Origin of the sequence: Actinoplanes sp. NPDC049599, assembly GCF_044465625.1 — a bacterium.
Lineage (GTDB): Bacteria > Actinomycetota > Actinomycetes > Mycobacteriales > Micromonosporaceae > Actinoplanes.
In genome coordinates this window covers 118519-176189 of record NZ_JBITLX010000015.1, presented here as the reverse complement: position 1 = coordinate 176189, position 57671 = coordinate 118519, and the positions used below count along the sequence as shown (strand labels likewise).

General features: G+C 72.9%; 45 protein-coding genes and 2 pseudogenes (1 of these 47 running past the window's edge). 37 read left to right on the top strand and 10 right to left on the bottom strand.

Translation table 11 applies throughout. The features are described 5' to 3' along the window. From ACIBQZ_RS25470 to dapB, 6 genes are all read left to right on the top strand, one after another. Nucleotides 1–806, top strand: partial view of a bifunctional riboflavin kinase/FAD synthetase gene (locus ACIBQZ_RS25470; protein ID WP_396091266.1) — the 3' portion only. 139 nt of this gene lie to the left of the window's left edge; only the last 806 of its 945 coding nucleotides appear in the window; its start codon lies beyond the left edge, outside the window; it ends in the stop codon at nt 804–806. Between the two features lie 135 nt (nt 807–941). After that, nucleotides 942–1211: a 30S ribosomal protein S15 gene (rpsO, locus tag ACIBQZ_RS25465; protein ID WP_023561775.1), complete on the top strand. Its 270-nt coding sequence runs from the start codon at nt 942–944 to the stop codon at nt 1209–1211. Nucleotides 1212–1405: 194 nt separating this feature from the next. Then, a complete protein-coding gene (locus tag ACIBQZ_RS25460) occupies nt 1406–3727 on the top strand; it encodes a polyribonucleotide nucleotidyltransferase (protein WP_396091265.1) in 2322 nt (773 codons plus the stop codon). Between the two features lie 7 nt (nt 3728–3734). Beyond that, a complete protein-coding gene (locus ACIBQZ_RS25455) occupies nt 3735–5114 on the top strand; it encodes a M16 family metallopeptidase (RefSeq protein WP_396091264.1) in 1380 nt (459 codons plus the stop codon). Nucleotides 5115–5197: 83 nt separating this feature from the next. After that, entirely contained in the window at nt 5198–6085 is an 888-nt protein-coding gene (locus ACIBQZ_RS25450; protein WP_396091313.1) for a phosphatase PAP2 family protein, read from the top strand. Next, nucleotides 6073–6840, top strand: coding sequence for a 4-hydroxy-tetrahydrodipicolinate reductase (gene dapB / locus ACIBQZ_RS25445; protein ID WP_396091312.1), 768 nt, complete (start codon nt 6073–6075; stop codon nt 6838–6840). Before ACIBQZ_RS25450 ends, dapB begins: the two co-directional genes overlap by 13 nt. 886 nt (nt 6841–7726) lie before the next feature. Here the strand turns inward: dapB and ACIBQZ_RS25440 are convergent. Continuing rightward, nucleotides 7727–9697 carry a glycogen debranching N-terminal domain-containing protein gene (locus ACIBQZ_RS25440; protein WP_396091263.1) on the bottom strand — a complete coding sequence of 657 codons (1971 nt, stop codon included), beginning with the start codon at nt 9695–9697 and terminating at the stop codon, nt 7727–7729. A gap of 10 nt (nt 9698–9707) precedes the next feature. Then, the gene (locus ACIBQZ_RS25435) at nt 9708–10286 is read right to left on the bottom strand and encodes a GNAT family N-acetyltransferase (protein ID WP_396091262.1); all 579 of its coding nucleotides are present in this window, start codon (nt 10284–10286) and stop codon (nt 9708–9710) included. 52 nt (nt 10287–10338) lie between these two features. On the opposite strand from ACIBQZ_RS25435, the gene ACIBQZ_RS25430 reads away from it, so the two are divergent. The 6 genes from ACIBQZ_RS25430 (at nt 10339) to ACIBQZ_RS25405 (ending at nt 16652) form a co-directional block, all read left to right on the top strand. Continuing rightward, nucleotides 10339–11571 carry a winged helix-turn-helix domain-containing protein gene (locus tag ACIBQZ_RS25430; RefSeq protein WP_396091261.1) on the top strand — a complete coding sequence of 411 codons (1233 nt, stop codon included), beginning with the start codon at nt 10339–10341 and terminating at the stop codon, nt 11569–11571. A gap of 5 nt (nt 11572–11576) precedes the next feature. Next, nucleotides 11577–12107, top strand: coding sequence for a DUF2752 domain-containing protein (locus ACIBQZ_RS25425; RefSeq protein WP_396091260.1), 531 nt, complete (start codon nt 11577–11579; stop codon nt 12105–12107). 62 nt (nt 12108–12169) lie between these two features. Beyond that, nucleotides 12170–13075, top strand: a complete 906-nt coding sequence (dapA, locus tag ACIBQZ_RS25420) for a 4-hydroxy-tetrahydrodipicolinate synthase (RefSeq protein WP_396091259.1) — start codon at nt 12170–12172, stop codon at nt 13073–13075. A gap of 13 nt (nt 13076–13088) precedes the next feature. Then, nucleotides 13089–14777, top strand: a complete 1689-nt coding sequence (locus tag ACIBQZ_RS25415) for a ribonuclease J (RefSeq protein ID WP_396091258.1) — start codon at nt 13089–13091, stop codon at nt 14775–14777. A gap of 113 nt (nt 14778–14890) precedes the next feature. Beyond that, nucleotides 14891–16192 (top strand): S1 family peptidase, encoded by a 1302-nt coding sequence (locus tag ACIBQZ_RS25410; RefSeq protein WP_396091257.1) that lies wholly within the window; start codon nt 14891–14893, stop codon nt 16190–16192. A gap of 82 nt (nt 16193–16274) precedes the next feature. Next, nucleotides 16275–16652, top strand: a complete 378-nt coding sequence (locus ACIBQZ_RS25405; RefSeq protein ID WP_396091256.1) for a DUF2784 domain-containing protein — start codon at nt 16275–16277, stop codon at nt 16650–16652. Here the strand turns inward: ACIBQZ_RS25405 and ACIBQZ_RS25400 are convergent. Next, a complete protein-coding gene (locus tag ACIBQZ_RS25400; RefSeq protein WP_396091255.1) occupies nt 16626–17039 on the bottom strand; it encodes a YbjN domain-containing protein in 414 nt (137 codons plus the stop codon). The genes ACIBQZ_RS25405 and ACIBQZ_RS25400 overlap by 27 nt on opposite strands. 87 nt (nt 17040–17126) lie before the next feature. On the opposite strand from ACIBQZ_RS25400, the gene ACIBQZ_RS25395 reads away from it, so the two are divergent. Further along, nucleotides 17127–19682 carry a DNA translocase FtsK 4TM domain-containing protein gene (locus tag ACIBQZ_RS25395; protein WP_396091254.1) on the top strand — a complete coding sequence of 852 codons (2556 nt, stop codon included), beginning with the start codon at nt 17127–17129 and terminating at the stop codon, nt 19680–19682. A 246-nt stretch (nt 19683–19928) separates the two neighbouring features. Here the strand turns inward: ACIBQZ_RS25395 and ACIBQZ_RS25390 are convergent. Next, nucleotides 19929–20693 (bottom strand): annotated as a pseudogene (locus ACIBQZ_RS25390) (glycosyltransferase 87 family protein); the annotation flags it as partial. 227 nt (nt 20694–20920) lie between these two features. On the opposite strand from ACIBQZ_RS25390, the gene rimO reads away from it, so the two are divergent. The 6 genes from rimO to ACIBQZ_RS25360 all read left to right on the top strand — a co-directional run bounded on the left by rimO (nt 20921) and on the right by ACIBQZ_RS25360 (nt 25989). After that, on the top strand, nt 20921–22384 hold the full coding sequence (gene rimO / locus ACIBQZ_RS25385; protein WP_396091253.1) for a 30S ribosomal protein S12 methylthiotransferase RimO: 1464 nt from the start codon (nt 20921–20923) through the stop codon (nt 22382–22384). Continuing rightward, nucleotides 22381–22974, top strand: coding sequence for a CDP-diacylglycerol--glycerol-3-phosphate 3-phosphatidyltransferase (gene pgsA / locus ACIBQZ_RS25380; RefSeq protein ID WP_396091252.1), 594 nt, complete (start codon nt 22381–22383; stop codon nt 22972–22974). Before rimO ends, pgsA begins: the two co-directional genes overlap by 4 nt. An 11-nt stretch (nt 22975–22985) precedes the next feature. Further along, a complete protein-coding gene (locus tag ACIBQZ_RS25375) occupies nt 22986–23465 on the top strand; it encodes a CinA family protein (RefSeq protein ID WP_396091251.1) in 480 nt (159 codons plus the stop codon). Nucleotides 23466–23656: 191 nt separating this feature from the next. Continuing rightward, nucleotides 23657–24109: a helix-turn-helix domain-containing protein gene (locus tag ACIBQZ_RS25370; protein ID WP_396091250.1), complete on the top strand. Its 453-nt coding sequence runs from the start codon at nt 23657–23659 to the stop codon at nt 24107–24109. A gap of 220 nt (nt 24110–24329) precedes the next feature. Beyond that, nucleotides 24330–25199 (top strand): PspA/IM30 family protein, encoded by an 870-nt coding sequence (locus tag ACIBQZ_RS25365; RefSeq protein WP_396091249.1) that lies wholly within the window; start codon nt 24330–24332, stop codon nt 25197–25199. 28 nt (nt 25200–25227) lie between these two features. Continuing rightward, a complete protein-coding gene (locus ACIBQZ_RS25360) occupies nt 25228–25989 on the top strand; it encodes a hypothetical protein (RefSeq protein ID WP_396091248.1) in 762 nt (253 codons plus the stop codon). On the opposite strand, the gene ACIBQZ_RS25355 is transcribed toward ACIBQZ_RS25360, so the two are convergent. Together ACIBQZ_RS25355 and ACIBQZ_RS25350 are read right to left on the bottom strand one after the other, a co-directional pair. Further along, nucleotides 25986–26786, bottom strand: a complete 801-nt coding sequence (locus ACIBQZ_RS25355) for a DNA-formamidopyrimidine glycosylase family protein (protein ID WP_396091247.1) — start codon at nt 26784–26786, stop codon at nt 25986–25988. The two genes, ACIBQZ_RS25360 and ACIBQZ_RS25355, sit on opposite strands and share 4 nt — an antisense overlap. Continuing rightward, nucleotides 26773–28215 (bottom strand): hypothetical protein, encoded by a 1443-nt coding sequence (locus ACIBQZ_RS25350; RefSeq protein ID WP_396091318.1) that lies wholly within the window; start codon nt 28213–28215, stop codon nt 26773–26775. The genes ACIBQZ_RS25355 and ACIBQZ_RS25350 overlap by 14 nt, the downstream gene beginning before the upstream one ends. Here ACIBQZ_RS25350 and ACIBQZ_RS25345 point away from each other — a divergent pair. Next, complete coding sequence (locus tag ACIBQZ_RS25345) at nt 28124–28762, top strand: hemerythrin domain-containing protein (RefSeq protein WP_396091246.1); 639 nt, start codon at nt 28124–28126, stop codon at nt 28760–28762. The two genes, ACIBQZ_RS25350 and ACIBQZ_RS25345, sit on opposite strands and share 92 nt — an antisense overlap. Before the next feature lie 123 nt (nt 28763–28885). Here ACIBQZ_RS25345 and ACIBQZ_RS25340 read toward each other — a convergent pair whose 3' ends face one another. Then, the gene (locus tag ACIBQZ_RS25340; protein ID WP_396091245.1) at nt 28886–29671 is read right to left on the bottom strand and encodes an S-adenosyl-l-methionine hydroxide adenosyltransferase family protein; all 786 of its coding nucleotides are present in this window, start codon (nt 29669–29671) and stop codon (nt 28886–28888) included. A gap of 81 nt (nt 29672–29752) precedes the next feature. On the opposite strand from ACIBQZ_RS25340, the pseudogene ACIBQZ_RS25335 reads away from it, so the two are divergent. Together ACIBQZ_RS25335 and ACIBQZ_RS25330 are read left to right on the top strand one after the other, a co-directional pair. Next, nucleotides 29753–30681, top strand: a pseudogene (locus tag ACIBQZ_RS25335) (LLM class F420-dependent oxidoreductase). 98 nt (nt 30682–30779) lie between these two features. Next, the gene (locus tag ACIBQZ_RS25330) at nt 30780–31313 is read left to right on the top strand and encodes a GNAT family N-acetyltransferase (protein WP_396091244.1); all 534 of its coding nucleotides are present in this window, start codon (nt 30780–30782) and stop codon (nt 31311–31313) included. Between the two features lie 10 nt (nt 31314–31323). Here the strand turns inward: ACIBQZ_RS25330 and ACIBQZ_RS25325 are convergent, their stop codons facing one another. Beyond that, the gene (locus tag ACIBQZ_RS25325) at nt 31324–35847 is read right to left on the bottom strand and encodes an ATP-dependent helicase (RefSeq protein ID WP_396091311.1); all 4524 of its coding nucleotides are present in this window, start codon (nt 35845–35847) and stop codon (nt 31324–31326) included. Between the two features lie 281 nt (nt 35848–36128). Here ACIBQZ_RS25325 and ACIBQZ_RS25320 point away from each other — a divergent pair, with 281 nt between their 5' ends. From ACIBQZ_RS25320 to ACIBQZ_RS25290, 7 genes are all read left to right on the top strand, one after another. Then, the gene (locus tag ACIBQZ_RS25320) at nt 36129–36965 is read left to right on the top strand and encodes a DUF4397 domain-containing protein (RefSeq protein ID WP_396091243.1); all 837 of its coding nucleotides are present in this window, start codon (nt 36129–36131) and stop codon (nt 36963–36965) included. Nucleotides 36966–36969: 4 nt separating this feature from the next. After that, the gene (locus ACIBQZ_RS25315; RefSeq protein WP_396091242.1) at nt 36970–37638 is read left to right on the top strand and encodes a class F sortase; all 669 of its coding nucleotides are present in this window, start codon (nt 36970–36972) and stop codon (nt 37636–37638) included. Nucleotides 37639–37716: 78 nt separating this feature from the next. Beyond that, entirely contained in the window at nt 37717–39486 is a 1770-nt protein-coding gene (locus tag ACIBQZ_RS25310) for a protein kinase (protein WP_396091241.1), read from the top strand. 128 nt (nt 39487–39614) lie between these two features. Then, on the top strand, nt 39615–41123 hold the full coding sequence (locus ACIBQZ_RS25305; protein WP_396091310.1) for a M28 family peptidase: 1509 nt from the start codon (nt 39615–39617) through the stop codon (nt 41121–41123). A 147-nt stretch (nt 41124–41270) separates the two neighbouring features. Then, on the top strand, nt 41271–42620 hold the full coding sequence (locus ACIBQZ_RS25300; protein WP_396091240.1) for a hemolysin family protein: 1350 nt from the start codon (nt 41271–41273) through the stop codon (nt 42618–42620). Continuing rightward, nucleotides 42617–43672, top strand: a complete 1056-nt coding sequence (locus ACIBQZ_RS25295) for a hemolysin family protein (protein WP_396091239.1) — start codon at nt 42617–42619, stop codon at nt 43670–43672. The genes ACIBQZ_RS25300 and ACIBQZ_RS25295 overlap by 4 nt, the downstream gene beginning before the upstream one ends. Before the next feature lie 12 nt (nt 43673–43684). Beyond that, the gene (locus ACIBQZ_RS25290; protein ID WP_396091238.1) at nt 43685–44449 is read left to right on the top strand and encodes a sporulation protein; all 765 of its coding nucleotides are present in this window, start codon (nt 43685–43687) and stop codon (nt 44447–44449) included. Between the two features lie 16 nt (nt 44450–44465). Here the strand turns inward: ACIBQZ_RS25290 and leuE are convergent, their stop codons facing one another. Then, on the bottom strand, nt 44466–45122 hold the full coding sequence (leuE, locus tag ACIBQZ_RS25285; protein ID WP_396091237.1) for a leucine efflux protein LeuE: 657 nt from the start codon (nt 45120–45122) through the stop codon (nt 44466–44468). 10 nt (nt 45123–45132) lie between these two features. Next, nucleotides 45133–46449: a bifunctional pyridoxamine 5'-phosphate oxidase family protein/GNAT family N-acetyltransferase gene (locus ACIBQZ_RS25280; protein ID WP_396091236.1), complete on the bottom strand. Its 1317-nt coding sequence runs from the start codon at nt 46447–46449 to the stop codon at nt 45133–45135. Between the two features lie 29 nt (nt 46450–46478). Here ACIBQZ_RS25280 and ACIBQZ_RS25275 point away from each other — a divergent pair, with 29 nt between their 5' ends. The 8 genes from ACIBQZ_RS25275 (at nt 46479) to rny (ending at nt 56876) form a co-directional block, all read left to right on the top strand. After that, entirely contained in the window at nt 46479–47825 is a 1347-nt protein-coding gene (locus tag ACIBQZ_RS25275; protein WP_396091235.1) for an aminotransferase class I/II-fold pyridoxal phosphate-dependent enzyme, read from the top strand. A 56-nt stretch (nt 47826–47881) separates the two neighbouring features. Beyond that, nucleotides 47882–48544: a UdgX family uracil-DNA binding protein gene (locus ACIBQZ_RS25270; RefSeq protein ID WP_396091234.1), complete on the top strand. Its 663-nt coding sequence runs from the start codon at nt 47882–47884 to the stop codon at nt 48542–48544. Between the two features lie 78 nt (nt 48545–48622). Then, nucleotides 48623–48823, top strand: coding sequence for a DUF3046 domain-containing protein (locus ACIBQZ_RS25265; protein ID WP_396091233.1), 201 nt, complete (start codon nt 48623–48625; stop codon nt 48821–48823). A 201-nt stretch (nt 48824–49024) separates the two neighbouring features. Continuing rightward, complete coding sequence (gene recA / locus ACIBQZ_RS25260; RefSeq protein ID WP_396091309.1) at nt 49025–50071, top strand: recombinase RecA; 1047 nt, start codon at nt 49025–49027, stop codon at nt 50069–50071. A gap of 496 nt (nt 50072–50567) precedes the next feature. Continuing rightward, nucleotides 50568–51401: a regulatory protein RecX gene (locus tag ACIBQZ_RS25255; protein WP_396091232.1), complete on the top strand. Its 834-nt coding sequence runs from the start codon at nt 50568–50570 to the stop codon at nt 51399–51401. 717 nt (nt 51402–52118) lie between these two features. After that, complete coding sequence (locus ACIBQZ_RS25250; protein WP_396091231.1) at nt 52119–52745, top strand: LPXTG cell wall anchor domain-containing protein; 627 nt, start codon at nt 52119–52121, stop codon at nt 52743–52745. A 1447-nt stretch (nt 52746–54192) separates the two neighbouring features. Next, nucleotides 54193–54780 (top strand): hypothetical protein, encoded by a 588-nt coding sequence (locus tag ACIBQZ_RS25245; RefSeq protein WP_396091230.1) that lies wholly within the window; start codon nt 54193–54195, stop codon nt 54778–54780. 374 nt (nt 54781–55154) lie between these two features. Further along, nucleotides 55155–56876: a ribonuclease Y gene (gene rny / locus ACIBQZ_RS25240; RefSeq protein ID WP_396091229.1), complete on the top strand. Its 1722-nt coding sequence runs from the start codon at nt 55155–55157 to the stop codon at nt 56874–56876. Nucleotides 56877–57671: the final 795 nt, after the last annotated feature.

Here is a 57671-nt window from a genome sequence, read left to right as displayed (position 1 = left end):
TGCAGTCGGTGGTGGTGACCTTCGACCCGCACCCCGCCGAGGTGGTCCGGCCCGGCTCGCACCCGGCCGTGCTCACCGAGCCGGTGCGCAAGGCCGAGCTGCTCGAGCAGCTCGGCGTCGACGCGCTCTGCGTGGTGCCGTTCACCCCGGCGTTCTCCCAGCTCAGTGCCGAGGCGTTCGTGCACGACGTGCTGGTCGACGCGCTGCATGCCGCGGTTGTGGTGGAGGGGGACAACTTCCGCTTCGGCCACCGGGCGGCCGGCGACCTGGCCATGCTGACCCGGCTCGGGCGCACGTTCGGCTTCACGGTCGAGGAGGCGCCGCTGGTGGCCGAGGACGAGCTGGTCTTCTCGTCCACGTACATCCGCAGTTGTGTCGATGCCGGGGACGTCGCGGCCGCGGCGGCCGCGCTCGGCCGGCCGCACCGCCTGGCCGGCGTGGTGGTCCGCGGTGACCAGCGCGGCCGGGAGATCGGGTTCCCGACCGCCAACCTGATGTGCCACCGTTACGCGGCCATCCCGGCCGACGGCGTCTACGCGGCCTGGCTGGTCCGCGGCGGCAAGCACGGCGGCCCGCAGCCCGCCTCGGTGTCGATCGGCACCAACCCGACCTTCTCCGGCCGGGAGCGCCGGGTCGAGGCCTACGTCCTCGACTTCGCCGGCGACCTGTACGGCGAGCGCGTCAGCCTCGACTTCGTCGCCCACCTGCGCGAACAGCGGGTGTACACCGGCATCGAGCCGCTGGTGGCGCAGATCCGCGAGGACGTCGAGCAGACCCGCACCGTGCTCGCCCGGCCCTCGATCTAAGCTGCTGATAAGCTTGCCGTGACGTCGGCTATTCCGACGACCGGACTCGCCTGCCTGCCCGACGCCGCGGGCCGCGAGCCCGCCCCCAGCGGGGCGGGACACCGTCTGAATCGGCAACACAGAATCACGGAGAACATGGCGCTCGACCAAGAGACCAAGACCAAGATCATGACCGAGTACGCGACCCTCGAAGGCGACACCGGTTCGCCCGAGGTGCAGGTCGCGATGCTCACCAAGCGGATCGCCGACCTGACCGAGCACCTCAAGGTGCACAAGCACGACCACCACAGCCGTCGTGGTCTGCTGCTGCTGGTCGGCCGTCGCCGCCGCCTGCTCAACTACGTCCAGAAGAAGGACATCGCGCGCTACCGGACGCTGATCGAGCGTCTCGGCCTGCGCCGCTGATTTGAGGGGGGAGCGGCCGACCGGCTGCTCCCCTCAGCTCTACCCACGGACCCGCGCGGCCCCAGGCCACCGGCCCCGGTCCTCGGTAGTGGTTCCCGAGCCAGACACCTCTCGGGTACTTCGATCGAAGACCGGCCAGCCTCTTCCGCGCTGTGTGAACCCGCCGGGTCCTCGACGAAGGAGTACCGCACTACATGTCTGAGCAAAAGGCTCTCGGCACCGAATCCCGCACCGCGATCATCGACAACGGCTCCTTCGGGACCCGCGAGATCACCTTCTCCACCGGCAAGCTGGCCCGCCAGGCCGCCGGCTCGGTCATCGTCCAGCTGGGCGAGACCACCGTGCTCTCCGCGACCACCGCGGGAAAGACGCCGAAGGACCACTTCGACTTCTTCCCGCTGACGGTCGACGTCGAGGAGCGCATGTACGCCGTGGGCCGCATCCCCGGCTCGTTCTTCCGCCGCGAGGGCCGGCCCAGCGAGGACGCCATCCTCACCTGCCGGCTGATCGACCGGCCGCTGCGCCCGTCGTTCACCAAGGGCCTGCGCAACGAGGTCCAGGTCGTCGAGACCGTCCTCGCGCTCGACCCGCAGCACCCGTACGACGTCGTCGCCATGAACGGCGCCTCGATGTCGACCAAGCTCTCCGGCCTGCCGTTCAGCGGCCCGGTCGGCTCGACGCGCGTCGCGCACGTCGAGGGCCAGTGGGTCAACTTCCCCACGCTGGAGGAGCTGGCCCGCGCCACCTTCGACATGATCGTCGCCGGTCGCACGCTGGCCGACGGTGAGGTCGCGATCATGATGGTCGAGGCCGAGGCCACCCCGCACGCGCTGACCCTGATCGCGTCCGGTGCCCCGAAGCCGACCGAGGAGGTCGTCGCCAGCGGCATCGAGGCCGCCAAGTCGGCCATCCGCGAGCTGTGCCGCGCGCAGAGCGAGCTGGCCGAGGTCGCCGCGAAGCCGGTGCAGGAGTTCCCGGTCTTCCTGGACTACCAGGACGACGTCTACTCCGCCGTCGCCGAGGCCGCCAAGGGCGAGCTCGGCGAGGCGCTGAAGATCGTCCAGAAGGCCGACCGCGAGGAGGCCCTGGACCGGGTCAAGGCCAAGGTCGTCGAGGCCGTGGCCCCGCAGTTCGAGGGTCGCGAGAAGGAGATCAGCGCCGCGTTCCGCTCGGTCACCAAGACCGAGGTGCGCAACCGCGTGCTCCGCGACCAGGTCCGGATGGACGGCCGCGGCCCGCGTGACATCCGGCCCCTGTCGGCCGAGGTCGGCATCCTGCCCCGGGTGCACGGCTCGGCGCTGTTCGAGCGCGGCGAGACCCAGATCCTGGGCGTCACCACGCTGAACATGCTGCGGCTGGAGCAGTCGCTGGACACCCTGTCGCCGGACAAGTCCAAGCGCTACATGCACAACTACAACTTCCCGCCGTACTCGACCGGTGAGACCGGCCGGGTGGGTTCGCCCAAGCGCCGCGAGATCGGTCACGGCGCGCTGGCCGAGCGGGCCCTGGTGCCGGTGCTGCCGACGCGCGAGGAGTTCCCGTACGCGATCCGCCAGGTCTCCGAGGCCCTGAGCTCCAACGGCTCGACCTCGATGGGCTCGGTCTGCGCCTCGACGCTGGCCCTGCTCAGCGCCGGTGTGCCGCTGAAGGCGCACGTCGCCGGCATCGCCATGGGCCTGATCTCCGACGAGGTCGACGGCAAGACCCAGTACGTGACGCTGACCGACATCCTGGGCGCCGAGGACGCGTTCGGCGACATGGACTTCAAGGTCGCCGGCACCCCGGAGTTCGTCACCGCGCTGCAGCTCGACACCAAGCTCGACGGCATCCCGTCGGACGTGCTGGCCGCCGCCCTGCAGCAGGCGCACGACGCCCGGGCGACGATCCTCGCGGTCATGGACGAGGCCATCAACAGCCCGGCCGAGATGAGCGAGTACGCCCCGCGCGTCACCAGCGTCAAGATCCCGGTTGACAAGATCGGCATGGTCATCGGCCCGAAGGGCCAGACGATCAACGCGATCCAGGACGAGACCGGCGCCGACATCTCGATCGAGGACGACGGCACGATCTACGTCGGCGCGACCAACGGCCCGGCCGCCGAGGCCGCGGTCGAGCGGATCAACGCCATCGCCAACCCGACGATGCCGAAGGCCGGCGACAAGTTCCTCGGCACCGTGGTGAAGACGGCCGCGTTCGGCGCGTTCATCTCACTGCTGCCGGGCCGCGACGGCCTGCTGCACATCTCCAAGGTGGGCGACGGCAAGCGGGTCGACCGCGTCGAGGACTTCCTCAACGTGGGCGACAAGGTCGAGGTCTCGATCGCCGACATCGACAACCGCGGCAAGATCTACCTGGACAAGGTCCGCCCCGAGGGTGCCGAGGCTCCCGCCGCCGAGGCGCCCGCCGCCGCCGGCGAAGAGGGTGGCCGCCCGCCGCGCGAGGACCGTGGCCCCCGTGGCGAGGGTGGTGGCGAGCCCCGTCGCCGTCGTCAGCGTCCCAGCGGCGACCGCAACTGATCCACGCATGACAGACAGTTCGCGCGGGCCGGCCGAGAGGCCGGCCCGCGTTACTACCCCGTCCGACCACCCCGCCGCCGCCCTTAAAAGGATGAAAACCCATACCTTGCAGGACGGCGTGAAACGCACCGTCCTGCCCAGTGGCCTGCGCATCCTCACCGAGGCGATCCCCACCACCCGCAGCGCCGCCCTGGGCGTCTGGGTGGGTGTCGGCTCCCGTGACGAGACCCCGGCGATGTCGGGCGCCTCGCACTTCCTCGAGCACCTGCTCTTCAAGGGCACCGAGAAGCGCACCGCGCTGGACATCTCCGCGGCGATCGAGGCGGTCGGCGGCGAGACCAACGCCTTCACCACGAAGGAGTACACCTGCTACTACGCGCGGGTGCTGGACGCCGATCTGCCGCTGGCCGTCGACGTGCTCTGTGACGCGGTCGCCGGATCGATCCTGGCCCCGGCCGACGTCGAGACCGAGCGTGGCGTGATCCTCGAGGAGATCGCCATGCACGACGACGAGCCCGGCGACGAGGTGCACGACGTCTTCACCGAGGCGATCTTCGGTGCCGGCACGCCGCTGGGCCGGCTGATCTCGGGCACCGAGGAGACCATCTCCCCGATGACCCGGACCCAGATCAACCGCTTCTACCGCGCCCGGTACAAGGCTCCGCAGATCGTGGTCACCGCGGCCGGCAACCTCGAGCACGCCAAGGTCGTCAGGCTGGTCCGGGCCGCGCTGGCCGGCAGCCCGCTGGACGCCGAGCCGGGCGTGCCCGCCGGCAAGCGCGGGTCCACCGGCGGGAGCCGGCCGCGCAAGCCGGTCACGCTGATCCGGCACCGCGACACCGAGCAGGCGCACATCGTGCTCGGCTGCGCCGGCATCAGCCGGGCCGACGACCGCCGGTTCGCGCTCGGAGTGCTCAACAACGTGCTCGGCGGCGGCATGTCCAGCCGGCTGTTCCAGGAGATCCGGGAGAAGCGCGGGCTGGCCTACTCGGTCTACTCCTACGGCAGCCAGTACGCGGACGCCGGCCTCTTCGCGGTCTACGCCGGCTGCGCGCCGGGCAAGGCCGAGGAGGTGCTGGCGCTGATCCGCGCGGAGCTCGCCGTGGTCGCCGCGGAGGGCATCACCGTCGAGGAGCTGGCCCGCGGCAAGGGCATGGTCAAGGGCTCGTACGTGCTCGGCCTGGAGGACACCGGCTCGCGGATGAGCCGGCTGGCCAAGTCGGAGCTGCTGCACGGCGACCTGATGGCCGTCGACGAGCTGCTGGCCCAGGTCGACGCGGTCACCCTCGACGAGGTGAACGCGCTGGCCGCCGAGCTGCTGGCCAAGCCGATGTCACTCGCGGTCGTCGGGCCCTTCGACGACGACGCGTTTTCCGCCCCCCGCTAACCTGGGACGCCGTGACCATCCTCAGCCCTCCGCCCGTACAAGAAGAAGCGCAGCCGGACCGGCGCAGGCGCCGGATCGTCGGCATGCTGATCTGGGCGGTGCTGTTCGCGGTCGGCACGTACTTCATCGGCGTGCCGACCAGCGACCCGCTCATCGCGTTCGGCTGGCTGTGGCTGGCCACCATCGCCTGGCGCAGCGACCTGCCCTGGCGCGAGCACCTGCGGTTCCTGCGCGACTGGCTGCCGATCGCGCTGCTGCTGGTGGTCTACAACATCTCCCGCGCGTGGGCCGACGACCTGTTCCAGCCGCACGTCACCGAGCTGATCCACGCCGACGAGGCGATGTTCGGCCGGCTCACCGGCGGCCAGGTCCCGACCACCTGGCTGCAGCAGCACCTCTACCAGCCGGGCGTCGTGCAGTGGTGGGAGGTCGTGGTCACGCTGGTCTACGTCTCGCACTTCCTGACCGTGCCGACGGTCGCGGTGGTCCTCTGGGTGCGCTCCCGGGCGCAGTGGGCCCGGTTCGTCCGGCGCTGGTTCACGCTGTGCGTGTTCGGCCTGGTCACCTACTTCCTCTACCCGGCCGCCCCGCCGTGGTGGGCGTACAAGTACGGCTACCTGCCCGAGCACGTGGAACGCATCTCCACGAACGGGTGGGACGCGATCGGCCTGCACGGCGCCGGCAACACCCTGAACGCCCTGCAGGTGGACGCGTCCAACCCGGTCGCCGCGATGCCGTCGCTGCACACCGCCTGGGCCATGATGGCCGTCGCGTTCTTCCTGCCGGTGGTCCGCCGCCGCTGGTGGCCGCTGCTGCTGGCCTATCCGCTGGCGATGACCTTCACGCTGGTCTACACCGGCGAGCACTACGTCGTCGACGTGCTGGTCGGCTGGGCCTACGTGGCGGCGGTGTTCCTGGTGGTGGGGCTGGGCGAACGCCGGTGGGCCAACCGCAGTAAATTGTCCCCGTGACGAACGAGCAGGAACCGATCCGCGTCGGCGTTCTCGGCGCCCGCGGCCGCATGGGCCTCGAGGTGTGCAAGGCGGTCGACGCCGCCGACGACCTCGAGCTGGTGGCGATGATCGACCAGGGCGACTGGTTGTTCAACGCCTCGGACGCCGGCGCCCAGGTGCTCGTCGACTTCACCGCCCCGGACGTCGTCATGGACAACCTGCACTGGGCCGTGGACCAGGGCATCAGCATGGTGGTCGGCACGAGCGGCTTCACCGAGCAGCGCCTCGACCGGGTGCGCGGCTGGCTGGCCCACAAGCCCGAGGTCGGCGTGCTGATCGCCCCCAACTTCGGCATCGGCGCGGTGCTGATGATGCAGTTCGCGGCGAAGGCGGCCCGCTACTTCGAGTCCGTCGAGATCATCGAGCAGCACCACCCGCGCAAGCTGGACGCCCCGAGCGGCACGGCCATGCACACCGCGAAGCTGATCGCCGCGGCCCGGGCCGAGGCCGGCCGCGGCCCGATGCCGGACGCGACCAAGGAAGAGCTGCCCGGCGCCCGCGGCGCGGACGTCGACGGGGTGCGGGTGCACGCGGTGCGGGCGGCCGGTCTGGTCGCCCACCAGGAGGTCCTCTTCGGCACGCACGGCGAGACGCTGACGATCCGGCACGACAGCCTGGACCGGGCATCGTTCATGCCGGGCGTGCTGCTGGGGGTCCGCTCGATCGTGACCCGGCCGGGCCTGACCATCGGCCTCGACTCGCTGCTCGACTGACCGGCTGAGCCGGCCGCGGATCCGCAGCCGGCCGCCGGGGGAGTTGGACCGTGAGCCCGGCGGGCAGGCCGGTGATCGTCATCGCCCCGGCCACGTCGCCCCGGCGAGCGCGCGGGCGATCTCCAGTGGTCAGCTCGATCGGGCGGGCTGTCGGCGGGTGCGTCGGCGATCTCCAGCTCGGTCGCCTCGATCGCGCTCGCTCCGATCCGCACCGATCCGCACCGATCCGGTCGATCGGGGGTGCGCGGCATGATCGTGGTCAGCTCTGGTCACTCGACTTACGCTATTTGCCGGAGCCTTGTTTGCGCGCACCCGCTTTCGGTGGTCGCCCAGGTCGGGGCGGGAGCTCTCGTCGAGATTGTGGTGCTTCGCATCGACCAGGCGCGATGCAAGATTCACTTCGAGTGTCGGTCGGCTGGCCCAGCGACACTTGAGTGTCGACCGAGCACCGCGGGCGGGAGCGACGGCCGCGCTTGACGACATCGTGGTGGCGGCCCACAACCGGCTCGCGGGCACCCATGCCGGCGTGCGATTCCGCCCGAGTCTCGGCAAAGCGTCCTTTATCGCCCCCTCGCGAAGTGCTCTCGTCGCCAACGTCGCGGTCTTGGAAAGCACGGGTGCGGCCGACTTTCGCCATTCATCGCCGTCGCAGCCTCAGCGGCACCCTTCCCGCAGATCTTGATGAGCTAAAACGTTCTAGCCACACCACACCGCTACAAGGTCCACCACTCACGCCCCTTTCCTCCTGAGATAACCCCCTCACCCTCCACTACCGCCACACACCCTAAAAGGGCCAATCCCGCATACCGGACGAACCCGGCAACGGGCTGGATCACCTCGGGGGGTCAGACGTCGACACCATCCAGCCGTGTCCCATGTCGAGGGGTCAATGGAGCCGGAGCCCGGCGGCCAGGCCGTTGATCGTCGCCGCGCCGGCCGCGTCGACCCGGACGTCGACGGGCTCGCCGGCGATTTCCAGCCCGCGCGCCTCAACCGGGCCGAACGGCGCCCCCGCCAGCGGTCGCAGCCGCACCCGGCCGCCCGGCACATCCGCCTCCAGGCCGATCACGGCCTGGGCCAGCAGCACCGCCGCGGCCGCCGACCACGCCTGCGGCCGGCACGCCGCCGGGTACGGCATCGGCCGGCTCAGCGCCGACCGGGCGTCCCCGGCGTGCAGCTCGGGCAGCCGGTAGCCGAACGCCTCGGCGGCGGTCAGCAGCCCGTCGATCAGCGTGGTCGCCTCGGCGGTGAAGCCGGCTCGGGCCAGCCCGGTCGCGACGATCGCGGTGTCGTGCGTCCAGACCGAACCACAGTGGTACGACAGCGGCGCATACCCGCGGTCGAGGGCGGACATCGTGCGCAGCCCGTACGCGCCGGACATCGGCTCGCCGGACAGGGCCGTCGCCACCGCCCGTTCCTCGGCCGCGGTGAGCAGGCCGGTGCCGAGCAGGTGGCCGATGTTGCTGGTCAGCGCGTCGACCGGGCGCCCGTCCCGGTCCAGCGCCAGCGCCGGGTAGCCGCCGTCCACCCAGAACGCCGCCCGGAACCGCTCGGCCAGCGCGGCCGCATACTCCCGCCACCGGTCGCCGCCGGGCCGCCCGAACGCGTCCAGCAGCGCCGCGCCGTCCAGGGCCGCCCGGTGCGCGTAACCCTGCGCCTCGACCAGGGCGATCGGCGGCTCGGCGCCGCGCAGCGCGGCCGCGGAGTCCTTCCAGCCCTGGTTGGCCAGCCCGTGCCCGGTGGTGTCGTGATAGGTCAGGAAGCCGCCGGCCCAGCCGTCCAGCCAGCCGAGCGCGGCCGACAGGTGCGGCAGCAGGTCGGCGACCTCGGTGGCGGGCATTCCCCAGCGCCAGGCGTCGTGCAGCAGGCTGATCCACAGCGGCGTGGCATCCACGCTCCCGTAGTAGGCCGCGGGCAGCCGCAGGCCGCCCGCCAGCACGAACGCCTGCCGGCGCAGCTCGTGCAGGATCTTGCCGGGCGCCTCGCCGGAGGTCGGATCGGTGCGGGTGCCCTGCCGGCGGGCGAGCACCCGCAGCGTGCCGGCGGCGGGACCGGTGCCCAGCGGCAGCAGCATCCGGGCCGCCCAGATGCTGTCGCGGCCGAACAACGTCAGATACCACGGCACGCCCGCGCCGAGGTAGACGTCGTCGCCGTCGGCCAGCCGCAACGCGTGCAGGTCGTCGAGCGAGCGGGCGACCAGCCGGCCCAGGCGCCGGTCGCCCGAGGTGACTTCGGCGGGGCGCCAGTCGCGGGCCCGGGTGGGTGCGTGCACCACGGCGGCCGGGTCGTGCACCCGTACCGTGAAGGTCAGGGTCGTGGCCGCGCCCGGCGCGAGCGTGACCGCCCAGCGCAACCGCCCGCGGCCGTCGGTCTCCGCCCCGGCGGCGGTGGCCGTGACGGTGATGCCGTCCCGCGACCAGGTCAGCGGACCGTCCGCGGGCAGCGGCGGGCCCGCGCCGCCGGACTTGACCACGTCGATCGGGGCCAGGTCGACCGCCAGGTCCACGGTGACCGTGGTGCGGACCGTGGCCGCGGCGGCCGAGCCGAGCCGGATCGCCTCGTCGACCTGCCCGGGGGTGACCGTGCGGGTGCGCTCGATCCGGACGGCCGGGTCCGGGGCCGGGCCGCCGAGCCACCGGGCCAGCGAGTCGAAGCGGGTGGTGCCGGCCCCGGCGGCGGCGTGGCCGAGCGGCTCGGCTTCCCGGTCGTCGAGGCGCAGCAGGGCCGCGGAGAGCACCCGGCGGTCCGCGTGGAACACGCCCTGCACACCCTCGGCGCGGATCTGCCCGTCGGGGCCGGCCAGCGCGGTGGTCGGCGCCGCGACGGTCGCCACCAGCTCGTGCAGCAGCGGTTGCACGGCGACCCGGCTAACCCGCGGCGGGCGCTTGCGGGTCGATCGCCACGTGCAGGCGCAGCTGGGGGACCAGCATGTCGTCGACGTCCAGGGCGCGGCCGGCGCCGTCGGGCTCCCAGCCGGTCGAGACCAGGAACTTCCTCATCGCCTCGTCGGCGTCGTAGGCCCAGGCCACGGCGGCCTTGAAGGAGTCCTCGCGCCACAGGTCGACGGTGGCCGCGAGCAGCCGGCTGCCGTGCCCGCGCCGGCCCCAGCGCGGCTCGACCAGCAGGTCGGTGACCGCCGCCACGTCGTCGGGCAGCGGCGGCTCCTCGGGCGCCAGCGCCTGTTCGTCGGCCGGCCCGGCCGCGGCGAAGCCGACCACGTGCGACTCGGCCTCGCCCTGCTCGACCGCGATCAGCACCCGGTGCCGGGCCGAGGGCGGCGACTCGATGGCCTCGGCCCAGCCCCGGGCCAGGTAGGCCTCGTCGAGGTTGGCCAGCACGTGCGCCGGGAACAGCCGCCGGTACGCGGTCCGCCAGGTGGTGAGCTGGATGCGGGCGATCTCGCCGGCGTCGGTGGGGCGGGCGGGACGCACGAAGCCGAGAGCCATGCCCGGCAGCCTACAGACGCGTTGTCGTACCCCTCCGCTAGCGTGCGGAGCCGTGGCCGTACCCGAATCTCTCTCCGTCGCCCAGGCCCGGCGCATCACGCTGGCCGCGCAGGGTTTCACCGACCCGCGCCCCGGCGGCGCCACCGACCTGCGGCACCTGCGCCGCGTGCTGCGCCGCCTGCACCTGATCCAGATGGACTCGGTCAACGTGCTCCAGCGCGCCCACTACATGCCGCTCTACAGCCGGCTCGGGCCCTATCCGGCCGGCCTGCTGGAGCGGGCTGCCTACCGGGCGCCCCGGCTGCTGTTCGAGTTCTGGGGGCACGAGGCGTCGCTGATCAACGTCGAGCTCCAGCCGCTGTTCCGCTGGCGGATGGCCCGCGCCCAGGACTACGCCTGGGGCAACATGCGGCGGATCGTGGCCGAGCAGCCCGACCTGGTCGCCTGGGTGCTCGACGAGGTCCGCGACCGCGGCCCGCTCACGGTCGCCGAGATCGAGCACGACGCCCCGCGCACCAAGGACCACTGGGGCTGGAACTGGTCGGTGGTCAAGCAGGCCCTGGAGTGGCTGTTCTACAGCGGCCAGGTCACCGCCGCCGAGCGCACGACCTCCTTCGCCCGGCGCTACGACCTGCCCGAGCGGGTCCTGCCCCGGCAGGTGCTGGAGGCGCCCACGCCCGCGCCGCAGGATTCCTTCCGGGCGCTGGTCGAGCTCTCCGCCCGCACGCTGGGCGTGGCCGCCGAGCCGGAGCTGCGCGACTACTTCCGGCTGCCGGTCGCCGGCTTCAAGCAGGCCGTCGCCGAGCTGATCGAGGACAGGGTGCTGCTCCCGGTCACCGTGGCCGGCTGGAAGGGGCCGACCTACCTGCACCACCAGGCCCGGCTGCCGCGCCGGGTGCAGGCGGCCACGCTGGTCAGCCCGTTCGACCCGCTGATCTGGGAACGGGGCCGCACCGAGCGGCTCTTCGACCTCAACTACCGGATCGAGATCTACGTGCCGGCCGCCCAGCGGCTCTACGGCTACTACGTGCTGCCGTTCCTGCTCGGCGAGAGGTTCGCCGCCCGGCTCGACCTCAAGGCCGACCGCAAGGCCGGCGTGCTCCAGGTGCCGGCCGCCTGGCTCGAGCCCACCGCCGACCAGGAGGAGACCGCCGCCGCCCTGGTGCCGGAGCTGCACCGGCTGGCCGGCTGGCTGGGGTTGCACACCGTCGCGGCCCCGCAGCGCGGTGACCTGGCGGGCCCGCTCACGGCCGCGCTGAAGCTTGCCTCCGCGGGTGTACCGTGACGGCCATGAGCAGCACGACCGACTCCGTCGCGGTCCACCCGCAGCCGGAGGGGCCGGTCTACGGCCCGCCGTATTACGAGCCGCCGCAGCAGGACCGGGTCACCCGGTTCATCCAGCGCAGGTGGCGCGAGTCGCCGATCTGGGTGGCCCCCGCCGCGATGCTGGTCTGCATGGCCGGCGCGGTCGGCTACACGTTCGTCACCAGCCCCACCGAGGCGAACGCGGGCGCGTCCCCGACCTGCCTGCTCAAGTACACGACCGGCTTCATCTGCCCGGGCTGCGGCGGCACCCGCGCGGCCTGGTATCTGCTGCACGGCGACATCCCGGCGGCGGCCCGGCACCACGCGCTGTTCGTCTTCGCCGTCCCGTTCCTGCTCTATATGTACGCGGCCTGGGCCGGCCGCCGGCTGTTCGGCTGGCAGCTGCCGCAGTTCAATCCGAGCCCCGGGGTGATCGGTGGCTTCATCGCCGCCTGGGGTGTCTTCAGCCTGCTGCGCAACCTGCCGTGGGCGCCGTTCACCGCCTTCTACGTCTGAGCCGGAGGCCCGGGCCCACCGGCGACGAGGAATCCTCTCCGGCCGTCCGATAAGTTGTCGGTATGACGCACGACCTCCCGCGGCCCTTCGGCCGGCTCGTCTCGGCCATGGCGACCCCGTTCCTGGCGGACGGCTCGCTCGATGTCGCGGGCGCGGCCACGCTGGCCGGCTGGCTGGTGGACGAGCAGGGCCACGACGCCCTGGTGATCAGCGGCACCGGCGGCGAGTCGCCGACCACCACCGACGCGGAGAAGGAGACCCTGCTCCGCGCCGTCATCGAGGCGGTGGGCGACCGGGCCCGGATCGTCGCCGGCGTCGGCACCAACAACACCGCCCACACGGTCGAGCTGGCCCGCACGGCGGAGAAGGTCGGCGCGCACGGCCTGCTGGTCGTCACGCCGTATTACAACAAGCCCCCGCAGAGCGGCCTGATCAGGCACTTCACCGCGGTCGCCGACAGCGTCGGACTGCCGATGATGCTCTACGACATCCCGCACCGGGCCGGTGTGCCGATCGCCACCGAGACGCTGGTGCGGCTCGCCGAGCACCCCAACATCGTCGCCGTCAAGGACGCCAAGGGCGACCTCGCCGGCAGCGCCGACGTGCTGCGCCGCACCGACCTCGCCTACTACTCGGGCGAGGACGCCGCCATCCTCCCGCTGCTGTCGATCGGCGCGGTCGGCGTGGTCGGCACCTCCACCCACTTCATCGGCCCACCGACCAAGGCCATGATCGAGGCGTACGAGCGCGGCGACGTCGCCGGGGCGCTCGCCCTGCACCAGCGGCTGCTGCCGCTGTTCACCGGCATCTTCCGGACCCAGGGCACCATCCTCGTGAAGGCCGGCCTGCGCGCCCTCGGGCTGCCCGCCGGGCCCGTGCGCTCGCCGCTGGTCGACGCCACCGAGGCCGAAACGAACCAACTGCTAGAGGACGCCGCCGCGGCGGGACTGCACCTCGGCACCAATTAGAGAGGCCTCGCATTTGAGCCAGGCACACGTCGATCTGGAACCACCACCCCCGCTGCCGGAGGGCGCCCTGCGCGTCATCCCGCTCGGCGGTCTCGGTGCCATCGGCCGCAACATGACTGTCTACGAGTTCGACGGCAAGATCCTCGTCGTCGACTGCGGCGTCCTCTTCCCGGACGTCGAGCAACCCGGCGTCGACCTGATCCTGCCCGACTTCGACCCGATCCGGGACCGGCTGGAGGACGTCCAGGCGATCGTGCTGACCCACGGGCACGAGGACCACATCGGCGCGGTGCCGTACCTGCTCGCGCTCAAGCCCGACATCCCGCTGGTCGGCTCCGAGTTCACCCTGGCGCTGGTCGAGGCGAAGCTGGCCGAGCGCCGGCTGGACCCGTACACGCTGACCGTCAAGGAGGGGCAGACCGAGCGGCTGGGGCCGTTCGAGTGCGAGTTCTTCGCGGTCAACCACTCGATCCCGGACGCGCTGGCGGTGGCCGTGCGGACCCCCGCCGGCCTGGTGCTGCACACCGGCGACTTCAAGATGGACCAGGTGCCGCTGGACGGGCGGATCACCGACCTGGCCGGCTTCGCCCGGCTCGGCGCCGAGGGCGTCGATCTGCTGCTCTCGGACTCCACCAACGCGGAGGTGCCCGGCTTCGTCACCCCGGAACGCGACATCGGCCCGGTGCTCGGCGCGCTCTTCGGCAAGGCCCGCGGCCGGATCATCGTGGCCAGCTTCGCCTCCCACGTGCACCGGGTCCAGCAGGTGATGGACGCCGCGTACGAGTACGACCGCAAGGTCGCCCTGATCGGCCGGTCGATGGTCCGCAACATGGGCATCGCCCGCGACCTGGGCCTGCTGCGCATCCCGGACGGGCTGCTGGTCAGCCTGGACGAGGCCGCGCAGATGCCGCACGACGAGATCGTCTTCATGTCCACCGGTTCCCAGGGCGAGCCGATGAGCGCGCTGGGCCGGATGTCCACCGGCGACCACCGGCACATCACCATCAAGGCCGGCGACACCGTGGTGCTGGCCAGCTCGCTGGTGCCCGGCAACGAGACCTCGGTGTACCGGGTGATCAACCAGCTGGCCCGGGCCGGCGCCACGGTGGTGCACAAGGACACCGCCAAGGTGCACGTCTCCGGGCACGCCCCGGCCGGCGAGCTGCTCTTCCTGCTCAACGTCGTGCGTCCGAGCAACCTGATGCCGGTGCACGGCGAGTGGCGGCACCTGCGCGCGCACGCCCAGCTCGGCATCGAGTCCGGGGTGGCGCCGGACCGGGTGGTGCTCTGCGAGGACGGTGACGTCGTCGACCTGGTGGAGGGGCACGCCCGGCACGTGGGCCGGGTCAAGAACCGCTACGTGTACGTCGACGGCCTGGCCGTGGGCGACGTCAGCGAGTCGCTGCTGACCGAGCGGCGGATCCTCGGCGACGGCGGCTTCATCTCGGCCACCGTGGTGATCGACTCGGTGACCGGCAAGGTGGTCGGCGAGCCCAGCATCTCGGCGAAGGGCTTCTCCGAGGACCCGCAGGCGTTCAACCCGGTCATCCCGCTGCTGACCGCCGCCCTGCACCGCTCGGCGGAGGACGGCATCACCGACACCCACCAGCTCCAGCAGGTGGTCCGGCGCACCGTCGGACGCTGGGTGAACGACGCCTACCGCCGCCGGCCGATGATCGTGCCCACCGTGGTGGAGGTGTGATCCACAGGTATTAGTTTCCGTGAATACCGGATTTTTTGATCCGGTCGCGACCCCCTTGCGTATCTGAGGGCACGGTGCCGCCCCCACGGCACTCGATGCGAGGGGAGTTACGGATGCAGCGGAGAACGGTCGTCGCGCTTGCGGCGACGGTGACGGCAGCGGGAGCGGCGGTGGCGTTCACGCTGCCGTCCATGGCGGGCACGAACGCCGCCCGCGGCCCTGCGTCGCAGTCGACCGGCGGAGTGGCCCCTCAGCTGCTCGCCGCGATGCAACGGGACCTCGGCGTCAGCGCCGACCAGGCCGCGGCCCGGGTCAAGCGGGCCGCGTGGGCCAGCGGGGTGGCGGCGCAGCTGCGCAGCGCCTCGGGTGACGCGTACGCGGGCTCCTGGCTCGGCAAGGACGGCACGACGCTGAACATCGCGATCACCGACGCCGGCCTGGCCGACCGGGTGCGCGCGGCCGGCGCCACCCCGAAGCTGGTCGAGCGCAGCGTGGCCGAGCTGGACAGCGCGAAGCGGGCGCTGGACGCCGAGGCCACCCGGGCCGACCGGGACCTGCCCGGCTGGTACGTCGACGTCGCGGCCAACCAGGTCGTGGTGCAGGCCCTGCCCGGTGACACCGAGCACGCCGCGGAGCTCGCCGAGGACGCGGGCATCCCCGACGAGGCGGTCCGGGTGGTGGTCACCAAGTCCGCGCCGAAGCCGCTGGCGGATGTCATCGGCGCCGAGCCGTACTTCGTCAACATCGGCGGCGGCCAGGCCCGTTGCTCGATCGGCTTCGCGGTCGAGGGCGGGTTCGTCACCGCCGGGCACTGCGGCACGGTCGGCACCCCGACCACCGACCGGGAGAACCTGGACCAGGGTGAGGTCGTGGCGTCGGTCTTCCCCGGCACCGCCGACATGGGCGTGGTGCAGACCAACGCCGACGTGACGCTGCAGCCGTTCGTCAACGACTTCGACGGCAACGCGCTGCCGGTCGGCGGCAGCACGGAGGCGCCGGTCGGTGCCGCGGTCTGCCGCTCCGGGTCCACCACCGGGACCTTCTGCGGCACCATCCTGGCGAAGAACCAGACGGTCAACTACCCGGAGGGCGCGGTCACCGGCCTGACCCGGACGGACGTCTGCGCCGAGGGCGGTGACTCCGGCGGCCCGTGGCTCTCCGGTGACCAGGCCCAGGGCGTCACCTCCGGCGGTTCCGGCGACTGCACCGTGGGCGGCGAGACGTTCTTCCAGCCGATCACCGAGATCCTCGAGGTCAACAACCTCACCCTGCTGACCACCGGCGGTGCCGGCGGCGGGGCGGACGCGGGCACCCCGCCGGCCGAGGCGACCACCGCGCCGCCGGCCGAGGCGACCGAGGCGCCGGAGCAGAACCGGCAGGGCGGCGGTCACCACCGCCGCGGTCACCGCAACTGACGGTCCGCCCGTAGAGACGTGCTGCCCGCACAGGTCATCCTCCGTCCTGTGCGGGCAGCGCTGCGTCGCCTACCGTGAGCCCGTGGGCTACCGCATCCTGATCGCCGCCGCCGTCGGCGCGCACTTCGCGTTCCTGGCCTTCGGCATCTTCGGCGGCTTCCTGGCCTGGCGCTGGCCCCGGCTGATCCTGCTGCAGGTCGTCGCCGCCGGCTGGCTGCTGGTGATCGTCGTCGCCAAGCTGTACTGCCCGCTGACCTGGCTGGAGGACCGCGGCCGGGAGGGACTCGGACTGCCCCCGCTGCCTGGCGGCTTCCTCGACAACCACGTCGCGGGTGTCTTCTACCCGTACGGCTACGAGTGGGCGGCCCAGCTCACCGTCGCCGGCATCGTCCTCAGCTCGTGGATCGGCCTCGCGGTCCGCGCCAACCGCCGCTCACAGCTCCGCGACCGCGTCGGCTAGCTCGCAGCCGGTCGCGATGCCGCAGATCATCACCTGGTCGAGCTGCCGCGGCGTGACGCCCTGCTCCCAGTCGCCGGAGACCTCGCCGACCACCCGCACCACGCCGTCGTCGGCGGTGTGCACGTACGCCTTGGGCCAGAGCCGGTCGTGGTTCCAGGCGTTGCAGAAGGCGTACAGGCGGGGCACGTCGTCGGTGCTGAAGACCGTCCGGGTGAGCGTGCGGACCTGCAGCACCTCTTCCTCCTTGCCGAGCCGGAAGAAGTAGATCAGGCAACCCTGCCAGTTACCGCCGATGTCGCCGTCGTCGTCGACGAAGTACGCGAACTCGCGGGCCTTGAGCGCCTCGATGACCATGTCGTGGCTGAGCGGTTGCGGCAGATCGGACATGGACTTGATCCTAAACGGGGAAAAAGCGAAACCTGGTCACGGTGCGGCGCGCGAGCCGGGTGGGGTGATCGGCGATACGGTGGGGACATGGCGGGCCGTCCTCCTCCGGCGAGCCGGGGCCGCGCCGCGTCCAGCACGCGCGGCGCCGCGACGACGCGTGCCCGGCAACCGGCCGCCCGGCAACCGGGGCGCAAGCCCGCCGCCAGGAAGGCCACCCGTCCGGCCGCCCGCACCCGGGCCAGGAGCGCCTCCCGCGCCCGGCCCAGCGTCGGCTCGGCGCTCGCCACCGGGATCGGCCGCGGCGTCAGCGCCCTCTGGATGGGCCTCGCGCACAGCGTCGGCTGGGCCGCCCGCGGCGTCGGCCGGCAGGCGGCGACCGCCAAGGAGATCGATCCCGAGCACCGCCGCGACGGCGCCGGGCTGCTCATGCTGGGCCTGGCCATCCTGGTCGGGGTGGCGGTGTGGGCCGGTTCCGCCGGCCCGGTCGGCGCCTGGGTCGCCGACGCCGTCCGGCTCTTCTTCGGCGGGCTGGCCGTGCTGCTGCCCCTGCTGCTGCTCTTCGGCGCCGTCCGCTTCATGCGCAAGCCCGCCGACCCGGAGCACCGCGGCCGGTCGGTGGTCGGCTGGGGCGCGCTGATCGTCGCCACGGCGAGCCTGCTGCACGTGTCCCAGCGCCCGGCCGACGACGTCGAGATGACCGGTTCCGGCGGGCTCCTCGGCTACGGAGTGGGCGCGCTGCTGGAGAACGCGGTGACGGCCTGGGTGGCCGTACCGTTGCTGGTGTTGTTGTTGATCTTCGGTCTGCTGGTCATCACCGCGACGCCGATCAACAAGATCCCTGAGCGGCTGATGCTGCTCGCCGACGTGCTGCTCGGCCGCTCGTCCGCGCGGGCGCCGCTGCCCGACGCCGCCCTGCCCGAGCTGGACGAGCCCGCCGGCGCCGAGCCGAAGCGGCGCTCGCCGGCCCGCCGCCGGCAGGGTTCGCTGGCCGACATCGGCCTGGCCCCGGACCCCGACGACGACCCGATCCTCATCGTCGACGACGACCCGATCGTGCACGACACGGTGCTGGTGCCCCGGGGCAAGAAGGTGCCCGGCAGCCGCAAGCCGCCGGAGCCGCCGGAGCACTCGCCGCTGCCCACCCGGGCCGAGCAGCTCGACATCTCCGCGGTCGAGGGCGACTACCGGCTGCCGCCGCCGAACCTGCTCGGCAAGGGCGCGGTGCCCAAGTCGCGGAGCAAGGCCAACGACGAGATCATGACGGCCCTCACCGGCGTCTTCGACCAGTTCAACCTGGACGCCCAGGTCACCGGCTTCACCCGGGGCCCGACGGTGACCCGCTACGAGGTCGAGGTCGGCCCGGGCGTCAAGGTCGAGCGGATCACCCAGCTGTCCCGCAACATCGCGTACGCGGTCAAGTCGCCGGACGTGCGCATCCTGAGCCCGATCCCGGGCAAGAGCGCGGTCGGCGTGGAGATCCCGAACACCGACCCGGAGAACGTGTCGCTGGGTGACGTGCTGCGCTCGCACGCGGCCACCGCCGACCATCACCCGATGCTGGTGGGCCTGGGCAAGGACATCGAGGGCCGCTTCGTCGTCGCCAACCTCGCGAAGATGCCGCACATTTTGGTGGCGGGGGCCACCGGCGCCGGCAAGAGCTCCTGCCTGAATACGCTGCTGGTGTCGATCCTGACCCGGGCCACCCCGGACGAGGTGCGGCTGCTGCTGGTCGACCCGAAGCGGGTCGAGATGACCGCGTACGAGGGCATCCCGCACCTGGTCACGCCGATCGTCACGAACGCCAAGAAGGCCGCCGACGCGCTCGAGTGGGTCGTCCGCGAGATGGACATGCGGTACGACGACCTGGCCGCCAACGGGGTACGCCACATCGACGACTTCAACCGCAAGGTGCGCAGCGGCGAGATCACCGCGCCGCCCGGGGTGGACCGGGTGATGAAGCCGTACCCGTACCTGCTGGTGATCGTCGACGAGCTGGCCGATCTGATGATGGTCGCCCCGCGCGACGTCGAGGACTCGGTCGTGCGGATCACCCAGCTGGCCCGCGCCGCCGGCATCCACCTGGTGCTGGCGACCCAGCGGCCGAGCGTCGACGTGGTCACCGGCCTGATCAAGGCCAACGTCCCGTCCCGGCTGGCCTTCGCCACCAGCTCGCTGGCCGACTCGCGGGTCATCCTGGACCAGCCCGGCGCGGAGAAGCTGCTGGGCCGCGGCGACGGGCTGTTCCTGCCGATGGGCGCCAGCAAGCCGGCCCGGTTCCAGGGCGCCTGGGTGGACGAGTCGGAGATCGCCGCCGTCGTCAAGTTCTGCAAGGACCAGCGCGAGCCGGAGTTCCGGCAGGACCTGACGACCCCGCCGGAGAACAAGAAGAAGCAGATCGACGAGGAGGTCGGCGACGACCTCGAGGTGCTGATCCAGGCGATCGAGCTGGTGGTCACCTCGCAGTTCGGCTCGACCTCGATGCTGCAGCGCAAGCTACGGGTGGGGTTCGCCAAGGCCGGCCGGCTGATGGACCTGATGGAGACCCGGGGCATCGTCGGGCCGTCGGAGGGTTCCAAGGCCCGTGAGGTGCTGATCAAGCCGGACGAGCTCGAGGAGACCCTGGCGACGCTCCGGGTGGACTGAGGTGACCAGCACGTAGGTGCAGATCACCAGCGCCGCCAGCATCAGCGTGGCCAGCAGCGGCAGATTCTCCTTGCCCCGGCCGAACAGGAACGGCTGGTACGCCAGGAACGACGCCGCCTGCACCAGCAGCGGCACGGGCCACAGCCGTGGCCGGTAGAACGCCAGCACCAGGGACATGACGTCGGCCAGGTAGAAGTACCGCTCGTGCATCCCCGGCAGGAAGTACGGCGTGAGGATCACGAACACCGTTGCCGCCGTGACGAGCTGATCCCGCTCCAGCCGGGCGCGGCGGGCCACCAGCACGTAGCAGATGCCCAGGATCAGGGCGGCGGTCAGGACGTACCCGATGCTCCGCAGGGTCTCGATCCGGGTGGACACCGGCAGGAGGGCGAAGACCGACGGCGCGTTGGAGGTCAGCCCCGGGGCGTGCACCGCCTGGCGCCCGGGGTCGTAGAGGGTGAGCAGCTCGATCGGGTCCCGGCCGAGCAGGATGGCCGGCAGGTCCAGCGCGAGGTAGCCGGCCGGGACGGCCAGCAGCGACTTCCAGGGCAGCCGGCCCAGCAGCACGAGCAGCCCCAGCAGCGGGAAGATGAAGATGCCCTGCGGCTTGACCGCGAGCGCGACTGTGCACATCAACACGGCCCACCACGGCTTGTCCCGCAGCAGGTAGTAGACCCCGCCCAGGGCGAAGGCCGCCCACATGGCGTCGTTCTGGCCGTAGAACGAGGCGTTGATCGCCACGGTCGGCAGGAAAACCATGATCAGCGCGGCGATGGCGGGAATCCGCCAACCCGGGCGGCGCAACTGCACGATCCGGTACGTGAAGTACGCCAGCACCACGTCGAACCCGACGAAGACCAGCTTGATCTTGATCAGGGTGGCGCCGGGCAGGTACAGCGTGAGCGCCAGCAGGTAGAGGAACGGCGCGTTGTAGTTGCCGATCTCCTGGTCGAGCCCGCGCCAGCCGCCCGCCGCGCGCAGCTGATCCGACCACGCGTAGAAGATCCGCATGTCCTCCGTCACCTCGTGCCGGCCGGCGAACCGGACCAGCACGGCGAGCAGGGCCAGCGCCGCGAGGAGCAGGATCTCTTTCGCGTGCGCCCGGAGTGCGGGAAGGGTCGCCATGAGGACGGGACCGTAGCGATCCGAACGGGCGGGAGCGTGAACGTGACCCGTCCGCCGGGTTACCGACCGTGCGGGCGAGGGCAGCACCGCGTGCGCCCGGTAACCTTTGCGGAGTGTCGGTAACCCCTGCCCCCCGCCGTGTAGCCCTGCTCACCCTGGGCTGTGCCCGTAACGAGGTCGACTCCGAGGAGCTCGCCGCCCGTCTCGACGCCGGTGGCTGGCAGGTCAGCACGGACGCCGAGGGTGCCGACGTGGTCCTCGTCAACACCTGTGGCTTCGTCGAGAAGGCCAAGCAGGACTCCATCGAGACCCTGCTGGCCGCGGCGGACACCGGCGCGAAGGTGGTGGCGGCCGGCTGCATGGCCGAGCGGTACGGCAAGGAGCTCGCCCAGAGCCTGCCCGAGGCGCAGGCCGTGCTCGGCTTCGACGACTACACCGACATCTCCGCCCGGCTCGACGGCGTGCTCGCCGGCGAGCGGTTCGACGCGCACACCCCACGCGACCGCCGCGAGCTGCTGCCGCTGACCCCGGTCGCCCGGCAGGCCGCCAAGGTGGTCGTCCCCGGGCACGCCACCGTCGACGAGCACACCCCCGCGCACCTGCGGCAGGTGCTGCGCCGCCGCCTCGACAACGGCCCGGTGGCGAGCCTCAAGCTGGCCAGCGGCTGCGACCGGCGCTGCACTTTCTGCGCGATCCCCACCTTCCGGGGCGCGTTCGTCTCCCGTGACCCGCAGGAGCTGCTGGCCGAGGCCGAGTGGCTGGCCGGCACCGGCGTCCGCGAGCTGGTCCTGGTCAGCGAGAACAGCACCTCCTACGGCAAGGACCTGGGCGACCCCCGGGCGCTGGAGAAGCTGCTGCCGCAGCTCGCCGCGGTCGCCGGCATCGTCCGGGTCCGGGCCAGCTACCTGCAGCCCGCGGAGACCCGGCCGGGCCTGGTCGAGACCATCGCCACCACGCCCGGCGTCGCGGCCTACTACGACCTGTCGTTCCAGCACTCCAGCGAGCCGGTGCTGCGCCGGATGCGCCGGTTCGGCTCCACCGACCGCTTCCTGGACCTGCTGGCCTCGGCCCGCGCGCTGGCCCCCGAGGCGGGCGCGCGCAGCAACTTCATCGTCGGCTTCCCCGGCGAGACCAAGCAGGACGTCGACGAGCTGGTCCGGTTCCTGACCGAGGCCCGGCTCGACGCCATCGGCGTCTTCGACTACAGCGACGAGGACGGCACCGAGGCGGCCGAGCTGCCCGGCAAGATCCGCGAGGACACCATCAAGCGCCGGTACGGCCGGATCAGCGCCCTCGCCGACGAGCTGTGCGCCCAGCGCGCCGAGGACCGGCTGGGCTCGATCGTCGAGGTGCTGGTCGACACCGTCGCCGACGGCGAGATCGAGGGCCGCGCGGCGCACCAGGCGCCCGAGGTGGACGGCTCGACCATGCTGGTCGCCGGCGCCGAGGGCGCCGACGTGGCCGCGCTGCGCCCCGGCGACTTCGTCCGGGCCCGGGTCACCGGCACCGAGGGCGTCGACCTGGTCGCCGTGCCGATCGCCATGATCTCCGCGGCAGCGGTCGCGGCAGCGTCGTGACCGACGAGCGGGTGCCGGTGGCCGCGACGCGGCCGGTTTCGCTGTACAACCCGGCCAACCTGCTGACGGCCGCCCGCATCGTGCTCGTCCCCGTGTTCGTGGCCTTCGTGGTCGTCTCCGACATGGCCGACTCCGGCTGGCGGATCCTGGCCTGCCTGACCTTCATCGTGGCGTCCGCCACCGACTTCGCGGACGGCTGGATCGCCCGCCGCTACCAGCTGGTGACCTCGTTCGGCAAGGTCGCCGACCCGATCGCGGACAAGGCGCTGACCGGCAGCGCGCTGGTGCTGCTGTCGGCGTACGACCGGCTGTCGTGGTGGGTGACCGGGCTGATCCTGCTCCGGGAGTGGGGCGTGACGGCGCTGCGGTTCTGGGTGATCCGGTACGGCGTCATCCCGGCCAGCCGCGGCGGCAAGCTCAAGACGGCCCTGCAGATCGCCGCGATCGCCTTCTTCCTGTGGCCGGTCCCGGAGCCGTTCGACCTGGTCGGCACGTCCCTGATGGTGGCGGCCCTGATCGTGACCGTGGTGACCGGCGTCGACTACGTGTTCCAGGCGCTGCGGTTGCGCCGGCGCGCGCAGCAGGCCTGACCGTGCCGGCCGTGGCCGCGGTGGTGCGCGCGCTGGTCGAGCGGCACCAGACCCTGGCGGTCGCGGAGTCGCTGACCGGGGGACTGCTGGCCGCCACCCTCGTGGAGATCCCCGGGGTCAGCGCGGTGTTCCGGGGCGGCCTGGTGGTCTACGCCACCGACCTCAAGCACACCCTGGCCGGCGTGCCCCGGCAGCTGCTGGACGAGCGCGGGCCGGTCGATCCGGAGGTCGCGCTGGCGCTGGCCGCCGGCGTGCGGGAGCGCTGCGGCAGCGACTGGGGACTGGCCACCACCGGCGTCGCCGGCCCGGATCCGCAGGACGGCAAGCCGGTCGGCACGGTCTTCGTCGCGGTCGCCGGGCCGGGCGGGTCGGCCGTCCGCGAGCTCAGCCTGGCCGGCTCCCGGGCCGAGATCCGCTCGGCGAGTGTGATGTCCGCCCTGTCGCTGCTCGCCGCCCAGCTGCCCGGGCCGCCGCCGGGAATCGCGGGCTGACCAGCTGCGTTGCCCCGTACGGGTGAGTGGCCGGCGGGTGCCCGGCGCCCGTATCGGCAGCCCCGCGGGCAGCCGAGCGTTCCCGCCCGTCCCGCATTTCGGCGGGGCGGGATGTCGGTCCAGCCCGCAGCGGGTACGGTTGCGGGAAGCCTCCGGCGGTTGCCGGCGGCCCCGCCGCAGGAGGAGGTGCCATGGTCCTGCTACGCCGGGTTATCGGTGACGCACTTCGGGCGCGCCGGCAGGGTCAGCATCGCACGCTGCGTGAGGTGTCGACCGCCGCCAACGTCAGCCTGGGGTATCTCTCCGAGATCGAACGTGGCCAGAAGGAAGCGTCCAGCGAGCTGCTCTCCGCGATCTGCGAGGCACTGGGCGCGCGCTTGTCCGAGGTCCTGGGTGAGGTCAGCGGCACGCTTGCGCTCGCCGAGGGGATGGACGTGCTCGCTCCGCTCGAACCCCCGATCAAGGCTCCCCCGCTCAAGACCAGCCCGATCAAGTCCGCTCCGGGCAAGGCCGGCGAGGCTCCGGCCGTGCGCCAGGTGACCTCCGACGGGACGGTCTCCGTCTCCGTCCGGCAGGATTCGCCGCTCAAGGCGACCCTGCACGCGACCCGCAAGCGCGGCCGCGACATCGTCTACGCTGCCTGATTCTTCGCACCGCCCACTACGCGTTCCGGCGTCGCCGGAACGCGTATCGGCGCGTAGCCTCGATGTCGGGGGAACCCTCGCTAGACCCTGAGATCCCCCCGAGGTCACGTGACGCCGGTGGCGTGGGGCTGACACGATGGACTCCGCGCCATCGTGAAGACCCCTCGGTCCCGCGTCGGTGGCGCGTCCGACTGAGCGACATTGAGGGGATACCGCGGATATGGCGAACCCGTTCGTCAAGGGCTGGCGTTACATGATGGCGCTCTTCGGCGCGAAGATCGACGAGTACGCCGACCCCAAGGTGCAGATCCAGCAGGCCATCGAGGATGCCCAGCGTCAGCATCAGGCGCTCGTGCAACAGGCGGCGGCGGTGATCGGCAACCAGCGGCAGCTCGAGATGAAGCTGTCCCGGCAGATGTCCGAGGTCGAGAAGCTGCAGGGCATGGCACGCCAGGCCCTGGTGCTGGCCGACCGGGCCCGGGCCGGCGGTGACGAGTCCGAGGCGCAGAAGTACGAGTCGACCGCGCAGACCCTCGCCACCCAGCTGGTCTCCGGCGAGCAGTCGATGGAAGACCTCAAGACGCTGCACGACCAGGCGCTGTCGGCGGCCGGGCAGGCCCGCAAGGCGGTGGAGAACAACGCGATGGTGCTCCAGCAGCGCATCGCCGAGCGCTCCCGCCTGCTGAGCCAGCTCGAGCAGGCCAAGATGCAGGAGACGGTCGCCAAGTCGCTGGAGTCGATGTCGTCGCTCTCCGCGCCCGGCAACACCCCGTCCCTGGACGAGGTCCGCGACAAGATCGAGCAGCGGTACGCGAACGCGATGGGCCGCGCCGAGCTGGCGTCGAACTCCGTCGAGGGCCGGATGCTCGAGGTGCAGAAGTCGAGCCTCGACATGGCCGGCACGTCCCGGCTGGAGCAGATCCGGGCCAGCATGGCCGGCGAGCAGCTCGGTGGCGCCGCGGCCAAGCCGGCCGTGGAGGCGGGCAGCACCGCCGCCGCCCCGGCGACCGACCCGGCCAGTGTGGCGCGGCTCGACGAGATCAGGGCCAGCATGAACGCCAAGCGCGGGGACACCTCGGCCGCGGGCTGAGCACCCCGCTCCCGGGGAGGAGTGAACGGTGGACGAGCGGACCAGGTACTTCCGGCGGCTCAGGAAGCTGCGCGGCTCGGCGCGGCGCTGGAGCGTCGTCGGTGGTGGGCTGACCGCGGCCGCCGCCGTGCTCACCCCGTACGCGGGCATCGGACTCGCCGACGCGGCCTGGGCCGCGTCGGCGGGCGCCTCGGCGGCCCTGGCCTGGTGGCGCTGGAGCGACCACCGGGCGCTGGCCGCGATCCCGGCCCCGCCCGCCCCGCCGCCGGCCGTCCCCGGCCAGCGGCTGGTGGCCGCGGTCGAGCGGTTCCCGGCGGGCCGCCAGGTCCTCCAGGAGGTGCGCCGGCAGAAGGACCGCTACGCGCTGCGGGGCTCCGCCGTCGCCCAGGCCTGGGACAGGCTGGACCGGGCCGCCAGCACCCTCACCGGGCTGGCCGGCCGGCTCACCGGTCCCGGCGAGGCCGCGATGCTGGAGGCCGCGGTGGCCGAGCAGTGGCTGCGTGACCTCGGGCAGCGGGTGGCGAGCGTCGAGCGGGCCATCCCGCTCAGCCCGCCCGACCAGCGCCCCGGGATCGAGCACGCGCACGACAGCCTGGCGAAGCAGTTCACCGAGGGCGTGACGGCGTACGAGCGGCTGGTCGCGGCCGCGGCGAGTTACGTCGCCGAGGAGGGCCAACCGGCCTCGCCCCAGCACCCGGCGCTCGGCGGCCTGGTCGAGGCGACCGACCGCCTGCGCGGCATCGCCGAGGGCCTCTCCGAGCTGCGCCGCCCCGCGACCCCTGCTGCCTAGGACGGTGTGTCCGCGGGCCTGGGCTGGCAGCGCGGGCACCAGTAGGTGATCCGCTCCTCCCGGTCCTCCTTCTGGATGGCCGAGCCGCAGCGCCGGCACGGCTGGGCCCGCCGCCCGTAGACGTAGCTGGTCTGCCCCCGGCGCAGCGAGCCGGTGGTGGTCTGGGTCCAGCGACCCCGGTTCGACGCCACCAGCTTCTGCGCCAGGATCACCGTGCCCGCCAGGTCCGCCACCGCGGCCACCGGCGTCCACGGCCACAGCCCCCGCAGGAACAGCGTCTCCGCCTTGTAGAGGTTGCCCACCCCGGCCAGGTTGCGCTGGTCCAGCAGCGCCTCGCCGATCGGCACCTCCGGCCGGGCCGCGATCCGGCGGACCGCCTCCCGCGGGTCCCAGTCGGCGCCGAGCAGGTCCGGGCCCAGGTGGTCGAGGAGCTGGCCCTCCTCCGCGGTGGGCAGCAGCGCCACCTCGTGCAGGTGGTAGCCGACCGCCACCGACCGCTTGGTGCGCAGCACCACCCGGATCAGGTGGGCCGGCCGCCCGGCCCAGCGTTCACCCGGCGCGTACGCCCGCCAGGCGCCGTCCATCCGCAGGTGCGAGTGCAGGGTCATGGCCCGGTCGTCGTGGGTCAGGCGGAGCAGCAGGTGCTTGCCACGGCTCGCCGACTCAGCCACCGCCCAGCCGGTCAGGTCCGTCGTCGCCAGCTGCGGCACCCGGAAGTCCGAGCCGGTGAGCACGTCGCCCTGCAGTGCGCGTTCCAGGACGCGGGCGGTGTTCCAGACGGTGTCACCTTCGGGCATGCTGCTGATCCTGCCCCGCGGGGAGCAAGGCAACCATCGCCGGCTCGTCGAGCGTGGCGCCGTCGGCCTCCGCGGCGGCCCGGGTCACCGGATCGAGGGCCGCCGCCAGCGCTTGGTCCAGGGCTGCGGTGGTGACCGGGTCGGTGGCATCGGGCCGCAGACCACGGCGGGCACCGTGCCGGCGTACCGCGGCCAGCAGCGCCGCACCCCGCACCGGATCACCGGCGAGCGTGACCGCGTACGCGCCGGTGTGCAGGCAGGACAGCACGTTGCCGACGTCGTCCTCCTCGCGGAACCGGGTCAGCGCGGCGCTGACCGCTCGCAGCGCCGCGGCCGGATCGGAGTCGACCGGCGCCAGCCAGGCCCGGGCCAGCAGCAGCTCACTCATCGCGGCGATCCAGTTCTGGCCCAGGTCACCGGCGTGCGCGGTGGCGGTCCGGAGCACCCGGCGGCCCTCCTGGAGGTCACCGAGCCCGGTGAGCGCCGCGCCCAGTGCCATCTCGCCGGCCGGGGCGGCCCACCGCTCGCCGATCCGCAGGCTCACCGCGATGGACTCCCGGGCCAGCACCGCTGCGGCGGCGTGGTCGCCGCGCATCGTCCGGAGCAGGGCCTCGTAGTAGAGGATCTGGCTGAGCAGCCGCCGGCCGTCCTGGCTCTCCGGCTCGGTGAGCAGGGCTTTCGCCTGCCGGAGACACTCGGCGGCGCCGTGCACGTCCCCGGCGATGAACCGCAGGGTGCCGCAGGTGGCCAGCGCGAGCGCCCGGTCGGTCGCGGGTGCGCCGGGGGCCGCGGCCAGGGCGGCGGTCAGCAGTCGCAGCCCCTCGTCGACGTACCCGCCGCGATACCAGAACCATTCCAGCAGGCCCGCGGTGCGCAGCGCGGCAACCGGGTCTGCGGCCAGGTCGTGGGCGAGGGCGGCGCGCAGGTTCGGCACCTCCCGGTTGAGCACCCGGATGGCGTGCGCGGACCGTTCCCCGCGCAGCTCGGGCGCCGTCCGCTCGACCAGCGCACGGACCCAGGCGGCATGCCCGGCCCGGCTCTCGCCCGGCTCGGGATCGTGCTCCCGGCAGTACGCCCGGATGATCCCCAGCAGCCGGTAGCGGGTCGGCACGACGGTGGTGTCGGCGGCCACCACCGACCGGGTGACCAGCGACGACAACGCCTCCAGGCCGGAGCCGACCGCGGCCGCGGCCGCCATGGTGAACCCACCCTCGAACGGCCACAGCCGCAGCAGCAGCGCCCGGTCGCCGGCCGGCAACAGGTCGACACTCCACGCCACGGCCGCCTCCAGCGTGGCGTGCGGGGCCAGCGCCCCGCGCGGCACCCGGCCCAGCGCGGTGACCAGCCGGCGCGGCAGCGGGCCGCCCAGATCGACCCGCCCGCGGCCGGTGGCCACCTCGGTCGGTCCGAGAACCCGGCAGGTCAGCACGGGTGGATTTTACAAACGCAGGCCGGTTGCAGGCAGTCTGCAAGCCGACCCGGGCACCCTCGGGACTCGGCCCGAGGACGAGCTGCTCTGGCCGCTGCTGCTCGACCGGGTCGGGCTCCGCGCCGACCTGGTGCACCGGATGGAGGCCCAGCACGAGCGGCTGGCCGGCCTGCTCACCCGGATCGACGACCTGACCGCCCGCTGGCGGGCCCGGGCCGCCGCCGACGTCCGCGACGACCTGGCCGACGTGCTGGCCACGGCCTCGGGGGCGCTCGACGAACACCTCGCCGACGAGGAACGCGAGCTGCTCCCGCTGGTCTCCGAGTTCATCACCCCGGCCGAATGGAACGCGCTCAACGCCCGGGGCCGCGAGGCGATCCCGAAGAACAAGCTCGCCCTGGTCTTCGTCGGCGCGATCCTGGAGGAGGCGAGCCCCCGCGAGACGACGATGTTCCTGGCCCAGCTGCCGGCCCCGGCCCGGCTGCTGTGGCGGATGCTCGGCCCGCGCACGTACGCAAGATCACGGGACAGCATCCGCCGCGGATGACATCGAGCATGGTGATGGTGGGCACCCTGCCGGAGTGGCCACAGTGGACAGGACTGCCGTTCGACAGGTCGGCGGCGGTGGTGGTGCCGCAGGCGTTTCCGCAGCGGCCGGGGTCGCCGCGGGTCAGCGTTCGGCGACGCGGACGACGTCGCCGGTGCGGACCGAGAGCAGGACCACCGCGCGGCCGCCGTTCACCGCGATGGCCACCCGGCCCGCCGAGTCCTCGAAGACGATCATTTCGCCCTGGCCGGCTTCCGCGAACGTCTGGGCGCGCCGGGCCTTGACCCCGCCGACCACCAGTTCCGGGCTCAGCCCCGAGAGCGTGCTGCCCTCGGCGGCGAGCTGCACGTTGCCGAACCGGTCCACCGTGAGGACCTCGGCCTCCAGCCAGCCGTCGCCGACCGCGACGATCGGGTCGGGCAGCCTGACCAGGGTGTCCGGCGCGACCGCCGGCCCGGCCTCGCTCAGCGGCGCCCCGAGCGCGAGGTGTGCCGCGGCCGGCGAGAAGACGTCCCGGCCGTGGAAGGTGTGGGAGACGTCGCCGAGCAGCCAGTCCTTGTTGGTGATCTCGGCCACTTCGGTGATGCCGCCGAGCGCCTCGGCGCCCCAGATCAGCAGGCCGTTGTCCGGGCCGACCAGGATGCCGCCCGGAGTGCCGATCGCGACGCCGCGGCGCTCCGTGCCGACGCCCGGGTCCACCACCGCGACGTGCACGGACGGCGGCAGGTGCGGTGCGGTCTGTGCCAGCACCGCGGCGCCGCGCGGCACGTCAGCGGGCGGCACGTGGTGGGTGATGTCGTTGACGCGCACATCGGGAGCGATGCGCGCGATCACCCCGCGGCACGCGGCGGCGAAACCGTCGAAGGTGCCGTAGTCGGTGGTGAGGCTGATCCATGCATAGCCGCCCATGGTGGTCCAGGTTACTGCCCCGGCACGCTCCGTGCCCGGCGCCCGGCCGGGCGCGTCGCGACCGTCTGGCAATGTTGATCTATGCGTCTTGTCATCTTCACCGAACCCAGCAGGGTGCTTCCCACGACGACCTGCGGCGGGTCGCCCAGCTCGCGGAGCAGACCGGGTACGACGGCTTCTTCCGCTCCGACCACTTTGTCGCGATGGGCGGGGACGGCCTGCCCGGCCCGACCGACGCCTGGCTGACCCTGGCGGCGCTGGCCGTGCAGACCTCCAGGATCCGGCTCGGCACGCTGGTGACCTCGGCGACGTTCCGCCTGCCGGGCCCGCTGGCGATCGGCGTGGCCCAGGTCGACGCGATGAGTGCGGGCCGGGTCGAGCTGGGGCTGGGCGGCGGCTGGTTCGAGCAGGAGCATTCCGCGTACGGGATCCCCTTCCCGCCGCTCGGCGAACGTTTCGACCGGCTCGAGGAGCAGCTGGAGATCATCGACGGGCTGTGGCGGACGCCGGCGGGGGAGCGGTACAGCTTCGTGGGCAAGCACTATCAGGTGGTGGACTCGCCGGCCCTGCCGAAGCCGGTCCAGTCGCCCCGTCCGCCGATCATCGTGGGCGGCGCGGGCAAGAAGCGCACCCCGGCCCTGGCGGCCCAATACGCCGACGAGTTCAACGCCCCGTTCGCGAAGGTGGCGGACCTGCCGGCGATGTTCGACCGGGTGCGCGCGGCCGGCGAGCGGATCGGCCGGGACCGGCCGCCGGTCTTCTCGGCGGCGGCGGTGCTCTGCGTGGGCCGCGACGACGCCGAGGTGCGGCGCCGGGCGGCGGCGATCGGCCGGGACGTGCAGGAGATGCGCGGCAACGGCGGTGTGGTCGGCACGCCGGACCAGGCGGTGGAGATCCTCGGCAGGTACGCGGAGTCCGGAGTGTCCCGGATGTACCTGCAGACCCTGGACCTGAGCGACCTGCACCACGTGGAACTGGTCGCCACCGCGGTCGCGCCGCAGCTGGTCTGACCCGCCGCGGCGGACCTTGTGGCGGTTTGCCCCTGGTGGGGACGGTCCAGGTGGTGGCGGAGGTGAGGTGTCCGGGTCGGGGGCCTAAAGTCTGTTGCGTGGAGATTGTCACCGCGCGACTGGCTTTGCGCCGGCCCGGGCACGCCGACCTCACCGCGCTCACCGCGATCCACCGCGATCCCGAGGCCTGCCGGCACAACCCGTCGGACCTGCTCGCCACCGACGCGGACGCCGAGCACCTCTTCGGCCGCTGGGACGAGCACTGGCGCCGGCACGGCTTCGGCTACTGGGTCGTCGAGTCCCACGAGCACGAGATCCTGGGCTTCGCGGGGGTGAAGGTGGTCCGCTTCCGCGAGACGGAAGCGCTGAACCTCTTCTACCGCCTCGACCCGGCGGCCTGGGGCGTCGGCATTGCCACCGAAGCTGCCACGGCCGTGGTCTCCTGGGCCGGCCGGCACCTGCCGGAATGGCCGATCATCGCCCGGGTCCGCCCGGACAACGTGGCTTCCCAGAAGGTGGCCCAGCGCGCCGGCCTGACCCGCGCGGAACACCTGGACGACCTCGGCGAGGACGGCCTCGACTGGCTCTTCACCATCCGCTGGCCCGGCACAACCCCCACCGCCCGCCCCTGACCCGCCCGCGTCAACCGCGCAGCCGGAGCCCCCTGGGCGTGGCCCGGAATCCCGCACCCGTCAACGCGTCCCGCAGCGGGGACGAGTGCACCGACTCCCCGTCCGCCCGTTCCACCGACATCGCTCCCAGCGCCCCCGAGCGCACCGATCCCGCCAGCGCCTGCCCCGCCGCCGTCAGCGCCTCCACGTCGTCCAGATAGGACAGCAGCGTCTTCCCGCCGCGTTCGACGTACAGGATCAGGTCGCCGCCGACCAGGACCACCAGGGCGCCGGCCTTGCGGCCCGCGCGGTGGCCGGTTGCCGGGGTGGTTTCGCCGTTGCCGCTGTCCACCACCCGTTCCGGCCAGGGCAGCGCCGCCCCGTACGGGTTGGCCGGGTCTGTCGCGGCCAGCACCACCGCGGATGCGCCCGTGCGTTTCGCCAGCTCGGCCGGCTCCGCCAGGGCGCGCAGCCGGTCGACCGCGCCGGGCACCGCGAACTGTGCCGCCCCAAGGCCCTCCACGAAGTAGCCGCGCCGGGCCGCGCCCCGCTCCTCCAGCGCGCCGAGCACCGGGTACACCGCCGCGAAGCCGCCGGTGACGCCCTCGGCCATCACCGCGCCGCGGGTCACCACCCCGTGCCGTTCCAGCAGCAGGTCGGCCAGGGCCGCCGCGCGCCGGGTCGGGTCGAGGTCGCGCTCCGGCAGACGGGACCAGCGGCCCGCCATCATCAGCGGTCCCGAGCGGGCCGGCATCTGCGGGCGGCCGGGCCGGCGGTAGCGGGTGCGGGCCGGCGCCGCCTTCGCCCGGTGTGCGCCGCTGCTGCCGAGCAGGGCGCGCAGCGGGGCGAACGTGTCGTTGGTGAGGTGGCCCGCCCAGACCAGCTCCCAGACCGTCGCCGCCAGGGCGGTGTCGTCGGTGGCGCCGATCCGGTCGGACAGGTTACGGAAGAACAGCGCCTGGCCGTCCGCGAGGGTGTCGAGCACCGCCTGGTGCTGCGCGGTGAGCACGAGCCCGTCGTCGGGTGGTGGCAGCAGCAGCGGCGCGCTGTCGGCGTATGCCAGGGTCACCCAGCCGTCGCCGCCCGGGATGGAGCCGGAGCCCGCCCACAGCACCTCGCCGCTCGCGCAGAGCTCGTCGAGCTGCGGGGGCGCGAAGTCGGCCACCCGGGCCGGCAGGATCAGCCGTTCCCAGGCCGAGGCCGGCACGGCCACCGCCTGCAGCTGCTCGATCGCGGCGGCCAGCGCGTCCACGCCGCGGGCGTTGCCGCCGATCTGGTGCCAGCGGGGCAGGAACGCGGCGAGCACCCGCGGCGGCACCGGCTCGATCTCCCGGCGCAGCGCGGCCAGGGAACGCCGCCGCAGCATGCGCAGCACCTCGGCGTCGCACCACTCGGTGCCGGCGCCGCCCGGGGAGAACTCGCCGGAGACCACCCGGCCGGTGGCGCTGAGCCGCTTGAGGGCCTGCTCGACGACAAAGACGCCGAGCCCGAACCGGGCGGCGCAGGTGGCCGCCGCGAACGGGCCGTGGGTGCGGGCGTACCGGGCGACCAGGTCGCCGAGGGGGTCGGCGACCGGCTCGAGGTAGGCCTCGGCGACGCCGACCGGCAGGGCCACGCCGAGCGCGTCGCGGAAGCGGCCGGCGTCCTCGACGCCGATCCAGCGGTCCTCGCCGGCGACCCGCACCTGGATGGCCCGGCGGCTGGCCTGCAGGGTCGCTAGCCAGTCGAGGTCGACGCCGCGGGCGGTGAGGTCGGCCGCGGACAGGTCGCCGAGCAGCCGGAGCAGCTCGGCGGCGTCCTCCGCGTCGCGCGGGCTGCGGGCGGCGGTGAGCCACTGCAGCTGGGACTCGCTCCCGGTCACCACCGTCGGGTCGAGCAGCTCGCGCAGGTCGACCCGGCCGAGCAGCTCACCGAGCAGCGTCGAATCCAGCGCGAGCGCCGCGGCGCGCCGCTCGGCCAGCGGCGCGTCGCCCTCGTAGAGGAACGCGCCGACGTAACCGAACAGCAGCGAGCGGGCGAACGGCGAGGGCCGCGGCGTCTCGGCCTCGACCAGCCGGACCTTGCGCCCGGCGATCTCGCGCATGAGCCCGACCAGGCCCGGCACGTCGAAGACGTCCTGCAGGCACTCGCGGGCCGCCTCCAGGGTCACCGGGAAGTCGGCGAACTCCCGGGCCACGTCGAGCAGCTGGGCCGAGCGCTGCCGCTGCTGCCAGAGCGGCTGGCGGCGGCGCGGGTCGCGGCGGGGCAGCAGCAGCGACCGCGCGGCGCACTCGCGGAACCGGGCGGCGAACAGCGCCGACGTGCCCACGGACTCCTCGACGAGCTGGGAGATCTCGTCGGGGTCGAAGGCGACCAGCTCCGCGCCGGGCGGCTCCTCGGCGGTGTCCGGCAGCCGGATCACGATGCCGTCGTCGGAGGGCATGACCTGGCCGTCGACGCCGTATCGCTCGCTGAGCCGGCGGGCGATGGCCAGCGACCAGGGCGCGTTGACCCGGGCGCCCAGGACACAGTGCACGGTCATCCGCCAGTCGCCCAGCTCGTCGCGGAAGCGCTCGACCACGATGGTCCGGTCGTCGGGCAGGTTGCGGGTGGACTCGCGCTGCTCGCGCAGGTAGGCCACCAGGTTGTCGGCCGCCCACTCGTCCAGCCCGGAGGCGCGCAGCGAGGTGATCGCGTCGGTGTCGCCGGCCCGGGTCAGCGAGCGCAGCCGGGCGCCGATGGCGCGGCCCAGCTCGATCGGGCGGCCCATGGCGTCGCCCTTCCAGAACGGCATCCGGGCCGGCGCGCCCGGCGCGGGGGAGACCAGCACCCGGTCGGGGGTGATGTCCTCGATCCGCCAGGAGGTCGAGCCGAGCAGGAAGACGTCGCCGACCCGGGACTCGTAGACCATCTCCTCGTCGAGCTCGCCCACCCGCGACGCCTTCCCGGAGCCGGCCAGGAAGACACCGAACATGCCGCGGTCGGGGATGGTGCCGCCGCTGGTGACGGCCAGCCGCTGGGCGCCGGGCCGGCCGGTGAGCTCGTCGGTGGTGCGGTCCCAGACCAGCCGGGGGCGCAGCTCGGCGAACGCGGTCGACGGGTAGCGACCGGACAGCATGTCGAGCACCGCGTGCAGCGCGGAATCGGGCAGCTCCGCGTACGGCGCGGCGCGGCGGACCAGCGCGGCCAGCTCGTCGACCTGCCAGACGTCCAGCGCGACCATGGCGACGATCTGCTGGGCGAGCACGTCGAGCGGGTTGCGGGGATAGCGCAGCTCCTCGATCGCGCCGTCGCTCATCCGCTCGGCGACCACCGCGCAGCTGACCAGGTCGCCGCGGTGCTTGGGGAACACCACGCCGCGGGAGACGGCCCCCACCTGGTGCCCGGCACGGCCGATGCGCTGCAGCCCGGCCGACACCGAGGGCGGCGCCTCGATCTGCACCACCAGGTCGACCGCGCCCATGTCGATGCCCAGCTCCAGGCTGGAGGTGGCGACCACGGCCGGCAGCCGGCCGGACTTGAGCGCCTCCTCGATCTGCTTGCGTTCCTCGCGGGAGACGCTGCCGTGGTGGGCGCGGGCGACGACCGGCGCCGCGCCGGCGGCGATCGGCGACTGGGCCATCAGCGCGGCCGGGGCGCGCGGGTCCTGCTCGACCACGGCCTCGGCGGCCAGCTCGTTGATCCGGGCGCAGAGCCGCTCGGCGCCGCGCCGCGAGTTGGTGAACACGATCGTGGAGCGGTGCTGCTGGATCAGCGCGAGCACACGCTCCTCGACGGCGGGCCAGATCGACGGGGTGCGCCGGGCCGCGCCCGGGTCGTCCAGGTCGTTCTCGGGCACCTCGTCGAGCCGGGTCATGTCCTCGACCGGGACCTGCACCGAGACCTCGATCGTCTTGCTGCTGCGGGGCTGGACGATCTCGACGTCGCCGGCGCCGCCGAGGAACCGGGCGGTCTCGTCGATCGGGCGCACGGTCGCGGAGAGCCCGACCCGCTGCGCCGGCCGGCCCAGCATCGCGTCGAGGCGTTCCAGCGAGAGTGCCAGGTGTGCGCCGCGCTTGGTGGCCGCGACCGCGTGCACCTCGTCGATGATCACCGTCTCGACGCCCTGCAACGACTCCCGGGCGGCGGAGGTGAGCAGCAGGAACAGCGACTCCGGCGTGGTGATCAGGATGTCCGGCGGGGTGCGGGCGAAGGCCCGGCGCTCGTCGGCCGGGGTGTCGCCGGTGCGCATGCCGACGGTGATGTCCGGCGGTGGCAGGCCGAGCCGGCCGGAGGCCTGCCGGATGCCGGTGAGCGGGGCCCGCAGGTTGCGCTCGACGTCGACGGCCAGCGCCTTGAGCGGGCTGATGTAGAGCACCCGGCACCGGTGCCGGGGCTCGGCGGGCACCGGCTCGTGGGCCAGCCGGTCGAGCGACCAGAGGAACGCGGCCAGCGTCTTGCCCGAACCGGTGGGCGCGACCACCAGCGCGTTGCGCCCGGCCCCGATCGACCGCCAGGCCCCGGCCTGCGCGGCCGTGGGCGCGGCGAAGGCGGCCCGGAACCACTCCCTGGTGGCGAGGCCGAACTGCTCCAGCACGTCTGACACAGGTCCATGGTGCCCCGCAGGTACGACAGAAATCGGGGACCAGCGGAAACATCCGCGCGGGCGACGGTTCCGAAGCACCGGTGACGGGGACGCCGCAAGATCGGTATCAATGGGACGTTGGAGCAGACGATGGGCACTCGCCAGGCACTTTCCGGTGGCCGGACGGACCATGGTGCACGACAGTGACGTGCGGCACATTGATGTGCGCAGAGCGTATGCATCGATGGCCGCCACCGCCGATGCCGAGCAGGCTCCACGAAACAGGAGGCACCGTGTCATACCGCCTCGGTAGCGCAGCGGCCGTCCTCGCCGCGCTGGCGACCGTCGTCCTCTCCGCGACCCCGGCCCGGGCGGCCGCCGACGGCTACGTCCGGCTCGCCCACCTCTCGCCGGACACCCCCGCGGTCGACGTGTACCTGAAGTCCGACTCCGGCAAGGTCAAGGACCAGAAGTTCGACGGGGTCGCGTACGGCGCCATGTCCGACTACCTGCGCCTGCCCACCGGCACGTACTCGGTGGCGATGCGCAAGGCCGGCGCCGCCGCGAGCACCCCGCCGGTGCTGACCACGCAGGTGACGGTGGCCGACGGCGCGGCGTACACGGTGGCCGGGGTGGGCCGCTACGCCGACCTGGGCCTGCGCGTGCTCAAGGACGATCTCGCCCTGCCGGGAGCCGGGGAGTCCAAGATCCGGATCATCCAGGCCTCGGTGCGCGCCCCGGTGCTCGACGTCGGCGGCGCCAACGGCAAGAAGATCGCCGACGGCGTCCAGTTCGCCACGACCACCGACTACCGCGAGGTCAACCCGGGCAAGTGGACCGTCCGGGTCAAGCCCACCGGCGGCGGTGACACCAGCGACCTGCCGTGCACGCTCGGCGCCGGCAACGTGTACTCGCTGCTGGTGCTCGACGACAAGAAGGGCGGCCTGAAGCCGCAGCTGCACATCGACGCGGCCCGGCAGGGCGGCGTGCCGCAGGGTGGGGTGGCCACCGGCGCCGGCGGCACCCAGCCCCGCTCCGAGCTGCCGATGGCGCTGCTGCTCGCCGGGGCCGCGGCGGCGGTGACGGGCGGTGCGCTGGTCGCGCTCCGGCGCCGTCCCCGGGCCGCCTGACGGCGTGCCGCAAGAGCCGACGGTACGGCGCAAAGCCGGCCTCCTCCTGCCCGTGCTGGTCTCGGCGCTGGTGGCGATCGCGGTCGCCACCGGCTACCTGCTGATCCGCGAACCGCGTGGCACCGACGACCTGGGCCGCTGGGCCGGCGCCGCGACGGCTGTTTCGGCGAGCCCGGCTCCATCCGAGGACATGGAGGGTGCGCCGAACCCGTTCCGTACCGTTCCGGCGGACCTCAGCGGCCCGCCCACCCGCCTGCGGGTCAAGGCGATCGGGGTGGACACCGCGCTGGAGACGCTGACGCTGGGCCCGGACGGCGAGCTGCGGCCGCCGCGGACCAACCACCGCGCCGGCTGGTACGCCGACGGCACCGCCCCCGGCGACGTGGGCCCGGCGGTGCTGGCCGGGCACGTCGACTCCAAGCGCGGCCCGGCCGTCTTCTACCGGCTGCGCGAGCTCACCACCGGGGACCGGATCGAGGTGACCCGCGGTGGTCGCACGGTCACGTTCACCGTCACCTCGACGGCCTGGTACCCGAAGAAGGCGTTCCCCACCGAGCAGGTCTACGGGCCCACCCCGGACCGGCAGCTGCGGTTGATCACGTGTGGCGGGGTCTTCGACCGGACTCTGCGGTCGTACCAGGACAACCTGGTGGTCTACGCGGTGGCCGGGTGATCGGCGTTCCGCAGGCCGGTGACCCGTGACTATCCTGGGCGAAGAAGCGACGGCAGGGGGCTGATGGCGGTCAGGCGCATGCTCATCGCCGGTCGGTATCGACTCCTCGAGCCGGTCGGCTCCGGCGGCATGGGCCGGGTCTGGCTGGCCCGCGACGAGATGCTCGACCGGGACGTCGCGGTCAAGGAGTTCGTCCCGCCGTCCTGGATGACCGCCGAGGAGCAGGCCCGGCTGCGCACCCGCACGCTGCGCGAGGCCCGCAGCGCGGCCCGCCTCAACCACCCGCACGTGGTCCGCATCTACGACGTCGTGCACGCCGACGACCTGCCGTGGATCGTGATGGAGTACGTGCCCTCCCGCTCGCTGCATCAGGTCATCACCGAGGACGGCGCGTTCCCGCCGGCCGCGGCGGCCCGGATCGGCCTCGACGTGCTCGGCGCGATCACCGCCGCGCACCGGGCCGGCGTGCTGCACCGCGACGTCAAGCCGCACAACGTGCTGATCGGCACCGACGGCCGGGTGGTGCTCACCGACTTCGGGCTGGCCACGTTCGTCGACGACGGCTCGGTGACCGGCCCCGGCATGGTGGTCGGCTCACCGCAGTACGTCTCGCCGGAACGCGCCCGCGATGGCGCGTCCACCGTGGAGTCCGACCTGTGGTCCTTCGGCGCGACCCTGTACGCGGCCGTCGAGGGGCGGTCGCCGTTCGCCCGCGAGAGCGCGATGGCGACGCTGATGGCGCTGGCCACCGACGAGGCCGACCCGCCGGTGCAGGCCGGCCCGCTGGCGCCGGTGCTGGCCGGGCTGCTGCGCCGCGAGCCGGTCGAGCGGCTCACCGGCCCGGAGGTGGCCGAGCGACTGCTCGCGATCGTCGCGGAGGCGGGCCCGCTGCCGCCGGTGGCGAGGAGCACGGGGACGCTGTTCGGCCGTGCGGTCGTACCGGAACAGCGGAAGGCCCTCGACGACCAGCCGGCACGGGATCTCCCGGCCCGGGCCGAGCCGGCGCCGGCGGGCGGCCTCGGCGCCGCGCTCGCCGCGGCCCTGCCCGAGGTGGTCCATCCGCCCGGACCCGCCGCCGACCCGCCGGAGCAGCAGCCGAGCGAGCCGCTGATCCCCACCCAGCGCGCCGCCCCGGCCGCCGGCCCACCGGCTCGGCCGCGCCGCCGCCGGATCCTCGTCGCCGGGGTGGTCGTGGCGGTGCTCGCCGGCGGCGGCCTCGCCACCGGCCTGGTGCTGCGCGACGACGACCAACCGGCCGCGTCCGGCGCCACCCCGGGCGTCGCCACCTCGTCGGGTGCCGGCGGGAGCGCCGGCGGCTTCAGCCCGGTCAACTGCGCCAGCCCGGCGCCCTCCGGCCTGCCCCGCACCCCGGTCGCGGGGGCGGAGAAGCTGCGCCGCGGCATGGCGCTCTATCCCGGCTGGTCATATTTCAGCGACGCCGGCTACCACCTCGGGGTCCCGGACGGCTGGAGCTACCAGACGATTGGCACCACCGTCTGCTTCCGCGAGCCCGGCGGCCGCCGGATCCTCAGCATCGACCCGGACCGCAGCCCGCAGGGCGACCCGGTGCGGGCCTGCCGCAAGGAGGTGGAGCGGCTGCGCGCCACCGGCGAGCTGAAGAACTACACCGAGCTGCGGATCGACCCGGCACCCGGGCTGGCCCGGGCCGCCGACTGGGAATACACCTACGACGGGCGTGACGGCGAGCGGATGCACGCGATGACCCGGTGGCGCGCCGCCGACGACGGCCGGGCGTACGCGATCGGCTTCATGACCCTGGACGTCGATTGGCCCGGCAATTTCGAGAAATGGGCGATGATTCAGAGCACCTTCTTCACGGACTCCTGAGATATGGCTCAAGCGGTATGAATCCATAGACCTGTCTCTCTGCGATGCTCGGCGTGGCCGCCGCCACACCCTCGGCGACGGCGCCCCCCGAGCCCCGCGGAGGACACCCCGTGAGAGCAGTCCCCTTGATCGGCGCCACAGCCCTGGTCGCCGCCCTCTTCGCCGTTCCGGCGCAGGCCGCACCCGTCCAGGTGGCCGCGCCGGCCGCGCCCGACATCTCGGTCACCGACGTGAAGGCGCACCTGACCCAGCTCCAGTCGATCGCCACCGCCAACGGCGGCAACCGCGCGCACGGCCGGCCCGGCTACCTGGCCTCGGTGACCTACGTGAAGGGGCTGCTCGACGCGGCCGGCTTCACCACGCAGCAGCAGTCGTTCACCTACAACGGCGCGACCGGCTACAACCTGATCGCGGACTGGCCCGGCGGCGACACCACCGACACGCTGATGATCGGCGCGCACCTGGACAGCGTCACGGCCGGCCCCGGCATCAACGACAACGGCACCGGCTCCGCCGCGAACCTCGAGGTGGCGCTGGCCGTCGCCCGCACCGGGTTCCAGCCCGCCCGGCACCTGCGCTTCGGCTGGTGGGGCGCCGAGGAGCTGGGCCTGCGCGGCTCGACCGCGTACGTGAACTCGCTGACCTCGGCGCAGCGGGCGAACATCGGCGGCTACCTGAACTTCGACATGGTGGGCTCGCCGAACCCCGGCTACTTCCTGTACGACGGTGACAACTCCGACGGCACCGGCTCGGGTCCCGGGCCTGCCGGCTCCGCCGAGATCGAGGACACGCTGGAGGCGTACTTCACCTCGATCGGCGTGCCGACCCGGGGCACCGACTTCGACGGGCGCAGCGACTACGGCCCGTTCATCTCGGCGGGCATCCCGGCCGGCGGCATCTTCACCGGCGCGGAGGGTCGCAAGACCGCGGCCCAGGTCACCCTCTGGGGCGGCACGACCGGGGCGTTCGACCCCTGCTACCACGCCTCGTGCGACACCATCGCGAACGTCAACGACACCGCGCTGAACCGCAACTCGGACGCGATCGCGGCGGCCGTGTGGGCGCTCGCCGACGGCGGCACCGAGCCCCCGCCCACCGGGACGACGGTCTACTCGGACACCTTCGAGACCGCGACCGGCTGGACCACCGACGCCGGCGCCACCGACACCGCCACCGCCGGCCTCTTCGAGCGCGGCGACCCGGCCGCCACCACCTCCGGCGTGGCCACCCAGCTCGGCAGCACGGTGAGCGGGAGCTACGACCTGGTCACCGGCGCGACGGCCGGGGCCAGCGCGGGCGCCAACGACGTGGACGGCGGCGCCACCACCGTCCGGTCCCCGGCGATCACGCTGCCCACCGGCACGCTGACCCTGTCGTTCTCCTGGTACCTGGCGCACCTCAACAACGCCACCAGTGGCGACTACTTCCGGGTCCGGCTGATCTCCGGATCGACCACCACCACGCTCTTCACCCAGGCCGGGGCGGCCAGCAACCGGGCCGCCGCGTGGCAGTCCGCGAGCGTCGACCTCTCCGCCTATGCCGGGCAGTCGGTCCGGCTCCAGGTCGAGGCGGCGGACACCGGCACGGCCAGCCTGATCGAGGCGGCTGTGGACAACGTCACCATCACCCGCGCCTGACGTACGGGGCCAGGCGGGGGTGCGCCCACGGCGTACCCCCGCCAGGGGTTTCCGTCAGCGACCTTGCAGTTGTCGCTGCTATCTTTTGGCGATGATCGGCAGTATTCAGCCGGGCTCGGCCCGGCTTCCCGCATCCCCGGCCCGACCATGTTGATCCTGGTCGGCCTGCTGCTCGTCATCCTGGTGACGGCCGTCACCGGCTACTTCGTCGCCCAGGAGTTCGGCTACGTCGCGGTTGACCGCAGCCGCCTGCGCCAGGAGGCCGAGCAGGGCGACAAGGCCGCGGCCCGCGCCCTCAAGGTCACCGAACGGCTCTCGTTCGTGCTCTCCGGCGCGCAGCTCGGCATCACCGTCACCGCCCTGATCGTCGGCTACGTGGCCGAGCCCTTCCTCGGCGAGGGGTTCGCCGAGCTGCTCGGCGTGGCGGGCCTGCCCGACGCGGTGACCGTGCCGCTGTCGATCGTGCTGGGGCTGCTGATCGCGACCGTGGTGCAGATGGTCCTCGGCGAGCTGGCGCCCAAGAACTTCGCGATCGCCCGCGCGGAGACCCTCGCCAAGGCGCTCGCCCGGTCGACGCTGCTGTACCTGGCGGTCTTCGGGCCGATCATCAAGCTCTTCGACATGGCGGCGGCCCGGCTGCTGCGCTCGATCGGCATCGAGCCGATCGAGGAGCTGCCCGAGGGCGCCACCGAGGAGGACCTGGAGCAGATCATCGCCGAGTCCCGCGCCGAGGGTCACCTCGACCCGGAGCTCTCGGCGCTGCTCGACCGCGGCCTGGACTTCCGCCGCCGGACCGCGGCCGAGGTGATGGTGCCCCGGGTGGACGTGCACACGCTGCGTGGCAGCGACCCGGCCGCGCGGGTGGTGGACCTGCTGGACACCGGCCGCTCGCGCTTCCCGGTCCGCGCCGACTCCGGCGTCGACGAGATCATCGGCGTGGTCGGCATCTCCGACGTGCTCACGGTGCCGCCGGCCGACCGCGCGACGGTGCAGGTCGAGCAGCTGGCCGTGTCCCCGCTGTTCGTGCCGTCCTCGCTGCGGCTGCCCGAGGTGCTGGACCGGCTGCGCGGCGACCACCGGCAGCTGGCCTGCGTGGTCGACGAGTACGGCGGCTTCGCCGGCATCATCACGCTGGAGGACATCGCCGAGGAGCTGGTCGGCCCGATCCGTGACGAGGACGACCTGCCCGAGCCGGCCCCGGCCCGGCAGGAGGACGGCTCGTGGATCGTCCCGGCCCGCTGGCGCATCGACGAGGTCATCGACGCGACCGGCGTCGACCTGCCGGAGAGCGACGACTACGACACCCTGTCCGGCCTGGTGATGGCCGAGCTGGGCCGGGTGCCGCAGGTCGGCGACGCGGTGTCGCTGCCGTCCGGCGCCGGCCTGTCCGTGCTGTCGGTGGACCGGCACGTGCCGGGTGCCGTACGCCTCTCCGCCGCCCCCGGGCCCGCCGCCGTCTCCGCTTCCGCGCTCCTGGACGAGGAGGGTTCCCGATGAGCACCACCTGGGCCGCGATCTGTTCGGTGTTGCTGCTCGCCGGCAACGCCTTCTTCGTCGCCGCGGAATTCGCGCTGGTGGCGAGCAAGCGCTACCGCCTGGAGCACGCCGCCGCCGGGGGCAGCCGGGCCGCCCGCGCCGCGCTCGACGGCAGCCGGGAGCTGTCGCTGATGCTGGCCGCCGCCCAGCTCGGCATCACCCTGTGCTCGCTGGGCCTGGGCGCGCTCGCCGAGCCGGCCATCGAGCACCTGGTCCACCCGCTGCTGCACGGCATCGGCCTGCCGGACGTGCCGAGCGGCATCGTCGCGTTCCTGCTCGCGCTGGCCGTGGTCACGTTCCTGCACCTGGTGATCGGCGAGATGATGCCGAAGTCCTGGGCGATCACCGACCCGGAACACTCGGCGACGCTGCTGGCGCTGCCGTTCCGCGGCTTCGTCCGGCTGGTCCGCCCGGCGCTGCTGGCGCTGAACGCGCTGGCGAACGTGGCGCTGAAGCCGTTCGGCGTGCACCCGCAGGACCAGCTCGCCCAGGCGCACGGCCCGCAGGAGATGCACATCCTGCTGGAACGCTCCCGCGCGGAGGGCCTGATCGGCGCGGAGCAGACGGAGCTGCTGACCAGCATGCTCAAGCTGCAGGACACCAAGGTCGGCGACGTGATGACCCCGGACGACCAGCTGGTCACGGTGCCGCCGGAGGCCGCGGCGCTGGACGTCGAGGCCGCGTCGCTGGGCTGCGGCCGGTCCCGGCTGGTGGTGGTGTCGCCCACCGCCGAGGTGCTCGGCGTGGTGCACGTCCGCGACGCGATCCGGATCACCACGCGCGGCGGGACGGCCTCCGCAGCCGACCTGATGGACCCGCCGTTCGTGCTGGAGGCGGCGGTCACGGTGACGGACGCGGTGACCCGGATGCGCGCGGCCCGCGCCCAGTTCGCCATCGTCACCCGCAACCGCGGCCGGGTCGGCTTCGTCGCGCTGGAGGACCTGCTGGAGCAGGTGATCGGCGAGTTCGACGACGAGACCGACCCGGTGCCGGTCGGCCGGCGCATGCGCTGAGAGGATGACCCGATGGTCTTCGCGAGAGTGCTGCGGGCGTTCGGGGTCGGCGGCCCCAGCGTCGACACGGTCCTGACCGACCCGGCCACCCGCCCCGGCGGCACGCTGCGCGGCGAGGTCAGGGTGGCCGGCGGCGACTACGACGTGCTGATCGACAACATCGTGCTGGCCCTGGTCACCCGCGTGGAGGCGGAGGACGGCGAGGCGCTGCTGGAGTTCCACCGGGCGTCGGTGGCCGGCAACTTCACGCTGGTCGCGGGCGCCCGGCAGGACATCCCGTTCACCTTGACGGTGCCGTGGGAGACGCCGGTGACGCACGTGGCGGGCCGGCCGCTGGCCGGGATGACGATGGGCGTGCGCACCGAGCTGTCGGTGGCGAAGTCGGTCGACCAGGGTGACCTGGACGCGGTGGCGGTGCACCCGCTGCCGGCGCAGGAGCAGATCCTGGCGGCCTTCGACCGCCTGGGCTTCCGGCTGCGGCACGCCGACGTCGAACGCGGCGGCATCTACGGGGTACGCCAGGAGCTGCCCTTCTACCAGGAGATCGAGTTCGCCGCCCCGGCGGAGCACACGTCGGCGATCGACGAGGTCGAGGTGACGTTCGTGACCGACGAGTCGGGCACCGAGGTGATCCTGGAGTTCGACAAGCGCGGCGGGTTGCTGCGCGAGGGCCGGGACACGTACGCCCGGCACCGGGTCGAGCACGGCGAGGTGGCCGGCGTGGACTGGGTGTCGCTGGTGGAGGGCTGGGTCCACCAGGTCGTCGCCAGGCCGTAGCCCCGGGCGGGCCGGGTCAGCCGGCGGTGGCGGTGGCGAGCTTGATCCCGAAGCCGACGAACACCGCGCCGATCCCGGTCGCCACGCCCGCGGAGAGCCGCCGCCGGCGCCGGAACTGCCCCGCCAGGAACCGTCCGCCGAAGATCAGCGCGGTCAGGTACAGCGCGCTGAACACCTGCAGCACGGCGCCGAGCACCAGGAACGACAGGGCCGGATAGGCGTACCCCGGCTCGACGAACTGGATGAAGAACGACACCACGAACAGGATCGCCTTCGGGTTGAGCAGGCTGACCACCAGCGCCCGCCGGAACGGCCGCTGCATCCCGGCGGCGAGCCCGGTCGGCGGCGCCTGCTCCGGCTCGGCGCCGCGGTCCCGCCACTTGCGCCAGGAGCCGCGGATGATGCCGAAGCCGACCCAGGCCAGGTAGGCCGCACCGGCGTACTTGATCACCAGGAAGACCGGCGGATAGGTCCGCAGCAGGGACGCCACCCCGGCGGCGGCCAGCGCCATGAGCACCGCGTCACCGATGAAGACGCCGGCGGCGGCCCGGTATCCGGCGCGCACCCCGCGCTGCGCCCCGACCGTCAACACGAAGATCGAGTTGGGCCCGGGCAGCAGCACGATCGCGAGCGTGCCCAGCACGTACGTCCAGAAGTCGGTGATCCCCAGCACGCCTCCATCCTCAGCGCGACGGCCGGGCGGTGGCAGTGCCCGGAGGGACAGAAACGTGTGGCGTTGCGCACGGGCCCGCCGCGAGCCGGGCGCGGAGGCGCTCCGCCGCGGCCGGCCACTCCTCGACCGTCATCGCGAACAGCACCGTGTCCCGCCAGGTCCCGTCGGGCCGCAGCCGGTGCCGCCGGATGAGGCCGTCCCGGGTCGCGCCCAGCCGGGCGATCGCCCGCTGCGACCGTTGATTGCGGATGTCGGTGTGCCAGATCACCCGTTCCGCGCCCAGCACCTCGAAGGCCCGTTCGAGCAGCAGCAGCTTCGCCTCGGTGTTCACCCCGGTACGCCACCACCGGCGGCCCAGGATGGTGTGCCCGATGCCGACCGCGCGTCGTTCCGGGTCGATGTCGTGGTAGCTGGTCATGCCCAGCACCTCGCCGGTCCGCGGGTCGCACTGCGCCCACGAGACCCGCTCGCCGGCCCACTGCTGGGCGGCCGCGGTGGCGATGTGCCCGGCCATCTCGTCCCGGGTCCGGGGCCGCTCGGTGGGCAGGAACTGCCACGTCTCGTCGTCGCCGAGGGCCGCCAGCAGCCCGTCGGCGTGCCCGGGCGCCAGCGGCTCCAACGCGACGTGCTGCCCGCGCATCGGCGCCGCGAGGTGCCACGGCGAGGTCGGCCCCGGCAGGTACGCGGGCGGCGGGCCGCTGACTCCCGCGTCCGGCTCGGGCGGACCGGCGACCCGGCGCAACGGCAGCACGCCGGCCCAGTGCGGCAGCGACGCGTCCTCGGGGTCGTCGGCGACGCCGCCGGAGCGCGCCCGCACGGAGACCTCGACGAGCGGCAGCGCCAGCACAGTGGTGGTGGCCAGCTCCCGGGCCGTCGGCGGCCGGCTCTCCGCGCTGCGGCCGTGGCCCACCCGTTCCACCAGCGCCCGCATCGCCGCACCCTTCTCCGCCTCGTCGAGCACCGGTACGGCGTTGCCGTGCACCACGACCGACCGGTAGTTGGCGCTGTGGTGGAACTGCGAGCGGGCGTACACGATGCCGTCGAGCAGGGTGACCGACACGGCGACCGGCACCCCGTCGGCGCGGGCCCGCAGGCCCAGCCGGCCGCCCGAGGAGGCGTGCAGGTAGAGGGTGTCGCCGACGCGGACGTGCAGCGTGGGCAGCACCCGCGGCTCGCCGTCGACCACGAACGCGACGGCACAGTCGTACGCCTCGTCCAGGATGGCGTGGGCCGTCTCGCGCTCGTAGTACATCCGGTCGCGGTTGCGGGTGGCCGTGGTCCGATCGGTGGGCTGGTAGCGGTCGGTCACGGAGACCCTCCTTGCCATTCGGCCTGTACTAGTACAGAATCCATCTTGTGCCAGCACAGTATCAGGTCACCGGTTCCAGCGCCGCCGCCATTTCCGCCAGCATCGAGGCCGGGGTCCGCCGCGGCGACTGGTCCTCGGGCGATCCGCTGCCGCCCATCCGGCTGCTCGCCGACCACCTGCGGGTCAGCCCCGCGACCGTGGCCAAGGCCTACCAGGAGCTGCGGCAACGCGGCATCGTCGAGTCCGTCGGCCGGCAGGGCACCCGGATCCGGGCCCGCCCGGCGGTGGCCGGCTCGCGCTCCGCGCTCCGGCTGCCGGTGCCGGCGGGCGCGCTCGACCTGTCGGCCGGCGACCCCGACACCCGGCTGCTGCCGGCCCTGGGCCGCCATCTCCGTGCGGTGTCCGAGGAGGTCGGCCCTCCCCTGGGGTACGCGGCAGCCGGCGCGATGCCCGAGCTGATCGACGCCGCCCGGCCCCGCCTCGCCGCCGACGGTGTGCCGGTCGACGACGCCGCCATCACCGTCACCAACGGCACCCTCGACGCCATCGAACGCCTGCTGACCGCCCACCTGCGCCCGGGCGACTCGGTGGCCGTGGAGGATCCGGGCTGGGCCAACCTGCTGGACCTGCTGGCCGCGCTGGGGCTCGCCGCGGTGCCGGTCGCGGTCGACGACGAGGGCCCGCTGCCCGAACGGCTGGCGGCCGCCCTCGCCGCCGGGGTGGGCGCCGCCGTGATCACCACCCGGGCGCAGAACCCCACCGGGGCCGCGGTCAGCGCCGAGCGTGCCGTGGCGCTGCGCGCGGTGCTGGCCCGGAGCCCGGACGTGCTGCTCATCGAGGACGACCACGCCGCCGAGCTGGCCGGCGTCCCGCTGCACTGCCTCTGCGGCGTGACCTCGGCGTGGGCGTTCGTCCGGTCGGCCTCCAAGCCGTTCGGGCCCGACCTGCGCATCGCCGTCCTGGCCGGCGACGAGGCGACGATCGCCCGGGTGGTGGGCCGGATGCGGATCGGCGCCGGCTGGGTGTCCACAGTGCTGCAACGGCTGCTGCTGCGGCTCTGGCGCGACGTGGAGGCGACGGCCCGGATCACCGCGGCCGGCGCCGACTACGACCGCCGCCGCCGCGCGCTGCGCGAGGCCCTGACCGCCCGCGGGGTGCGGGCCCGCGGCGCCACCGGCATCAACATCTGGATCGACGTGCCGGACGAGACCCGGGCGGTGGCCACCCTGCGCGACGCCGGCTACGCGGTCGCCCCCGGTTCCCTGTTCCGGATCGACGCCCCACCCGGCGTACGGCTGACCGTCAGCCCCCTCGACGACGACGCGATCGAGGGCCTGGCCGACCGGGTCGCCGCCGCGGCCCGTCCCGGGGCCGTGCCGGCGCCGTCCCGATGAGTCGGATCGGGTGAACCCGCGCGCGTGGCCCGGAGGCCGCGGGGTAGAACGGTTCCATGGCTACGACGCAAGCCCCGCCCGGTGCCCAGGAGTTCATCCCCGCCGATGCGCGGAGCCTCGCGGAGCTCAAGCAGGCGGCGCCCGGCTGCCGCGGCTGCGAGCTCTACGAGGACGCCACCCAGGTGGTCTTCGGCCGGGGCGCGGAGCATGCCCGGCTGGTCCTGGTGGGGGAGCAGCCCGGCGACATCGAGGACCAGCAGGGGCTGCCCTTCGTGGGCCCGGCCGGCCGGCTGCTGCGCGACGCGGTCGACGAGGCCGGCATCGACCCGTCGATCATCTACCTGACCAACACCGTGAAGCACTTCCGGTTCGAGCTGCGCGGCCGGCGGCGCATCCACCAGACCCCGGGCCCGGCGCACATCACCGCCTGCCGGCCCTGGCTGGTGGCCGAGTTCGCGCTGCTCAAGCCGGATCTGGTGGTGGCGCTGGGCGCGACCGCGGCGAAGGCCCTCTTCGGACCGTCGTTCCGGGTGACGCGGTCGCGGGGCGAGCTGCTGCCGTGGCCGGCCGCGGCGCAGCGCCCGCAGGACTTCCCGGGCGCCGAGTCGCGCGCGCTGGCCACCATCCACCCGTCGGCGGTGCTGCGCGCCGACGACCGGGACGCCGCCTTCCGCGGCCTGGTCGACGACCTCAAGGTCGCGGCGACGGTGCTGGTCTGACCGGTACGGCGCAGAGTGACGCGGATCTCAACAGGACGTCGAGCGGGGCGATTCGGGCGCCGCGAGTAGTCTTTCGCCGTGCGGTTGACGGACTTCTGGGGGCGCCTGGAACAAGCCTTCGGCTCCGGCTATGCGCGGAGTCTCGCCGCCGATCAGACTTTTGCGGCGCTCGGCGGGCGCACCATTAACGAATCCATAGCTCAGGGTGTGGAGACGCTTACTATATGGCGCGCCGTGGTGTCCGAGTACCCCGATCGGGTGCCTGCCCGCCTGCGCTGACCCCTTTTTTCGTACGCTTGTTCTGGCGTGTTGCTCGATCGTCGTACACCTGTTCGGCTATCCTCTCAGCGGCGTAGTCATCCACAGGTCGCGACCGGGCGCCGGTTTTTGTCAGACCCTAGGTCTAGCGTGACCCGCGTGGTGAACAGAAGCAGCTCTTCGGCGAAGATGCCCGGGAAGTCGAATACAGGGGTGGCGGACATGGCGGCAGGACCTGATCGGGACAAGGCGCTAGACCTTGCTCTCGCGCAGATCGACAAGCAGTTCGGCAAGGGATCGGTGATGCGCCTCGGGGAGCGGCCGGTCACGCAGATGGCCGTCATCCCCACCGGCTCCATCGCCCTCGACATCGCGCTCGGCGTCGGCGGCCTGCCGCGCGGCCGGGTCGTCGAGGTCTTCGGGCCGGAGTCCAGCGGCAAGACGACAGTGGCTCTGCACGCGGTCGCGAACGCCCAGCGCGGCGGCGGCATCGCGGCCTTCATCGACGCGGAGCACGCGCTCGACCCCGACTACGCCCAGGCGCTCGGCGTCGACACCGACGCCCTGCTGGTGTCCCAGCCCGACACCGGTGAGCAGGCGCTCGAGATCGCGGACATGCTGATCCGCTCCGGCGCGCTCGACATCATCGTCATCGACTCGGTGGCCGCGCTCGTGCCGCGCGCCGAGATCGAGGGCGAGATGGGCGACAGCCACGTGGGCCTCCAGGCCCGCCTGATGAGCCAGGCGCTCCGGAAGATCACCGGCATCCTGAACAACTCCGGCACGACCGCCATCTTCATCAACCAGCTCCGCGAGAAGATCGGCGTCATGTTCGGCTCGCCCGAGACCACCACCGGTGGCCGCGCGCTGAAGTTCTACTCGTCGGTGCGCCTCGACGTGCGCCGCATCGAAAGCCTCAAGGACGGCACGGACGTGGTCGGCAACCGCACCCGCGTCAAGGTCGTGAAGAACAAGGTCGCGGCCCCGTTCAAGCAGGCCGAATTCGACATCATGTACGGCAAGGGCATCTCCCGCGAGGGCTCCCTGATCGACGTGGGCGTCGAGCAGAGCATCGTCCGCAAGTCCGGCGCCTGGTACACGTACGACGGCGACCAGCTGGGCCAGGGCAAGGAAAAGGCCCGCGAGTTCCTGAAGGACAACCCGGACGTCGCAGCCGAAATCGAAAAGAAGATCCTGGAAAAGCTCGGCGTAGGCCAGACCACCGGCGACGCCGCCGGCGGCCCGGAACTACCACCGGTCGACTTCTGACCGATGCGCCCGCCGCCAACACCATCCGCCGACCCCGGCCCGGACGGGCCGGGGTCACCCCGACGAACCGCCCCGCATCTCCCGCCGTCTGACGGTGGCGTGGCGCTTGGCGGTGGCGCGGGGTCGCTGGGGGGCCGCACGAGGACGGAGCCGAAGCTCGACGGACCGGCCGGTGTGTCTCCCGACCTCGCCTGCCAGGTGGGCATGTCTCCTTCCGTTCGAGTGGGCCCGCGGCTCGGCGACCCTGCATGCCCATCGCCTTCCGGCCAGCTGGCATCGCGTTCCGCCGGTCGTGGTCGGATGTCGTCGTCCGGGCCGGGGGTGTCTGGGTTGGCATCGCGTTCCGCCGGTCGTGGTCGGATGTCGTCGTCCGGGCTGGAGGTGTCTGGGTCGGCATCGCGTTTCGGCGGTTGGTCGGCAGGCGTGTTGTCCGCCGGGTTGATGGCGTCATCGCAGGCCGGCGGACCGCTGGTCGTGGCAGGACGGGGCTGAGGTCATGGCGGGTCGACGTGGCGCACGATCCGGGCGCGGCTGGGATGCGATCCCGCCCCGGCCGGCATCCGACGATCCTCCCGACGGCGAACTCCGGCCCGACGACCCGGAACGCGGCAACGTCGCGGGACGGCGCCGCCGGAGCTCGCCGGCAGGTGCCTCCTCCGGGGCCTTCGGCGCATCCGGCAGCCGACCCTTCGGCAACGGCAACGGCAACGGCAACCGCTCCGGCAACCGCGCCGGTTCCGGTGGCGGCGGACGCTCCGCAAAGGACACCACCGACCGCCCATCCGAAGCCCCACGGAGCGAATCCGAGATCGCCCGCGACATCTGTCTCCGCCAGCTCGCCGTGCGCCCCCGAACCCGCGCGGAGTTGGCAAAGGTCCTGGCCCGTAAGGAGATCTCCGAAGAGGTGATCGCCGAGGTCCTGGACCGCTACGATGAGGTCGGCATCATCGACGACGCCGCCTTCGCCCGCATGTGGGTGTCAACCCGCCACCAGGGTCGAGGCCTGGCCCGCCGCGCCCTCGCCAACGAACTGCGCCAGCACGGCGTGGAATCCGAGGTGGCGACCGAAGCACTGGAGACCCTGGACGACGAAGCCGAGGCAACAACGGCACGCGCCCTGGTCGACCGCAAGCTGCGCTCCGCACGAGGCACCCCCGACCAGGTGTTCCGCCGGCTGGTGGGGATGCTGGCCCGCAAGGGCTACCCGGCGGGCGTGGCAATCCAGGCGGTGAAGGAAGCACTCGCGTCCCGCGACGAAGAAGCCGCCGCCTTCGCCGATCAGATCGACGCGGACGCCCTGGCAGACGAAGCAACCGACTCCCTCTCCTGACCGGAGGCCGGCTCACTTCACGCATGCAATTTCGACCGCCGTCCCGAACGGTGAACTTCCTATCGCACCCCGATCACACCTCCATGCGGTTCGTCGCCATAGCCCGGGCGCTCGTTCGCTGCGGCGAAATGGCGACCAATCTCTGGTTGACAAGTCACCCGAGACCGCCGATTAACCTCCGCTGAGTCAAACGCGGCGAAATGCGGTAGCCGAGCGTCGGCGGTTCGCGTTCCGCCGCGCACACGGCCTCGGCACTCGCGCCGACAGCAGCGGTGACACCCAGCTGCACCTGCTCGTGCGCGCCGATCCCACGGTTTCAAGACGCGTTGATGTCGTCGCACCCGGCCGGCCCTTCGACGGGCTTTCAAGCGCCGGTCCACGGACCGCCGAATCACGTGAGCGACGGCACAAGTCGACCCATGCGCCCGCGTGCAGCCGGCGACTGAATGGTGACCGGTCACATCGTTTCGCGCCCGCCTCGCGCTTCCGCTGGAAGCGTTCTGTCACGTGTTATCCGTGGCCGCCGCCGCCCCGTGCGAGCCTCTCCGAATGCCAAGTGTCCGACTTCATCCATATTGTCAATCATGGATAGAAGTCTCCACCGATAGTCGGTAGGTTGCAGCCCGGACTACGGGGACCACTGTCCATTGCGGATGGCGGTCCCTCCACGGCACGGGGAGGAAAATGAAGACGAATCGACTCGCACGCCATCGCGGCGTGCGTGCTGCGGCTCGACTGGGCGTGCTCATCGGCGCGGTCGGTGTGGCTGCCCTGGCGGGCGCCAATGCCGCCAACGCCTCGACGATCACCGACTCCATGCGCGGCGTCGTGGTGCTCACCGAGCCGGCCGCCGCGGGGGACGACGACGCGTCGACCAAGGCCGAGGAGGACCCGGACGACCCGGGCGGCGGCGGAGGCGGCGAGGAGCCCGGCGACCCGGGTGGCGAGGACCCGGGTGGCGAGGACCCGGGTGGCGAGGACCCGGGTGGTGAAGATCCGGGTGGCGAGGACCCGGGTGGTGAAGATCCGGGTGGCGAGGACCCGGGTGGTGAAGAGCCCGGTGGCGGCGATCCCGGTCCTGCCGACCCGACCACTCCGCCCGACTCCGGCACCGGCGGCGGCACCGGCGATGACGACGATGACTCCGACGGTGGCGGCTCGGGCAACGGGGGCGACGACAACACCGCGGGTGGTGGAGGCGGCTCCAACTCGGGTGGCGGAGGTCTCCCGGTGACCGGCGCCAACGCCATCGGCATCGCAGGCCTCGGCGCAGCGATCGCCGCAGGCGGCGTCGGCCTGGTCCTCGTGACCCGACGCCGCCGCCTCGAAGGCGCAGACGCCTGATCCACTCCGCTCCGGCCCGCCGCCGCCTCGAAGGGGGCGGTAGCTGATCGGGTCCGGCTCGGCGCTGTTGTCCTGAGGGCGTGGACGCCTGATCTGGCTCGCCGCAGCACCAAGGGCACGGACGACGCCAGATCCACTCCGGCCCGGCGCTGGCGCCCTCGTCCTGAGGGCGGGAGCGCCTGACCGGGCTGGGCTCGGTGCGGTCGTCCTGAGGGCGGGAGCGCCTGACCGGGCTGGGCTCGGTGCGGTCGTCCTGAGGGCGGGAGCGCCTGACCGGGCTGGGCCCGGTGCGGTCGTCCTGAGGGTGAGGGTGCCTGATCGGGCTGGGCCCGGTGTCGTCGTCCTGAGGGGGTGCCTGATCGGGTCCGGCCCGCGGAGGTTACAGGCGCCTTCTCCGGCCCACCCCAAGCACTGAAGGCACGGACGCCTGATCCACCAAGGTCCGGCCCGGCGTCAACGCGCCGGGCCGGACCGGTAGGAAGCGACTCCGTCAGTCCAAGCCGGACGCTCATCCGGGCCGAGCGCCGATCCGGGTCCAACCGACGGCTCCCAGAGGCTTGATCCGGCGAGCGGCCGCCTCAACCCCGCTCCGGACCCGGGGCAGATCAACGCCGGCGCGAACAAGCGCCGATCCCGCCCGCCCGATCCAATCGCCAATCGCCCGGCTGCAGCAGGGAGAACTGCACGCGACTCGCCCCAAAGGCCACCCCGCCCCGGACCATCCGGCGAAGATCCGCAAGACACCAGCCATCGCCGTCGGTGGATCTTCCAGGGCTTCGCCGACAGCGCCGGACTGGTAATCTGCTGCGTCGTGACAGACGACGCCCACCCAGCTCAGCGTGGTGGCGGCCCGCTTCGCGAGGACGCTGACGCGACGGCTCAGGTCGTCCAGCACACAGCCGCCGCCAACGCCCCGGATGCGGACCTCCCGGGTCCTCCCGCCGGCGGAGAAACACCTGTTCAGCGCACTGATCCGACGCACCCCTCCGGCCCGCCGCCGACCACCGCTCCCACCAGGCCGCCGGACTACGGACCCCCGCCGGCGCCCCCGGCCCATTACCCCGGCCAGGGAACGGCACCGCCCGCCCCTGCAAATAGGGTCACAAGCGGCACACCAGACAGCTACGGCCCCTTCCACAACACCGCCACCCCCGGAACGCCAACGCCCGGCGCGGGCCCGGCCTACGGCGCACCCCCGGGAACACCACCGCCCGGCCCAGGCCCGACGTACGCCGCACCCCCAACCCCCACAGGCTTCGGCTACGAAGAAACCCCCACCTCAACCCCGCCGAGTTGGTCAGCCACCGACCCCATCTCCGGCGGCGCCCCCACCCCCGACCCGTACGGCTTCTCCGTAGCCCCGGCCGGCCCCCGCATCGAGCCCACCCCCAAGCAGCCCAAGTCCCGCCTCCTCCTCCCCGCCCTCGCCGGCCTCCTCGCCGGGCTGGTGATCTTCGGAACCGGCGGCTGGTTCCTCGGCCGCTCCACCGCCGCCGACCCCGCCCCGGCCCCGACTCAGGCCACCCCCGCGCCCACTGCCGGCGCGCTGCCGCCGTACGAGCAGAACCAGGTGGCGATCAACCAGCCGAAGTTCACCGGCGCGCTTGCGCCGGTCGCGCAGGGCTGGCTGGCTCAGCTCTCCGGCTGTTCGCGCAGCGGCGAGAAGGGTGGCCCGGCGCTCAACAAGGGGGAGAAGACCCGGGTCCGCTGCGAGATGGACGCGATGAGCGTGATCTTCGTCGAGTACGCCACCGTCGCCGATCGGGACAAGGCGGCGGTCAAGACCCTCGGCCAGGCCGTCGACGCTCGCACGCTCACCCCCGGCGCCGGCGACGCCACCCGGAAGGCCACGCCCTCCGGCCGGACCAACGGCAACTACGTTGAGTACGCGTACCAGGCTTCCGGCCGGACCGTCAGCGGCATCTGGTGGGACGACTCCGCCACCCCGGTCGCCGCTTACCTGCTGGCTTACTGGAAGGAAGGGACGGGGCAGAAGTGGGAGCCGATGCGTGACGTCTGGGCCCGCTACGCCTGAAATGCCCCGCAACGTACGTGAGCAGGGCGTGAGCAGGTCTGTGCCGTACGTCCCATCCGCTGCCGAATCATGAGTCCTTGACCGAAGCGGCACTCGCGACCTAGCCTCGCGTTACACAGGTTTGCTCGACCACGCAGGCTAAGCGCACAACATAGATCGCATTACATTACGGCATCACTTCAGGCGCAGGGCGCCGTCGATGCCTCCGCCGCCCGCAGACCGCGCGGGCGGGGGCCAGACATACCCTGAGGTCAGTCCTCGACGCCGTACCTGGCGCCGTTGGTTGATCGCGCCTGCGGTCAGTCGCCTTGGTCGGGCAGCGCCACAGGCAGCCGACGCAGCGATGCGGCGCGGCGAAGGGAGACACGGCGAAGATGACCCTCGAGTGGGTGCTCGTGGTGGCGATCGTCGTTCTCGCCGCCTTCGTGGTGGCCGGCCTGGTCCTGGGCGCCCGTGCGCTGCGTTCCCTGCAGGAGAGCAAGACCGCCGACCGGGACCGCCGGGAGCAGACGCTCGACGACGCCAAGGCCAAGGTCGACGACGCGAACGCGAAGGCCGCGTCCGTACGGGCGGAAGCTGCCGCCGCCAAGGCCGAAGCGACCTCCGCGCGGGCCGAGGCCCGCCGGGTTCTGGAGGCCGCCCACGAGGAGGCCGACACGATCCTCGAACACGCCCACCGCCAGGCGGAGTCGGACGCGGAGCAGGTCCGCGCGGCCGCGCGGCGCAGCGGCGAACGCGAGGTCGCCCTGCTGAACGCGACGGCCAAGGAGCACGCCGCGGAGGTCGAGCGCCGCGCCGCCCGCATCGACGAGCGCGAACGCCTGCACGCCGACGAGGTGGAGCGCCTGGTCGAGCGGGAACGCCGGCTGGCCGCGATGGACACCGACCTGGCCACCCGCGAGGCCGCGCTGACGGTCCGTGAGGCCGAGCTGACCGCCGCCGAGGAGAACCGCCGCAAGGAGCTCGAACGGGTCGCCGGCCTGACCGCCGACGCCGCCCGCGCCGAACTGATCGACACCATCGAGAGCCAGGCCAAGCGCGAAGCCGCGATCCTCATCCGCGACATCGAGAGCGACGCGAAGCACACCGCCGACACCCGCGCCCGGCACATCGTGGTCGACGCGATCCAGCGGATCGCCAGCGAGCAGACCGCGGAAAGCGTGGTCAGCGTCCTGCACCTGCCGAGCGACGAGATGAAGGGCCGGATCATCGGCCGCGAGGGCCGCAACATCCGGGCCTTCGAGTCGACCACCGGCGTCAACCTGATCATCGACGACACCCCGGAAGCGGTCCTGCTCTCCTGCTTCGACCCGGTGCGCCGCGAGGTGGGCCGGCTCACGCTGGAGAAACTGGTCCTGGACGGCCGGATCCACCCGCACCGCATCGAGGAAGTCTTCGACAGCGCCAAGAACGAGGTCGACCGGCTGTGCGAACGCGCGGCCGAGGACGCCCTGGTCGACGTCGGCATCACCGACATCCACCCGGAGCTGGCGACCCTGCTGGGCCGGCTGCGCTACCGCACCAGCTACGGCCAGAACGTCCTCAAGCACCTGGTGGAAACCGCCCACATCGCCGGCATCATGGCCGCGGAACTGGGCCTGGACGTCCCGACGATCAAGCGCTCCGCGTTCCTGCACGACATCGGCAAGGCCCTGACCCACGAGGTGGAAGGCAGCCACGCCCTGATCGGCGCGGACCTGGCCCGCAAGTACGGCGAGTCCGAAGACGTCGTGCACGCCATCGAAGCGCATCACAACGAGGTCCAACCGCAGACCATCGAGGCGGTGCTGACCCAGGCCGCGGACGCCTGCTCCGGCGGCCGCCCGGGCGCCCGCCGCGAAAGCCTGGAAGCCTACGTGAAGCGCCTCGAACGCATCGAAGAAATCGCCGCCGGCAAGGTCGGCGTCGACAAGGTCTTCGCGATGCAAGCAGGCCGCGAAATCCGCGTCATGGTCCGCCCGGACGACGTCGACGACATCGGCGCCGCGGTCCTGGCCCGCGACGTAGCCAAACAAATCGAAGAAGAACTGACCTACCCCGGCCAAATCCGAGTAACAGTAGTCCGCGAATCCCGAGTAACAGAACTAGCCCGCTAACCCAAGCCCAAGCCCAAGTTCAAGAGCAAGTTCAAGAGCAAGAGCAAGAGCAAGAGCAAGTTCAAAATCAGGATGTCGTGCCTGATTGCATGGCCCTGACCGTCGCTCCCGCCGAACGCAGGCTGATTGCACGGATATATCCGGCTTCCGCCGATTGCATGCCAGACCAGGGCTGGACCAGGCCGAGGGCTTGGGGGTCGAAAGCCAGGGCTGGCCTGGGGCTCGGGGTCGAAAGCCAGGGCCGGGCTGGGGCATGGGGTCGGGAGCCGGGCCGGGCCGGGAGCTGGGCCGGGCCGAGAGCTGGGGCTTGGGCCGGGAGCTGGGGCTTGGGGTCGGGAGCTGGGCCGGGGCGGGGGAGCTGGGCCCGGGGAGCTGGGCCTGGAGAACCGGGTCGGGAACTGGGCCGGCGCCGGGGCCGGGCCGGGCCGGGGAGAGCTGGGGCCGGGAGTTGGGCTAGGCCGGGGGAAGCTGGGCCCGGGGAACTGGGCCCGGAGAACCGAACCGGGAATGGTCTATCAGCCCGGAGCAACCCACCGCCCAGCCGAAACCCGCTGACCGCAACCGGCGCGGAATGTTTGCTTGACCACCATCCCAGCTCGGCCTGCCCAACCGACTCCCCTGGACCAACCACAGCGCGGAAGCCAGACCACCAACCGCAAGGGGATCACCAAGGCCGAACCATGCACCCAGCGGCGAGCAACCAAGAACCTGCCCGAAACAGGCCCCCATGCAAGGCGGGGGCCGGGGGTGACCACGCACGGCATAGAAACGATCCACCAGCCGTGCGTGGTCACC

Bases quoted from the DNA above. Each gene is read 5' to 3' on its own strand.
- rpsO (WP_023561775.1), top strand. From the start codon at position 942: ATGGCGCTCGACCAAGAGACCAAGACCAAGATCATGACCGAGTACGCG.
- ACIBQZ_RS25460 (WP_396091265.1), top strand. From the start codon at position 1,406: ATGTCTGAGCAAAAGGCTCTCGGCACCGAATCCCGCACCGCGATCATC.
- ACIBQZ_RS25455 (WP_396091264.1), top strand. From the start codon at position 3,735: ATGACAGACAGTTCGCGCGGGCCGGCCGAGAGGCCGGCCCGCGTTACT.
- ACIBQZ_RS25450 (WP_396091313.1), top strand. From the start codon at position 5,198: ATGCTGATCTGGGCGGTGCTGTTCGCGGTCGGCACGTACTTCATCGGC.
- ACIBQZ_RS25435 (WP_396091262.1), bottom strand. From the start codon at position 10,286: ATGGCTCTCGGCTTCGTGCGTCCCGCCCGCCCCACCGACGCCGGCGAG.
- ACIBQZ_RS25425 (WP_396091260.1), top strand. From the start codon at position 11,577: ATGAGCAGCACGACCGACTCCGTCGCGGTCCACCCGCAGCCGGAGGGG.
- dapA (WP_396091259.1), top strand. From the start codon at position 12,170: ATGACGCACGACCTCCCGCGGCCCTTCGGCCGGCTCGTCTCGGCCATG.
- ACIBQZ_RS25410 (WP_396091257.1), top strand. From the start codon at position 14,891: ATGCAGCGGAGAACGGTCGTCGCGCTTGCGGCGACGGTGACGGCAGCG.
- ACIBQZ_RS25400 (WP_396091255.1), bottom strand. From the start codon at position 17,039: ATGTCCGATCTGCCGCAACCGCTCAGCCACGACATGGTCATCGAGGCG.
- ACIBQZ_RS25395 (WP_396091254.1), top strand. From the start codon at position 17,127: ATGGCGGGCCGTCCTCCTCCGGCGAGCCGGGGCCGCGCCGCGTCCAGC.
- ACIBQZ_RS25370 (WP_396091250.1), top strand. From the start codon at position 23,657: ATGGTCCTGCTACGCCGGGTTATCGGTGACGCACTTCGGGCGCGCCGG.
- ACIBQZ_RS25365 (WP_396091249.1), top strand. From the start codon at position 24,330: ATGGCGAACCCGTTCGTCAAGGGCTGGCGTTACATGATGGCGCTCTTC.
- ACIBQZ_RS25355 (WP_396091247.1), bottom strand. From the start codon at position 26,786: ATGCCCGAAGGTGACACCGTCTGGAACACCGCCCGCGTCCTGGAACGC.
- ACIBQZ_RS25340 (WP_396091245.1), bottom strand. From the start codon at position 29,671: ATGGGCGGCTATGCATGGATCAGCCTCACCACCGACTACGGCACCTTC.
- ACIBQZ_RS25310 (WP_396091241.1), top strand. From the start codon at position 37,717: ATGCTCATCGCCGGTCGGTATCGACTCCTCGAGCCGGTCGGCTCCGGC.
- ACIBQZ_RS25300 (WP_396091240.1), top strand. From the start codon at position 41,271: ATGTTGATCCTGGTCGGCCTGCTGCTCGTCATCCTGGTGACGGCCGTC.
- ACIBQZ_RS25295 (WP_396091239.1), top strand. From the start codon at position 42,617: ATGAGCACCACCTGGGCCGCGATCTGTTCGGTGTTGCTGCTCGCCGGC.
- ACIBQZ_RS25290 (WP_396091238.1), top strand. From the start codon at position 43,685: ATGGTCTTCGCGAGAGTGCTGCGGGCGTTCGGGGTCGGCGGCCCCAGC.
- ACIBQZ_RS25280 (WP_396091236.1), bottom strand. From the start codon at position 46,449: ATGGCAAGGAGGGTCTCCGTGACCGACCGCTACCAGCCCACCGATCGG.
- ACIBQZ_RS25270 (WP_396091234.1), top strand. From the start codon at position 47,882: ATGGCTACGACGCAAGCCCCGCCCGGTGCCCAGGAGTTCATCCCCGCC.
- recA (WP_396091309.1), top strand. From the start codon at position 49,025: ATGGCGGCAGGACCTGATCGGGACAAGGCGCTAGACCTTGCTCTCGCG.
- ACIBQZ_RS25255 (WP_396091232.1), top strand. From the start codon at position 50,568: ATGGCGGGTCGACGTGGCGCACGATCCGGGCGCGGCTGGGATGCGATC.
- rny (WP_396091229.1), top strand. From the start codon at position 55,155: ATGACCCTCGAGTGGGTGCTCGTGGTGGCGATCGTCGTTCTCGCCGCC.